The sequence below is a fragment of the Vibrio sp. 2132-1 genome (assembly GCF_033344315.1).
Genome location: NZ_JAWPON010000005.1, coordinates 241317 through 298987, shown reverse-complemented (window position 1 = coordinate 298987; position 57671 = coordinate 241317). Strand labels below are relative to the sequence as shown.

The following is a 57671-nucleotide window of genomic DNA, read 5'->3' as shown; positions in this document are numbered from 1 at the left end:
AGAGGCAAGTAAACTCTCTGCTTTTCCTCGATTCAGGGTAGACAGCGCAAGCAGCATGTTTTCAACTTCTTCGAGTGTGCGAACCTCGTTTTTGACTTCGACATCGGCGCTTTTTCCTAGCAGCCCCTTCACTTTACCAATCGAAATCCCCTTCGCGAGCCAACTCTGGACTTCGCGAATCGTATCGAGATCTTGCTGGCGATAGAGTCTGTGTCCTTTTTCAGTTCGCTGAGGCTGGATCAAGTTGTATCTTCGTTGCCAAGCTCTCAGCGTAACTGGTTTTACACCCGTGATTTCTGCGACATCTCGGATCGCGTATAGTTTTTCTTCTGAACTACAAACCATAGCGTAATCTCATCTCCTGCGGATACGGTTCTAAAAACTTCTGTTTTGATAAATACTCGTCTGGGTAAGTATTTAAGTAATGCTTAATCAACGTAAGTGGTGCTAGCAGAGGCAGCATTCCAATACGGTAGTCGTGAATCACTGTCGCTAACTCTTCTTTTTCTTCTTTAGTTAGTGAGCGTTTGAAGTACCCTTGTAAATGCATCAACACATTTGTGTTATTTTTGCGGCTAGCCCGATTCGTTAACGCCTTCATCAGTCCTAAACGATACTCTTGGTAAAAGTCTTCAATTTCATAATTAGCGACATCGGCAACTAAGCGGCCAAGGGATCGGTATGACTCTGGGTGGTGTGCCATTAACGTCAGTTTGTAGCGCGAATGAAAGTCGATGATTTTGCCACGAGTAGGCTCACCATCCATCGAGTCGTAAAAGTCATTTAGACAAAATACTCGAGTAATAAAATTTTCTTTCAATACAGGGTCGTTAAGTCTGCCATCCTCTTCAACAGGCAACCAAGGCATTTTTTGCATCAATGTTTGTGTATACAAGCCAACACCTTCTTTCGCAGCACTGTTCTTGCTGTAAACCTTGACTCGCTCCATGCCACAAGTTGGTGACTTGGCACAAACGATGTAACCACAAAGCTGCTCGCTTTGAAGTTCATCTACTTTATTGGCCGAGTAAGTGAGCATATTGTCGGTATGATCATTTTCTGGATTTTTGGTTTCAACCAATGCAACACGCTCTTCATTAGAAACAAGACGAATTGTTGGACGGGGTACTGGCATACCTACGCCGACTTCAGGGCATACCGAAACAAAGTCAAAATACGGGCTGAGCTCTTTAGTCACAAAGTTGCTCACCTTATGACCAGAGTCAAAACGCACTCGTTCACCCAAAACACACGAACTGATACCTACTTTGATTGAAGATTCCATGATGACGCATCCCTATACAAAAAGTTTTGTTGTATAACTTATAGCAAGCCTTTCCAGATTGTACAAGAAAATAAGTTGTACAATTTAATCGTTTTACTTCACTCGAAAGTATTTCGATCAACCAGCTTTCAGAAAAAAGTTTGGCCCAAAAACAAAGAATTTGTGCGCGCAATCGACAAACTGCTCAAAAGCAAATCGATTGCTCTTTTGGTTTCAACAGATTTAGTTATCAATAGGAGTTGCAGTTTCTAAATGCGTGGTTTTTGTGACTAAGCTCTCAAGGGGCTACTGTACGTCCCGATATTATTGCCTCAACGAAAACGAACAAGTTCAACAGAATTGGTAATAGCGTTCTATAATAGAGGCGTTTTATCAAAACAAAACTTTGGAGAGCACTTATGGCAACCCCACACATTAACGCACAACCAGGTGATTTCGCTGAAACAGTTCTGATGCCAGGCGACCCGTTGCGCGCTAAATACATCGCTGAAACGTTCCTAGAAGATGTGAAACAAGTTTGTGACGTTCGCAACATGTTCGGCTTTACTGGCACTTACAAAGGCAAAAAAGTTTCTGTAATGGGCCACGGCATGGGTATCCCGTCTTGCTGTATCTACGTACACGAGCTAATCGCTGAATACGGCGTGAAAAACGTTATCCGTGTAGGTAGCTGTGGTGCAGTACGTGACGACGTGAAACTAATGGACGTTGTTATCGGTATGGGTGCTTCTACAGACTCTAAAGTTAACCGTATCCGTTTCAACAACCACGATTTCGCAGCAATCGCTGATTACGGTCTTCTAGAAGAAGCAGTTAACCAAGCGCGCGCTCAGGAAGTGCCTGTAAAAGTAGGTAACGTATTCTCTGCAGACCTGTTCTACACACCAGAAGCAGACATCTTCGAGAAGATGGAAAAACTAGGCATCCTAGGTGTAGACATGGAAGCGGCTGGTATCTACGGCGTAGCAGCTGACCTAGGCGCGAAAGCACTGACTATCCTGACAGTTTCTGACCACATCATCCGTGGTGAAAAACTAAGCTCAGAAGAGCGTCAGAAGTCGTTCAACGACATGATGAAAGTTGCACTAGAAACTGCAATCAACATCTAAGAACAAATAGTAAGTAATAATTTGCAGCCAGAGTTATGCTGGCTGCCCGAATTATCCCGAGGGGGCGATTGTGTCTAACGGCGAACTGCCAAAAGACGCAGATGGGTTACAACTCAACTTTTGTAAAACATTGGCGTGTGACAACTTTGGATTGAGTGATGCAAAGCGTTACGTTCTGCAACATGCGAACCCTAAGCGTCCGGCGATGGTATGCCGTGAATGTGGAGCTTTCCCCCCCTTACTTAATAATCGCGATGTCGTGAACGAACTTCATCGCCTGCGGCACGTCCACAGTGACGGGTTGCCTGCTTGCCGTAATGATGATTGCGACAACTTTGGACTTTCTGTCCACACTCACAAACACCTCTATCACGCTTTCGGTTACAGTGGCGATCGCCAACGTTACCGCTGTAAAGTGTGTCAAAGTACCTTTGTCGACAAGTGGTCTGGTGCCAACAAGAAGCTTCAATTTCAAGAGAACTTGATGGGTTTATTGTTTACGGGATATTCCGTACGAGAAATCTGCCGCAAGCTTAGTATTAACCCAAAAACCTTTTACGATCATGTTGACCATATAGCTAGCCGCTGCCGCCGCAAGCTGGCAACCATTGATGCGCGCTGGGTAAACCACGCAACGTATTATGAATTGGCCTCAAACTATATTGCATTGCAACCGAACAGCAATAATGGTGTGTATTGGATTGTTTCTGGCGAAGCGCATTCTGGCTATATTCTTTGCCAGCACGTCAATTATTCCGCTGATGAAGAGCCAATCGCAACGCTCGATCATAATCCTTACGAGGAGGTGTCTCGTTTTGTTTCCCAGGAGTATGTAGCGGAAGCAAGTGAGCCGCTTGCGGAACCTTCTTATCACCTCAGAGAGCGAATTGACCAAAAATACCAAACAATTTTGGCTCGCGGTAACGTAGAAGACCCTCTTGGTAATCTATCTGTATTTCATTACCCTTCAAAAGGGGCATTAGTCCGTCCGCCATACACCTCGTATGCACACTATTTGCACGTACTTGATATGTGCTGCCCAAACAAACGTGTATCTCTATACATGCCTCAAGATCCCCTACTACGTTCAGCTGCACTGAGCGTTTGTTTACCTCGTATTAAAGAGAAAAGTGTCGACTTGATGTACGTAGAAGAGGACGCTAGTTGGGACATGAGCACTCCCTTTGGCAAAGTCGATATCGCCTATATGAGTTGGTGGCGCGATCGTTGGGCAATCTCTAGTCAAAACGAAAACCACAAAGGCATTTGCTACCTCGCTGGCGATCAAAATGAGCCTGAAAAATGGTTTAACGTTGCGACAACTCGTCATGTGAAGTTTTATCAAAACCGCTTTCAGATTCTTTTCGAAAGCTTCATTAACGAGCCACGTCGCAAATTACGACCTGCTGGTATTTTACCTCTTTTAGATATATTCAGAGCTTGGCATAATTTGTGCTATCAGGATAAACAAGGTCTTACCGCTGCACAAAGGTTAGAAGTCTCTGATGCACCTTTGACAATCAAACAGCTCCTATCGTAGCTATTCTATTGGTAATTTAGATGTAGTAATTAGGGGTTGTAACGGTATACATTACGGCCCCTGATCGTTTACCAAAACGTTATCCGCATCGCTTTGGTAAAGAAACATGCATCTAACCACTTAATATTAGGTGTGATTTCCAGTTCGATAGTCATGGATGTGAACGTTGGATAAAAACCAAATTCAGCTAGAAGATGATCTCACTAAGCTTAAAGGCCAAATAAAATCGGCCCCTAAACATACCTTTAATATTGCGCAGCAATATCGTATCCGCGCGGAACAAATTTTATTTGTGGACGGAGAGATCAAAGCCTTACTCATCATGGCGCAATGCTGTTGGTGCCTAATGGATTACCGACAAGGCTTAAAACTCGTCAAAGACGCTTACAGCAAACAAACACAGCTTGAAACCGACGATCATCTCCCGGAAATTCTCCATCTTTTTGCACTCCAATATTGGGGCCAAGCAAAGTATTATTCCGCGCAACAATATTGGATTAATGCGCTCGAACAATCTGCTCTTGTTGATGATGTTGAAATTCAAATCGAATCTCTAATTGGGCTTGGTAATGTATGGCGCATCACTAATGAACACCAACTTGCCGCTTCAACTCATGAGTTAGCCGTTAAAGTGGCAAACAATGTTCGTATTGCTTGGTTAGAAGGCAAAGCGCGCATCCTATTAGCTTGGGACTATTACTTACTAAATAAGTTTGTCGAGATGCTTACGGTACTAGATGGAGCAACCGAAGTATTAAAAGATCATGATGACAGTACGTGGCAAGCCGAGATCTGGGACTTTAAAGGGTTAGCACTGCTTGGACTAGAACGCCTTGATGCGGCCGAAGAAGCCACCCAAAAAGCCCACCAGCTTGCCATTGAGCATGACCTCGTTTGGATGAAAGCACACTCTTTTATTAGCCGAGCAAGACTTGAGCTTTTGCGCCAAAATACAGACAGCGCTGCCAAGTTGCTACTTGCAGCAGAAGAATCTGCACTCAGTTTCGACCACGGTGAGCTACTCAGCCAAATTTGCTTCCAACAATCACGAGTCGCTGAAGAACAAGGTGACTTTGAGTCTGCGTTTAACGCGTTCAAGAAATACCGTAAGCACGCACTCAAAATGCTCAAAGAACAAACTCATCGAATCAGCATGGATAAAGCAAGAGGCTCTAAACGCCAACTAGAGCAGCGAGCACGTAAGCTGATCAATCATATTCGCTCTCAACACGAATACGACCCTGAAAAACAGTTCTCTAATGTCGTTTCTGAGACCTACTGGTGGGAACAGTTAGTTTTGTTTAAAACGGAGCTCAAACGCTCTAACCACGCCATCATTATGATTCAGCATTCAAACCCCGAAGTTCTCGATGTTTGTACCGAGCTCGTTCATGCATTGACAACCTCCAGCGACCTCATCTCGAGAATTTCCAGTAACAGGCTAGCAATGTTAATTGCAGAAAAAGGTCAAGCAGCAGAAGAGGTCTACCGCACTGTCCAAGCGATGTTAGACATCTATCCATGGAAGCGACGCGGAATCAAAGGCCCTAAACCGATACTGTATTTGCAAGATATCCTGACCTTCCCATTCACGTTAGAACAGCTCGAAGAAAGTTATATTGAGGTAATGAAGAATGGAACAACTGCTTAGCAAGGTGACTGACGCAGGTATCGATCCTTCTTCCGTTTCAGGTGAAGAAGCGATTACGCTATGGGAACACATAGGGTTACATATTGCGTCAACAAACCGAGAGAAAGCGCATTGCTATATCATTAGCGCCGAGTATCGAAGAGAGATCAAACAGCTCAACGACAGCATTAGTGAATTGAAACAAGCGCTTGAGTTGCTTGTTTTACCAGAGGATGTAGAAGATATTCTTTCTGTGAAAGCAAGCTTGAGTGAGCGTTTAGTTGAAGTAGGTGACTACAATGCGGCATTAACCGAGTATGTTGCTTCAACCAATATCGCCGTCGAGTACGGCTATATTGATGAGTACGTATTGGCCATTATTGGAATGGGTAATTTGTGCGATGCCTATGGGGATCACCAACGTGCATTACGTTATTATCAAAAAATAGATGCTATCGATCACGCTATTGGCAGTCGATCCCTACGCCTTCGTTACAAGCTGTACATGCTTGCATGTTATATCAGCTTAAACCGTACCGCAGACGCCAAAGAACTATTGAGTGAATGTGAAGAACTGAGCATTCTCGTCAGTGATAAAAACCTCGCCGCACAAATTCACCTCTACCGAGCCAAATTACATCGTCTGCAAGAAGACTACCCCAATGCGTTGCTGGCTATTTCGAATGTTCAGTATACAACGGGTAGTGCCACGACATACTGGTTATCCACGATGGTCAAAATTGAGACTGCGTATTGTCTAAACGGTGTAGGGCACACTTCTTTAGCTAATTTAACGTTGGACTCCATCAGTAAAAGGATTCAAAAGCAGCTATCTCCTATCGTTACTCAGCATTTTTATAACGCGATGAGTCAAGTTTACGCCTCTCAAGGGTTGTATCAAGAAGCATTAAATTGTGAAAAAAAAGCGCATAGAATCGAATCTGATCTTGTAAAACATATTCCGATCGGTGAGTTAGGGTCTGCTCAACTACGCCGACTTTCACGCTTTGAGTTACAACTCAAACTCATTTTGTCAGAGCTAGAAAACAAAGAACTAAAAGAAACCACCAAGCAGCATAAAAATACTGTTGCTCAGCTACAGCAGGACGTCTTTACCGATCCACTTACGTCTTTACACAACCGACGCTGGTTAGAAGTTAAACTAAAAGATCTACTTCTGCACGATACTGCATTTGCATTGATGGTCATCGATATCGATCACTTCAAATCCATCAATGACGAACTAAGCCACTTGGTTGGCGACAAAGCGATCAAAAGTGTGTCACAGGAACTGGCGTCCTACTTCAGATTTAAAGGCGCATCGTGCGTACGATTTGGTGGTGAAGAGTTCCTCGTGATCCTTGAGAATACCCAACTGGAACGAGCAGAAATGCATGCCGAGAATTATCGTGAACGGATTTATCAATATGGTTGGGACGATATTCTTGGTGAACGGGGGCTGACCGTATCCATAGGGATTACCTTGCATCGAGAAGGCGAGAATACTCAGCGAACTTTTTATCGTGCAGACAAAGCTCTTTATCGCGCCAAAGCCAATGGCAGAAACCAAGTCTGTACCGAACTTTAAACCATGCCCCGGTTGACATCTGGGGCTTTAGTATACTTTTTACTTATCCTTCCTATATCACTTCACTGCTTGTTTAAATAAGTACTCAGCAACACCTTAACTGTCAATAAACATCAGTGGATACTTACATCGCATAAACATAATTCCTACATAAAAACCGCTTGATTCATCTGTAGTTAAGACAAATACTTAAATTGTTAATTTACGTAGATTTTCCATTTCGCAATACGCACAGGTAGGTAAGATGTTTCTAGACTATTTTGCACTTGGGTTACTCATCTTCGTTGCTTTAGTGATCTTTTACGGAATCATTGTCATCCATGATATTCCATATGAAATCGCCAAAGAGAGAGAGCACCCGCACCAAGACGCAATTCACTACGCTGGCTGGGTCAGCCTTTTCACTTTGCATGCGCTGTGGCCATTTTTATGGATATGGGCAACATTATGGCGCAAGGAACGCGGCTGGGGTTTTAAACAACTAGAACAAGAAACACACGACATTCATCACCGCCTTGAAGAACTCATCGATGAAGTCAACGAACTCAAAAACGAAGTATCGATGTTGAAACAACAAAAGATTCAGCAAAAGCCTTTGCCTGAACAAAGTAAAGAGGACGAATAATGGACTTATTGCTGATTCTGACTTACGCCGCTCTTTGTATTGCCATTTTTAAAATTTTCAATATTCCTCTAAACAAATGGACCGTTCCAACCGCCGTACTTGGCGGCGTAGTGTTAGTGGGCACACTCGTGCTGCTTATGAACTACAACCACCCATTTACTCAATTAGGTAACCAAGTGTTCCCGACTACGCCTATCGTCTCTGGCGTGCGTGGCCGCGTGGTGGAAGTGCCAGTCCAGGCCAACCAACCGCTCAAAACGGGCGATATTCTTTTCAAAATCGATCCTGTGCCTTTTGAAGCAGAAGTTGCTCGCCTTGAAGCGAAAGTCAAAGAAGCAAGCCAAGGTGCCCTGGGTTTAGAGTCTGATCTAAGAGAAGCAGAAGCTGCTGTATTGAAAGCGCAAGCGGACAGAGATAAAGCACAAAGGGAATTTAGCCGATATCAAAGGGGCTTTGATCGTGGCGCGTTTACTGAACAAGATTTGGATACTCGACGCCAAGCGTATAAAGCGGCAGAAGCCATGTTAGACGTTGCGATTTTGCAACAAGAACAAGCGCAAATCGCTCTGGACTCTGAAATCGGAGGCGAAAATACCCAAGTCGCGCAACTTCTTGCCGAGCTGCGTAAAGCAGAGTTTAACTTAGAGCAAACCGTCGTTCGTGCGCCAACCGATGGTTACGTTACGCAATTGGCTTTACGTCCTGGAGTGATGGCTGTGCCGTTACCGCTTGCCCCAGCAATGACCTTCGTCCATACAGAAGACATTACGTACACCGCGGCATTCAGACAGAACTCATTACAACGCTTGAAGCCAGGCTTTGAAGCAGAATTTATGTTCCGCGCTATCCCGGGCAAAGTGTTCCGTGGCGAAGTCATTGACGTGATTCCAGCCATTGGTGAAAGCCAAATTCAAGCGCGAGGCGCTCTGCTTGGGACTGATGCCTTGCGTACGAGCGGACGTGTTTTTGCGAAGCTGAAAATTACCGACGACTTGAGTGGATACCACCTACCAATGGGTACTGCGGTTGAAGTTGCAGTTTATTCAGACAGCTTTACTCACGTATCAGTGATGCGCAAAGTGCTTATTCGTATGAAGAGCTGGCAGAACTATTTATACCTCGACCATTAATGAACATATAGCGCATTCATTTATTGGTAAAAATAACATCAAACCGTGTAATCAGGGGCTGACGATCAGCCCCTGATTCATTCTAGCCATCCAGATAGATAGCATTCCCACTTTTATTAATATTCTGTATAATGCGCGCCTTATTTTTAATGCTTGCTAAAACCAAAGCCAGTCAAAGGGATGCGTGAATCAAATCACACATTTCCTGAAGAAAAATAGAGCAAACAATAAGCAGCTTGGTTGTTTTGAATATATGTTACACAATCAAATAACTAACGCTTTCCAACAATATAAATGAACGTTCTTTAAAATCGACTATTGAACTGAGGTTATCTATGAATCTTTCCGCTAAAACTGTTGTGGTTATTGCAATCGGTGCTGCTCTTTACGGTATCGGCGGCTTACCTATGTTTGGCATCCCTGTGTTTGCAAACACAACGCTAAAACCAGCAATGGCAGTATTAGCATTGTTCTCAGTACTATTTGGACCACTTGTTGGCTTCTTGGTTGGTTTTATTGGTCACTGGGTTACTGACCTATTTGCAGGTTGGGGCGTATGGCTCACTTGGGTACTTGGTTCAGGTATTGTTGGTTTGATTATCGGTCTATTCCCTTCTCTAACGCGCTACCGTTTGGAGAAAGGTGATTTCAATATGAAAGACTTCGCGTTATTCGTAGTACTTGCGCTATTAGGCAACGTATTTGGTTACGGTTGCTCTGCATTCCTCGACACGATTTTATACGCAGAACCGTTCACTAAAGTGTTTACCCAGCTTTCTATTATCGCGATCGGTAACACCATTCTTATTGCTATTGTTGGCTTCTTCATTCTTAAGTCTGTCGCTAAACGTAACAAGCAAAGCCGTAACTTAACAGAGGCTTAATGTCGAATGACAATCGAATTTTCTAACTTCTCTTTTAGATATGAGTCGCTGGACAAACCGACGCTAAAAAATATCAATCTAAGGATAGAGAAAGGAGAGAAAATCGTCATTATCGGTCCAAGTGGTAGTGGTAAATCTACCCTTGGGCAATGTCTTAACGGACTGATCCCACACGCAATCAAAGGGGAAACCAGTGGAACATTGACCATCAATGGTCAAGACACCGCCCCTTTCGACATGCACCAATACACTGAGCAAGTTGGCACCGTACTGCAAGATACGGACAGCCAATTTGTCGGTTTGAGCATTGGCGAAGACATTGCATTTGCGCTGGAGAACCAGCTAACTTCAAATATCGACATGTACCCATTGGTCAAAGCCACGGCCAAAATGGTCGACTTGGAACAGATGCTAGAACGCTCACCCCACGATTTATCTGGCGGGCAGAAACAGCGTGTTTCTTTGGCGGGCATTCTCGTCGATGATGTCGATATCCTTTTGTTTGATGAACCACTAGCTGCGCTTGACCCTAAAACGGGTAAAAAAACCATCGAGATCATCGATGATCTACACCGCGAAACGGACAAAACCATCGTAATCATTGAGCATCGTCTTGAAGACGTTCTGCATTGCTCAGTTGACCGTATTATCTTGATGGAAAGCGGCGAAATCATTACCGATACAACGCCAGATGAAATTTTAGCGTCGCCTCTACTAGAAGATTACGGCATCCGCGAACCGCTTTATATTTCAGCACTGAAAGAAGCAGGCTGCGCGATTGAGGGCGATGCAAAACCTTCTAGCTTAACTACCTTACCGTTGGAGCAATATAAACCAGCGGTACAAGCATGGTTTGATGGTTCAACAGCACAACCACCTAAAACACCAGCCGAGACTTTGCTTGAAGTCCGTGGCCTCACCTATTCTTACGACGGTGAGAAAAACGCGTTAGAAGACGTGAGTTTTGACATCAAGTGTGGCGAGTTTGTCTCTGTACTTGGCAAAAATGGCTCGGGTAAATCGACCATCACCAAACTGATTATGGGCGTTATTGAAGCGGATAGCGGCTCAATGAGCATGAATGGTCGAGATCTTAACGAACTGACCATCTTCGAGCGTAGCCAGAAAGTGGGTGTGGTGATGCAAAACCCGAATCACATGATTTCCCATCACATGATTTTCGACGAAGTGGCCTTCGGCCTCCGTAATCGTGGCGTTGAAGAGAAACAAATAGACGCTAAAGTACTTGAAGTCCTTGAGCTGTGCGGTTTGAGCAAATACCGTCACTGGCCAATCGAAGCATTGAGTTATGGCCAGAAAAAGCGCGTAACCATTGCGTCAATTTTGGTCTTGGAACCAGAGCTTCTGATCCTTGATGAACCGACGGCAGGTCAGGACTATCGAAACTACACGTCTATGCTGAGTTTCATCGAAAAGCTCAATCGCGAGTTGGGCGTAACCGTAATGATCATCTCTCATGACATGCATTTAGTGTTGGAATACACCTCGCGCTCTATCGTGATTGCAGACAGTAAATTAGTCGCGGATGCACCAATGACGCAGGTATTCAGCAGTCCAGAGCTACTAGACCAAGCAAACCTCACTACCACAAGTTTGTTTGAGTTGGCTACGAAAGTTGGTATCGAGGACACCAATGGCTTTATGCAGCATTTTATCAATGTAGAAAAAGCGCACCGCCAACAAAAAAGCGACGAAGTAAACCAACCAGAGAAAGCAGTGGCATGAAAGACAACAAAATGAAGTTTGGTATCAACTACATCGATACCCAATCGCCACTTCATAAGTTGAATGGCATTACTAAGTTCTTGCTTTTCGTTGCTTGGGTAACGGTGGTATTGACCACATTTGACTTGCGAACCATCGCGCTGTTGATCGTGCTTGGTTTAGGCTTATTGAAAATGACCAAAGTGCCCTTTCATGTCTACAAACCGCTGTTATTCGGTACAGGCACGGTATTACTGATCAATGCCCTGTTTATGTTCGCGTTAGCACCGCAACAAGGTACTGAGTTCATGGGTTCAGCAACGGTTTTACTCTCGTTACCCGGTAATTACTCGCTCACTCAAGAGACGTTGTTTTACCTAGTAACAGTGACGTTGAAATACTTCAGCATGTTTCCAATCGCGTTGGTGTTTGTATTTACCACTCACCCGACGGAGTTTTCAGCCAGCTTGAACCGCTTGGGTGTACCTTACAAAATCGCCTATGCCGTAAGCTTAACGCTGCGCTACTTGCCGGAAGTGAAAAAGGGCTTTGTTAACATCATGCACGCGCAACAAGCACGCGGAGTAGAACTGAGCAAGAAGGCTCCGTTGTTCACTCGTATGAAGAACGTCGCGAAGATTCTTGGTCCTCTGATTTTCTCTAGTTTGGACAGAGCCGATCAAATCTCAAACGCGATGACGCTACGTGGTTTTGGCCGCCACTCCTCTCGCACTTGGTACAGCTTAAAACCACTGACCAAAGCCGATATGATCTGCATGGCGGTAATTGCGGTGATAGTGATTGCTGCGATCAGCAAGCGTGTGATGGACACACAACTGTTCTGGTATCCGTTTTAAATTCTGAAGCTTCAAACTGAACATAACGTGGTTAGTGTTGTGACCACGTTATCTTCCGTCTTTCCCCTCGATAACTCGCCTGTTGGCTTCTTGCTTGCAAGTATTCAAAAGAAGCGGTAATTTCAGCGGCTCGCTGATGTGCCAGAAAGTTGCTTATTCAAACGACCAACATGAACTAAACTCATCAGTTTTATCAGGGGCTTAATGATCAACTGCGCACTGCCTACAATGAAAAGCCAAGTACCACTTTCAATCAACGAATCATTCAAAAAGAAAAAGCTACCAATTAAAAACCAAATAGCAATGAGTAGGTCGTTTGCAGCTCCTAACGCCTCATAGCGGCGCTGAATAACGATGTGACGGCTTCCTAGATCTAAATCCAACTCTCTGCCATGTATCTGCACTGTATAGATCCCCTCTTATTGTTTCGCGTCAGTTATGCCCAAGTTATTTCGAAATACTTAGTTCTAAACCCTAACGGACGTGGCATGCATTGACAACCATTGGGGGGATTATCTATTTGCAATCAAAAGAAAAGGACGCATAAGCACCCTTTTCAGCGAGTCTAATTACAGGTATTCACTTCAATGGCTAGATAGTGAGTACCAACTTAACTCCACTTCAACAAACGAGTTTCATTGCCTTCTTCAGGCTTCGCTGGAATATTGAGTGACAACAGCAAGCTCACTGCTGCCATACCAGCGCCGATGTAAAATACGCTAGCAGGTGAAACCAGCCAAATCACACCAAACGTAACAGGTATTACAACCGCCGCAATATGGTTAATCGTAAACGCAACGCCTGCGGTCGACGCCATATCGGCAGGATCGGCAATTTTCTGGAAGTAGGTTTTAATCGCAAGCGCTAACGCGAAAAATAAATGATCGACAACATACAATGCTGCCGCCCACTCTGCCGTTTGCACCAAACCGTACCCGACGAACACGAAGATCAAACCGACGTATTCAAACATCAACGCTTTGCGCTCACCAACAACGCCGATAAAACGGCCTATTCGCTTCGCAAACAAGAAGTTAAAGACATAGTTAATCAGGAACAACAACGTAATATCTGCGGCGGAGTAACCAAACTTCTCTACCATCAAGAAACCAGCGAACACCGTAAAAATTTGACGGCGTGCTCCACTCATAAACGTAAGCGCATAGTATAACCAGTAACGTTTACGCAGGATGAGCTTCTTGTTCTGAGGCACTTTTGTCTTAAATTGTGGGAAGGCAAATGCCATCACCAAAATGAGCACAAAACCTAAACCACCAGCCATTAAATAGACCGTTTTAAAATCAAGTTTGAGCTGTTCGAGCGAAACCCAAATGGCGCCGTAGGTAAACAGAGAAGCCAAAGCTCCAACAGAAATAAACTTACCCAGCATTTCTGGCGCTTCTTCTTTAGATAGCCATTGTAAAGACAAAGACTGCTTGAGTGTTTCAAAGTAATGGAAGCCGGTGGACATTAACAAGGTTGTAAAAAGTAGACCGTACAAAGTGGGAAAATAACCTGTTAATGCCGTACCAAGCGTAAGCATCGCCAAAGAGACGAGCATAAAGCGTTGCTCTCGGATAAACAGCAATACAAACACGGCGGTAAAGGCCAAAAAACCCGGAATTTCGCGCACACTTTGCAATAGGCCTATGTCAGCACCATCAAAGTTTGCTTTCTCGATAACAAAGTTGTTCAACAACGCCATCCAGGTAGAAAAAGCAATGGGCACGATAATGGAAATTAACAGGAGGAAATTTTGCGGCGTTCTCCAGCCGTGCGATGAGGTAGTCATGATGTTTCCTTTAAATATGAAGGCATCATCATAGCTTTAAATGTAACAAATTCGCAATATCATTATTATTTTCAACCCAGAGCAAGCTGATATGGCTGAGGAATATTGTTATGAAGATAAACATCGCACTCAATTCCTTGGCTAAGCGCGATGTTCAAGTATCAAGAGAACTAAAGCATGAGTAAATGTGCTCAGTGGCTTAATCAATGACTTTTACTGATAGGCGATTTTTAAATTCAAACACATGTTCTGGACACACATCCAAACAACGGCCACAGCTAATGCAGTTTTGATCCATAACTCGACGATCTCCCTCTTTCAAAGGCTGCCGAAGCACTTCTGGTTCTGGGCAAACGTAAAAGCAATCCATGCATTTGGTGCAACCTTCGCGGCGAACAGCAGTAACGCGCAACAGGCTTTTTCGGCCTATCACGCCATAGGTAGCCCCCAGTGGACATAAGTGCCCACACCACCCATGCTCAACCAAGAGTAAATCCAACACGAACACCAGGGCGATCAACACCCAACCTGCGCCCATACCAAACACCAACCCGCGATGCAGTGCCGCCACTGGATCTAACCATGTCCAAAGAATTGCGCCAGACAGCGCACTGCCCAACATCAAAACAGGGATCAGCCAATAACGAATCACGGGAGACCAACGATAGCTCGCTTTAATGTTGAGCTTTCGACGCAACCACGCCGCCAAGTCTGTCACGATGTTCAACGGGCACACCCAAGCACAAAATGCGCGCGGCGCCAAAATCGCGTAAAACACCACGACAATCACTACGCCTAACAACGCATTAAACTCCGGAACATGCCCTGTCGCCAAAGCTTGAAGCACAATTAACGGGTCACTTAACGGCACGGTATCGAGCAACATACTTGATGACAGATTACCAGTTAGAATTCCCAGCGTCGGCCCAGCCATAAATAGCGCAATGATGGTGAACTGACATAGCCGACGTAAAATCAAAAACCGATGCGCGCGCCACCAACCAAGCTTTTCAAGCGCTTCTTTGCCAGCATTTTGAGCTAAATTCTTTGCCATTACTTACCTCCTTTTAGCGATTCAAGCGCACCTTCCGGCACAGGCGTCTCACTAGGGAGGATATTTTCGAGTGGTTTGTCGATCTCTTTCCAACCAAAATTGTAGTGGCTGCCCACTTTGCCTTTCGCCAAATCCGTCGGGACAACTTTAATAGCAGCGACATCCAACACGCACGCTTGTTCACACTTACCACATCCGGTACACACTTCAGAATTCACTGTAGGGATAAGTTTGGCGTGATAGCCGGTTCGGTCGTTGTGAACCATCTCTAACGTGATGGCTTCATCAATCAGCGGACAAACGCGATAACAAACATCGCATCGTAACCCTTGCCAGTTAAGGCAAGTTTCATGGTCAATAAGAACCGCTGTACCCATTCGAGCATCATCAATATCGGTTAGTTTCGGATCCAGCGCCCCACTCGGGCAAGCCACCACACAAGGAATGTCTTCGCACATTTCGCAGGGAATATCGCGCGCAGTAAAGTAAGGAGAGCCAGTCGCGACGGGTGAAAGTAATGTCGCAAGTTTCAGGGTATCGTAAGGGCATGCCTGAACACACAAGCCACATCGAATACAAGCTGATTCGAAATCGCCTTCCGGCAATGCACCTGGCGGACGAATAGGCACACCTTTGGTTTCTCGAGCTTGGCTTTGTAGCGATTGTAAGCCCAATACACACGCAGCTGCGCCAACACCAGCCGCAGTCCGAGCTGTATCACGCAAAAATCGGCGCCGACTTTGCGATATTTTAGACTGAGAGGATTTCATGCTATTTCCTCAACAAAACTCCCTTATCAAGTTAAGCATAAATAGCCCTAAACGTGTCGTTTCCCTATACCTCATAGGAGGTAACCCCATCCTCTATTGATTCAAGTCAACTGACGCACGGTGCCGTCGTCACAGTTTGACTAAATGCGTTTATTTACTGCGACATGAAATTCACCACGATACTCTGCAGTACGCGCCATTCTCAGTACAATAATTCAACACCTTTGCAATCTACTCGCTCAATTCGATGATAAATAACTACTAAAAATTCAAAAAATGACATCATAACAAGCTAATTTAAAAGGCATTTATCCATTAAACATAAAAAAACACTATCCAAATAAGAAAACTGTGGTTAGATTAAAAATTAAAACTAAAAAGCGAAGGAGAGAGGCATGGAAATTATCGTACGTCCAACGACCGTCGAAGACGCTGCGGCACTCGTAGAAATCTATTCACAACCAAAAGCACAACGTGAAACCCTGCAACTCCCAAAGCCTTCGCTCGCGATGTGGGTGGAAAGATTGTCAAACATACCTGATGGTGTTTATAGCTATGTCGCTGAAATTGATGGTAAAGTCGTCGGAAATATTGGCTTTCACCACTCTCTACGTCCAAGAACGATGCACACGGCATCGTTTGGCATCGGAGTACATGATAGTTTCCATGGACTCGGTATTGGTAGCAAATTGATAGAAACAGTCACTGAACTAGCAGATAACTGGTTAAATGTGAGAAGAATTCAGATAGAGGTCAATGCCGATAACGACGCCGCCATTGGGCTTTATAAAAAGCATGGATTTCAAATTGAAGGTGAAGCGATTGACGGTTCCTTCCGTGATGGTGAATTCATCAATACCTATTACATGGCGCGCATCAGACCAGGCCAAAGATAAAACAAAGCCTCCTACTAATTGGAGGCTTTTCTTTTTAAACTTCGACTCACTTTCGTAAGTAAGCCAACGCTCTGCGAGTCAATGCTTCTGTGTAGGGATTGATCTTCCAGTGGTCGGAACTCCAACCTTTCACAAAGCGCTGAAAGTCTGCCCAAGCCACAGCAAACAAAGGACGCCATTCACGCTCGACTTCATTAGGGTCAAGATTCGGTTGATAGACCATTAGCGCGTGTTGCAACTGAGCAAAATACGTATCCAAAACCCAAACTTCCATCTCTGCACAACGTTCTGGCTTAACGGCGCTACTCATAAACAGTGCCACATCTTTCATTGCACCCCCACATCCAACGTATTGAAAGTCAACCGCAGCAACGCTTGATTCTTCTTCATCAAAACAGAAGTTCGCCAATTTGGCATCACCATGTACTAGTGTTTTAAACTTAGCTTGCGAAAGCGTTTGATCAATCAATTGAGCCGCATTTTGTAGCTCAGTGTCTTGCAATGCTTCAAGCTCGTCGGGTCTGGTTGCTAAGTGCCAGTATGTTCCGGTATGCCACAACTTATCCGAACGAACATCGATGTATCGCGCATGAAAGTTCGCCAACCAAGTGAGGCAGGCTTGTAGATGCTCTAGCTGTGCATCTGTGATGACTTTTGGAAAGCCCACCTCGGCGAGATCTTCCATCACAATGAGCCATTCATTCTCCGATTGGAACGTTTTTAGACCTTGTGGTACTCGGCAGCGAGTATCCACCCCTCCGGAAAAATGCTCATACCAATTCACTTCCACCTGATAAGAATGCAACTTTCTTTGATGAGAACGGTCCGTATTCCAGCCTCTAGGATGCTCTGAAGGCTTAGGGAGTTTTACATGCTTAATGATCACCGAACGAGTAGAATAAGTAACTCGGACTAACTCTCCATAGCCTCCCCATAGCGATTGTATGACTTCTACAGAGCGGTAATTACCTAGATTGAGTTCCTGGCCAATATTTTGGTAGCGTTGGTGGTTGTTACTCATCATGCGAGCAGATGTGACCACGTTTGGTTCTTCTCCATGTAGTGAATAACATATGGGCAAACTGGTTTGATTTGATAACCGAGTGACTCAATTTCTGGCAACACCGCTTCCATCATCACTTTTCCGTATCCCTTACCTCGCAGTGCTTCAGGAACAACCGTTGATGTAATGTGCATGACATTACCCTCAAGCCGGTAAATCAACTTGGCTTTATAGCCCTGCTCTAAATCAACCCAGAATGTACTATTCGTGGCTTCATGAGTTACTTCATGCATATCTTGCTCTCTAATTTTTGTTACAGATTGATTGAATCAAACTATATCACTGAATAAAATCGATACCATGCGAGAGTGCTTCTTCGCCTCACGCGATTACCTTCTTACATCAGGTACGACAATTATAATGAGAAATATGAGCCCAATTGCCAGAGACGGCAAGCTACCTCTGCAAAGCAAGAAGGCACCAGAACGTCAGGCAAGTACATTAAATAGCACCGATGCAATGGCAATGGTCGAACATGGCAGTGAAGTGAGCTTAAACGTCACCACCCCCGTTGGTACAAAGTTTATTACAACCAGCACATTTGTTGGCTGTCACTCAAATAATACTGCATTGATAGAGGTTCCGAACATCTCCGATGAAGACTTGAAGTTCTATTTTCAAGAAGGCTTTTGGATCAATGTAAAAGCCTACTCTCATCGAGGTGAAGGGGCCGTTATCCCATTTCGGGCCCAATTACAGCATCGACTAGGCGATCCGTACCCAATTTTGGTGCTAGACCTACCTAACACTATGCAGGTCTTTCAGCTTCGCAAAGAAGTGCGTTACGAAGTAAATTTGAGAGCGCGTGTTTGTTTAGAAGCCTATCGAACTGAATGTGAAATAAGAGATTTATCTCGTAGTGGCTGTCGTTTTGTAACATCACCAATGAGCCGACCACTTCAGGTTGGTGACCACGTTTCATTGGATCTAACGATGCCTGGAGAAAGTCGTATGCTAGCGCCGTTGCGAGGTCGTATTTGTAATTTACAAAAATCAACGCACTATGCTCGCTACGGAATGGAGTTTGATGAGGTTGGTAAAAACAACGCTAAAAACCTCCTCAGTCACCTCAAATTTGATGGTACTAAGCTCACACTAAAAAGATAGATTTGATCACCCCTATCGCTTATCAAGAAGCTTTGAAGTGCTAGAAAACAAGAAACCCCTTACTTTTCAGTAAGGGGTTTTTATTTACTAAGAATAAGGCAGTATCTTAGATAAGAGTCATGACTTAGAAGTCGTAACGTAGACCTAGCGCTAGCTCATCTTTTTCAGCCGCGCCTTCGTTATCCATTAGATCGAAGTTGTATGATGCGTAGCCACGGAAGTTAGGCTTGAAGTAGTAAGTTACATCAACAGCTAGGTTTTCTACAGTATCTGCGTCTTCTAGTTCACCTTTGTTGAACGTAGAAGTGAATACAGTTTGACCCATAGTGTAAGCAGCGGCTAGTTCGTAGCCTTTGTAATCAAAAGTCTTACCTGCAACATCCATATCCGCGCCAGTGTAGTTACCAGCGAAGTAGAAGTCACCTACAGAGTATGCAGCTACCAGCATGAACTCATCGCTGTCGTTTTGATCTGCGTAACCAGCACCTAGTTCAAAACCAGTGTTAGCAAACGCGTAAACACCAGATAGAGAGAAGCCATCTTCCTCGTTGTCTGTAAAGCCTTGTGCATCTGTTGTGCGATCAGCAAAACGGTAGCTAGCGCGTACAGCTAGTTGCTCGAATTGGCCTTTGTAAGACAGCATGTTATCTGTACGGTCAGAAACAGGCAGTTTAAGTGCTGCTGTGTTACCGTGGTAAGCCATAATGTCAGTAAAGTCAGTAAGAACCACTAGTGCGCCGTCGTTTTTACCGTAAGTTACTTCACCGTATTTGCCACCCAGACCTGCATAAGCGTAACGAGTTTCAAGATCACTATTGTTATCTACGGCACCTTCTTCTTTTGTTTTGAACTCACCTTCCCAAAAACCAACGCCGTATAGGTTTTCATTGATTTCCTGTTTGCCTAGGAAGTTAAGACGGATGCGAGTACGGTCTTCTGCCTTACCATCCATCATAGAAAGACGCGCTTCAGCGCGGCCGCCCATCTCAAGAGAAGTGCCATCTTGGTTGTATAGTTCTGAAGCGACAACTTGAGATCCTGATGCCATTAGCGCCACTGCTACAGCTAAAGTTTTTAATTTCATTGTTATTTTCCATATCATTGTTTTATATGTGTTTTCTCACCAGAAAAACAGGACTTTTCTGTACCAACGAGAAAACTGGCGGCATAGTAGCAGCTGTTATTTTTCACGCAACGTGTTGAATAAACAGCACTTATAGAAGAAAACACCACTTAAAATGACGATATGAATACCTCTCAACCATCAAGTTATCGGTTGAGTTAAAAAAAATGTTCGCGTCAAAAAAAAATTGACGAAAAAAATGTAAAAACAATATCACAAAACGTGATATTGCCCGCAAAAAATCTTGTTAACTGACTGTTTTAGATAGACTTATTGATAATAAATCCGATTATTACAAACAAAAAAATCCCTGAGCATTCACTCAGGGATTTAGAGATTTGATAAGTAGATGATGAATTAAAGCTTAAAGAAACTTAATTGCTCTTTCTGCTTCTCTGCAAGTAATGAAAGCTCAGTACTCGCACTTGCACTTTGGCTGATGCCCGCTACGTTTTGGTTTACAAGCTCCGACATGTTAACCACGTTGCGATTGATATCTTGAGTAACTTGAGACTGCTCTTCGGCTGCGGTTGCTACTTGCGTGTTTGAATCGTTGATGTTGGCGACCGACTCGGTAATTCCAACCAACGCTTCATTCGCTTGTTGCGTCAGCTCGTTGTTGCGGCTAAGCATATCAAGGCTGACTTGCATACTGTCATTCGCCAGCCCAGACTGCGCTTGAAGCTCTTCAATGATCGTTTGGATCTCTTGTGTCGAGTCTTGAGTACGCGCCGCTAGCATGCGTACTTCATCAGCTACTACCGCAAAACCACGACCAGATTCACCAGCTCGCGCCGCTTCAATCGCAGCATTCAATGCTAGCAAGTTGGTCTGCTCAGATACGCCGCGAATCACTTCAATAACATCGTTGATCTGTACAGATTGCTCTTTTAGACGCAAAACAACTTGCGCTGCATCGTTCAATGCTTGAGACATTTGCGCACTTGCTTCCGCACTTTCTTGGAAGATAGCCAAACCTGATTGAGCAAGTCCATCAGCTTCACGCGCAGTTGCGTCAGCAGAGGTCGCGTTATCACTCACATTATTCGCAGTGCTTGCAAGCTCGTTAACCGCAGATGCAACTTGCTCGATCTCCGCCAACTCTTGTTGAGCGTTCGCTTCCGCTTGCGTCATTACCGCAGCCAATTCGGTCGATGCAGATGCAACTTCCTCACTAATACGGGTTAACTGGTCCACAGTGTTGTATAACTGCTCTGCGGTTTGGTTTACATCTTTGCTCAGCTTAGAGATCTCATTGTCCCCATCGACATCTGCACGTACTGATAGATTACCCATTGCTAACTGACGCATCACTTCTTGCAGCTTTTGGATTGGTGTAACAATCATGCCAGATAGGAACCAAGCGCCTATCAATGAGAAAGCAAATACCGCTAAAACCGTCAACATAGCGTTATTTTGCACACGTTCATTTTGCTGATGACTTCTGATAGTAGATTGTTCAGCTTGCTCGTTTACATGCTTTGATAGCGTGTTAATTTGTTGGACCATTTCTCGGCCAACATTGCGATACTCTTTGACAAATGCACGGTACTCGCTATCCGATTTCAAACCTTGATCGTATTGGTTGAAGAAATCAACTGAGCGCTCTGAATATCGCACATAGGATTCAATTGCTTGGCGAACTTTAACGGCATCGTCACGGAATAGGTTTCGGGCTTCAATTGCGCTTAAATCGGCATCAACTTGCTTTAAGCCTTCTTTCAATTCGGTTAGAAAATTCTCACGACGAGAAGCATCGTAAATAGCGTAAACCGCGCTTATGCGCAGAGGGTAAATTTGGTCGTCAATACTCGCCAATGTGTCTTTGTGAAAAACCAAAGATTCTTGGTTGGAAGCAATAACATCTTGCTCTGCTTGAAGATTGTTTTTAGTAATCCAAAGAGCAATAAACAAAACAATCGCGGTAAATAATACCGGAACCAAAATTTGCGTTCGTACTGACAAATTTTTCAGTGATAACTGCATGACAGGGCCTCAGTTGTATGCGTGATGTCTATATCCAAACAAACTCGAGCAGTGCCTATAACAACGTTACTTTTCGGCAGTTTGAATATCTATGCTTCCTTGCGACGGGATAAATCCCAGACGAATAAACAAGTGGCGAATATTAGAGGTCGATCACACTTTTGTCTAGTACAAAAACTCTCCATTTTCAATCTGTTATTGACAATATCCCGACAGTGGCGTCGGGATATTGTCGTTATGATAAATTATGATCACTTATGATGAGATACATTCACATTTAGGACGGTTTCAGCCTATTTTCTCAACGAATTGAGCTTAGCTTGAGCAAGGCCAAAAATGGTATCGATTGGATAAGAACCTTCATCAGTTGGCTCACCAGCAACTTTCCCCGTAAACAATTCGATAGCTTCAGTAACATGGTCAATCGCCCAAATATTAAACTCGCCTTTTTCGACTGCTTTCACGATGTCGGAACGAAGCATTAGATTGTGAACATTAGAGCGCGGAATAATGACCCCCTGCCCGTCATGACGACCTTTAATTACACACACATCATAAAATCCTTCGATCTTTTCGTTTACGCCACCAATAGGCTGAGCTTGACCAAATTGATTCATCGACCCTGTTATCGCAATGTCTTGTCGGTTTGGTTGCTTTGAAAAAGCAGACACAACCGCACATAACTCAGCCATGCTGGCACTATCACCATCAACACCACCATAAGATTGCTCAAAGGTAATGGTTGTCGTTAATGGCACTCGTGCCGTTTTACCAAATACGGAAGATAAGTAGGCAGACAAAATCATCACGCCCTTAGAGTGAATACTGCCACCCAAATCCACGCTGCGCTCGATATCGATAACATCCCCATCACCGTAACACGTCGTCGCTGTGATGCGATTCGGTGCACCAAACATGTAGTCACTAGTGCTCAATACCGAAAGTGCGTTCACTTGGCCTACGGCTTCTCCTTCGGTGCGAATCAGCGTTGTGCCGTTAATAAAGGTTTCCATTACGTTATCGCGTAATCGGCTTACTCGCATTTCTTGGTTATTGAGCGCCTCTTCAACATGCCCAATACGAATCATGTTGGAGTTGGCTTGACGAGCTACGTAGTTCGACTCTCGAAGCAAGTTGGCGATATTAGCCGAATGTAGAGATAGCTTGGATTGGTCGCCAGACAAACGTGAGCTGTATTCGATGATTCGAGCAATGGCTTTGCGATCGCAATGCAGCATATTGTTGTCATGCACCACGCTAGAGATAAAGCGCGCGTAATGCAGCTCAGACTCCGGCGTACGTTTCATTTCGTCTTCGAAATCTGCCGTCACGCGGAACAACTCGCTGAACTCTGGATCGTAATGTTGGAGTAATTGGTAAGTTCGGTAATCACCAAATAAGATGATTTTGATATCAAGCGGAATCGGTTCAGGATCGAGTGATACCGCCCCCGTCAATGTGACTTCTTTTTCTAGAGACGTAAAACTCAATTGACGAGCACGCAATGCGCGCTTCAAACCATCCCAAACGTAAGGCTGTTCAAGTACTTTCTGAGCATCCATTAATAGAACGCCGCCATTCGCCTTATGCAAGCTCCCTGCGCGAATCAGCGAGAAGTCGGTAAACACCGTTCCCTTGAAAGTGGCAGTCTCAATCGACCCGAAGAGTGAATGATAGTTGGGGTTTTCTTCAACAACGATAGGAAATTCGCTGCTTTTACGGCTTACCAAGACGTTCACTTTATAACGACGTGGCAATTTTTTATCCAAGGATGCCGTCGCAATTTCGCCTTGCTCGCCACTTTGGTCAAGGAAGATATCTGCGTTTTCAACAATATCTTTTTGCAGCTCAGTTAAGTAGGTTTTGATTTCGGAATATTGCGCGTAATCCACTTTGAGTTTTTTGATGAAGTGAGTAATCACATCAAGCGTCACTTCATCATTGAGCTTTTTGATTTTATCGCTGTATGTCTCTTCCCACTCCGTAAGCTCACGAACCATCGAGCGCAATCGCACTTCGAGTTCATCAATAGCATCGCTGAATTGCTCTTGTTCTTTTTTGCTTAGTACATCAAAAGACTCTTCCGTATGAAGCTCATCACCGTTCATGGCGACAAACTGATAATCCCCCTGCGTAGTCAGTGTTAGGCTGATGCCCTTTTCTTTTGCCTCTCGACTAATACGATCCAGCTCGTTTTGTTGCTTAGCTGCCAATTGATTTTTTAATCGCTCAGCGCGGCTAAAGTACATTTCATTGTCGAATGCTAGGGGTAAAGCATTCAATAATTTGCCCATTAAAGCTTCAATATCAACACGTAGTTTATTTCCGATACCACAAGGCAGCTTTAATACCTTTGGTGTACGGGTATCCTCAAAGTTCGCAACGTAACACCAATCAAACAGGGCTGCTGCATCGTGCTGGTGACGATTCAGATAGCGCAAGATCATGGTGCGTTTACCTAGCCCATTCTGACCAATGGCGTAGATGTTATACCCTTTCTCTTTGATGGACATCGCAAACTCGACCGCTTTTTGCGCGCGCTCTTGGCCCACGATTTCATCAATTGGAGGTAACTCCTTGGTCGACTTACATGGCATATTCTCTAGATCTGCTACAGAATATAGCTGCTTAGCTTCCAATCTTAGTATTGCCATATCCACTTCCTTTTTTCTTATTTTCGTTATTTGAGTGTAGAGATTATTTGCTTAATTTTAAGTGATTTACCTTCCACCCTAGATTGATTGGACATTTTATGAACACATAAGTGATATTAACACGCACTTGCAATTGATAATCAATTTCATTTAATATCTAAACAAATCAAATGTTGTGGAGATGGATATGAATATTGAGCAATGCTGGATGCGCTACTTAAAAGCGGAGCAACTGATGGAACAAGGCCATTGGCCAGAAGCTCATCGTTTATATGACGACGTGCTCAACAATCTACCCAACCACATTCATTTAGCGCTAGAAAATGCACAAACTAAACCTTGCCAATTTGTATGTCTCATTACGGGACTTAGAGATGCTAGCGTGACGCAATCAGAGATTCTCAACAAACTCGGCTTACAGCATGATGCGTTCTCAATACTCAATCAAACTTACGCGCTATTTCAATTTTTGCAGCTAGAGAGCCATGAACTGATTGAGCGCGTAGGTCACCTACTTGGTCAACAGAGCGAAGACTTATTAGCTCACATGGCGGCATTTTGCTCTGCCCAACGTAATGCTCAATGGATGATAGAACTCGAGCACGTAACGCGCGCGCATGAGCAGTTCTTACATTTGCAAGCAATGAGTTCGGCAAAAGCTTCGCCTTCTCACCTGTATAATTAATCTAAAGCTCAAGCATTGAGGCCAGCTAGGTTTGTACTGTCCATTGCTTGAGTATCATTTGCTTTATCAACCACAAGGATCTGTGATGTCTTCTAAAACCATTCTTTCGGTGAACAACCTATCAGTCAGCTTTACGACAAACGATGGGATCGTCGATGCAGTAAAGAATGTTAGCTTCGATTTAAAAGCAGGCGAGACGCTGTCCATCGTTGGCGAATCTGGCTCTGGCAAGTCAGTATCAACCAATGCACTGATGAAACTACTGCCAGACAACGCTATTTTGCATGAAAGCTCATCCATCATGTTTGAGGGTAGCTCCATCTTGGATAAAACAGAGCGTGAAATGCAAATTATTCGCGGTGATCGCATTGGCATGATTTTTCAAGAGCCGATGACCTCACTAAACCCGTACATGCGGGTGGGTATCCAAGTCGCTGAGGCCATAATGTGTCACCGCCCGGTCGACAGACGAACAGCAAAAGAAAAGGTGTTAGAGCTGTTTGAATTGGTTCATATGCCAAACCCAGAAAAAGCGTACAACAAGTACCCACACGAATTTTCTGGTGGTCAATTGCAACGCATCATGATTGCGATGGCACTGATTAACGAGCCCGATATTTTGATCGCCGACGAACCAACAACGGCGTTGGATGTCACGGTTCAAGCAGAAGTGTTGCACCTGATTAAAGAAATTCAGGCTCAGATGGGCATGGCAATCCTATTTATTACTCATGACTTAGGCGTCGTAAAACACTTTGCAGACCGTGTCATTGTGATGTGTAAAGGAGAAGTCGTCGAAGAAGGCGAAACGCAAATACTCTTCGAGGACCCAAAGCACGAATACACACGTATGCTAATCAACTCGATTCCTAAAGGCAGTAAGGAGCCTATTAGCGAAAGTGCTACACAGCTTTTAAAGGCCGACGATATACGAGTCAAATTCTTGGTAAAGTCGCATTTTATTGCGAGCAAGAATGAGTACTTCGAAGCGGTAAAAGGCATTTCTCTTGAGCTTAAACAAGGAGAGACCCTCGGGATCGTTGGGGAGTCCGGTTCAGGTAAGTCTACACTCGGCCGAGCTTTGATAGGTCTACTGCCCTCAACTGGCAAAATAGAATACAAAGGCCAAGATATGGCCTTGCTGACAAACAAAGAACGTTTTGAGCTGAAAAAAGACGTTCAGATGGTATTCCAAGACCCTTATGGTTCGCTTTCTCCTCGTATGACTATCGGCGAGATCATCACAGAAGGATTAACTGTCCACCAACCAATGTTGAGTAAAAAAGAACGTATGCAGAAAGCGCGCGACGTGCTCCGTGAGGTCCGCTTAGATCCCGCGTCCATCAACCGTTATCCGCACGAGTTTTCAGGAGGCCAGCGTCAGCGTATTGCTATCGCGCGAGCACTGATCCTTGAACCTTCGTTTATTCTGCTTGATGAGCCAACCTCTGCATTAGACCGCTCGGTGCAACTGACAGTGATTGACCTTCTGAAAGATTTGCAGAAAAAACACAATATTGGCTACTTGTTTATTAGCCACGATCTATCAGTAGTTAAAGCACTCTCTGATCGTGTTCTAGTCATGCAAAAGGGCGAGGTCATGGAACAAGGTACGGCCGAAAAGATTTTCCAAAACCCTAAAAATGACTACACGAAAAAACTGATAGATGCCTCATTTGATCTTGAAAACAGTGAAAATCAGCACAATGCGGCTTAGGTTCATCACAGTTTCATATTCATAAACTAGGATTAAGAAAAGGTGATAAATTCATCTTGTCTTAAGAATGGCGTAGCTGCCTTTCGGTTTGGCCGCCGAGACTGGTTGGTTCAAGAGTCAGACTTAGTCAACCTGGCTCAAATACTGGCATACAGTATGAATTGAGTTCCCCCAACCATGAAAAATGCCGCGACACTGTCGCGGCATTTTTTTATTCTCAGAAGCTTCGAACAACTAGGGCATTAAATCGACTCAATACCCATATTATGTAACGTAAATGCATACACGTCTGTGGTGAGGTCAATTTGCTTACTCAGCGGCATTCCTGCACCATGACCTGCATTGACATCAATGCGTATCAATACTGGATTAGCGCCTTGCTGTTTGTCTTGCAGCTTCGCAATAAATTTGTACGAATGTGCTGGCACAACTCGGTCGTCGTGATCAGCAGTTGTCACCAAGGTAGCAGGATATTGCACGCCTTCTTTTACATTGTGAACAGGAGAGTAACCAAGCAAGTATTGGAACATCGCTTCACTTTGCTCCGACGTGCCATAGTCATACTTCCAGCCTTCTCCAGACGTAAACGTGTGGTAACGCAACATATCAAGCACGCCAACCGCAGGCAGCGCGACTTTGAATAGTTCAGGGCGTTGCGTCATACACGCTCCAACTAACAAACCACCATTAGAACCACCGCGAATCGCTAGGCGATCCGAGCTCGTGTAGTCGTTTTCAATCAGGTATTCCGCCGCCGCAATAAAGTCATCAAACACGTTTTGCTTTTGCTGCTGAGTGCCTGCGTTGTGCCAGGCTTTACCGTATTCACCGCCGCCTCGCATGTTGGCGACAGCGTAAATACCACCCAACTCTAGCCAGTTGGCTACATTGCCAGAAAACATTGGAGTGAGGCTGATGTTAAAACCGCCGTAACCATACAACATGGTTGGTGCTCTACCATCAAGTGCAATGCCCTTCTTGTATGAAATGATCATCGGAACTTGCGTGCCGTCTTTTGAGGTGTAAAACACCTGTTTTGACTCATACTCATTGCGATCGAACGGCGCTTTTGATTCTTGGTAAAGCGTCGATGCACCAGATTCGACATCAAATGAGAAGATCGTCGGTGGTGTCACGTAGTTAGTAAAGGTGTAATACAGCGTGGTTTCTTCTTTTTTACCCGCTAGACCGTAAGCCGTGCCCTCTCCCGGCAGTTCTACATCTCGAATCCACTCACCTTGGTAGTTAAACTGCTGCACTTTAGAAAGCACATCCACCATATAAGTCGCAAACAGATAACCGCCACCTTTGCTGATTTCTAGCGGCTGTTCTTGTTCAACAATCACGTCAGCCCATTGTTCTGTCTGAGTGTTGTAGCTGACAACTTTGCCGTTCGGCGCGTCTAGGTTGGTGTAAAGCAGCAAGGTTGCGTCTTGGCTATCAATTAAGTAGGTGTCGCCTTGCGTTGTATCGCGCAGCGTCACAATTGCTTGGGAGTCAGACTGTAAATCGATATAAAACAGACGATTACCCGATGTAGATTCTGCGCCAGAGATAATGAGGAAGCGATCATCTGTCGTCGTCGTACCAGACACATAACGATGAACTTGCGTATCCAACTCACCAAAAATCACTTTATCTTCAGATTGAGGGGTACCAAGTTCATGATAATAAAGCTTGTGATGCTCAGTTCGAGCAGACAACTCGCTGCCTTGCGGCTTATCGTAGCTTGAGTAATAGAAGCCTTTGCTGCCCAGCCAAGAAATCGACGTAAACTTCGCATCAACAATCTCAGGCTCTAACTGTTCTTTGGTTTCCGTATCAATGACAAAGATCTTACGCCAATCACTACCCCCTTCTGAGATGGAATACGCGACCAAACGGTAGTCTTTAGAGAAGCTGACTTCGCCAAGAGAGGTCGTGCCCTCTTCGGAGAAAGTATTTGGATCAAGGAAAACCTCGGCTTCTCCCTCGCCTTTACGTCGATACAATACGCTTTGGTTTTGCAAACCGTTGTTTTTGTAGAAGTAGGTGTAGTCACCACGTACAAATGGCTGGGAATATTTTTCGTAGTTTTGACTGTTCGCCACTAAGTCACGGATTTGTTGGCGGTACGGTATCTGACCAAGGAAATCGAAGGTGACCGAATTTTGACCCGAAACCCATTGTGCGGTTTCTTCACTGCGATCATCTTCTAACCAACGATAAGGGTCGGCAATGTCGTGACCAAAATAAGTATCCACGACAGAATCTTTACGTGTTTTTGGGTAATGCATAACGTCCGTGTTACTCCGTTGTTTTTATTAAGTTGTTTATCTTCAATCGTTTTATTGCGGTGATTACCTTAGAGCACCCAATTTTGATTTCAACGACATTGTTTTAAATCTATGAAGAACCTAGAAATAATGAGATATCGTTAAGTACCGGTCACGAATGTGCTCAATAAGCAGCTTCACTTTGTTCGGTGGTTGACGAGTAAACGGATACACCGCGTAGATACCCAACTTTTTACCTACTAATTCAGGAAAAATATCCACCAGTTGACCATTACGAATATCGTGATACACCAAGCAGCGCGGGACGTAAGCAATACCATGGCCGCCCAGAGCGGCTTTACGTAATGCGGTCGCGTTATCAGTAGAAAAGCAGCCCGATACTTTGACGATGTAATTGCCATCTTCTCCTTTAAACTCCCAATCCGTTGCACCTGTGGTTTGGTAAGCGTATTGCAGACAATTGTGCGTGGTGAGATCAATCGGCTCGATCGGTTTCCCATTTTTCGCAATATAAGAAGGTGACGCGCATACCACCCATTGGGAATCGAGAATATGTCGTGCGATCAAACTGGAGTCGGCTAGGTAGCCAGTTCGAATGACTAAATCGTAACCATCAGCCACTAAATCGACAAAGCGATTATCCAATGACATATCCACGGTCAGACCCGGATGAAGGTTACAAAATTCGGCAACAGCATCAGCAAGTATCAAATCTCCAGAGATACACGGCACGGACATTTTTATATGACCGCTCACATTCTCTCCAAAGCCTGCAACAGCGTCCATAGCCTCCTGAGTGGCCTGCTTCACATTTTTAGCACTGTGGAGTAACACCTTACCTGCCTCGGTCAAGGTTAATTTGCGCGTTGTTCTATATAATAGCTGAGCCCCTATTTCTTCCTCCAACCTCGCCATTCTTTTGCTAACTACCGAATTTGTAAGGTTATTTGCCTCTGCAACCTTACTAAAGCTGCCAAGTTCGATTACTTGAGAAAATAGGATTAAGTCGTCTGCTCTCATACCATTATGTCACTTTTGGAATTAATTATTTTCATTATTTCCCTATATCAACAAAAAATAAAGGAGTAAATTCACGCCAAATTAACAAAACCATTACAACAAAAAGTCACCTCTACAGCGGATTGACACCGTTCGAGAAGTCAGCGTACGAAGGATGTACAAATGAGTGAAACCCTACTTGCCCTAGTGGCATTTTCGCCAATTGTTGTTGCCGCCATCTTATTGGTTGGTCTCAACTGGCCTGCTAAAAAAGCCATGCCTGTTGCGTTCGGTCTAACCGTCGCTATCGCACTTATGTTTTGGGATATGTCAGCCAATCGCGTACTGGCCTCCGTATTCCAAGGACTCGGCATTACTGTCTCTGTTCTATGGATCGTGTTTGGTGCCATCTTCTTGCTCAACACTTTAAAACACACTGGAGCGATCACCACAATCCGTAATGGATTTACCGATATTTCGGCTGACCGCCGTGTACAAGCCATCATCATTGCTTGGTGCTTTGGCTCGTTCATTGAAGGCGCATCTGGGTTCGGTACCCCGGCAGCAATCGCTGCACCACTACTGGTTGCAATCGGCTTCCCTGCGCTAGCCGCTGTCCTTATGGGCATGATGATTCAGTCTACGCCTGTTTCATTCGGCGCGGTAGGCACGCCTATCATCGTAGGTGTAAACAAAGGTTTAGACACGCATAACATCAGTGAGTCGTTGGCCGCACAAGGTGCAACGTGGGAAATGTACCTGCAAGATATCACAGCACACGTTGCTGTCATTCACGCAGTCGTAGGTACGATGATCCCGGTATTAATGGCGATGATGTTAACACGTTTCTTCGGCAAGAACAGAAGCTGGAGTGAAGGCCTGGATATTCTACCATTTGCGTTATTCGCTGGTGTCTCTTTCACCGTTCCATACGCGTTAACCGGCGTATTCTTGGGCGCAGAGTTCCCTTCACTTATCGGTGGTTTGGTTGGTCTGTCTATCGTTGTTACCGCAGCGAAAAAAGGCTTCTTAGTACCAAAGACTAAGTGGGATTTCGAAAGCGAAGACAAATGGCCTGCAGAGTGGTTAGGTTCGCTAAAAGTCGATCTAAACGACAATCCGGGCAAGCCAATGAGCATCGTAAAAGCTTGGGTTCCATATGTAATGCTGGCAGTTATTCTCGTCGCAAGCCGCGTAAGCCCAGAACTGAAAGGCTTTGTACAAAGCGTAAGTTTGTCGTTCAGCAACATTCTTGGTGAGACTGGCGTTAGCGCTGCGATTCAGCCGTTATACCTTCCTGGTGGCATTCTGGTGTTTGTCGCACTACTTGCTGCAATGTTACAAAGCGGCAGCGTAAAGCCATTGCGTGAAGCATTTGGCGAGTCAAGCAAAACACTGATTGGGGCGGGTTTTGTCTTGGTATTTACCATTCCGATGGTTCGTATCTTTATCAACTCAGGCATCAACGGTGCTGACCTAGCAAGTATGCCCGTCACAACCGCAAACTTCGCCTCTGACCTTGTTGGTTCTGCGTTCCCAGCGCTGAGTGCCACCGTTGGTGCACTGGGTGCGTTCATCGCTGGCTCAAACACGGTATCAAATATGATGTTCAGCCAGTTCCAATTCGAAGTGGCACAAACGTTGTCTATTTCGAGCGTGATTGTTGTATCACTCCAAGCCGTCGGTGCTGCCGCAGGTAACATGATTGCGATTCACAACGTTGTTGCCGCATCAGCCACGGTAGGTTTGCTTGGTCGAGAAGGCGCAACATTGCGTAAGACGATTATCCCTACGTTCTACTACATTGTAATGACAGGCATTATTGGATTGGTGCTGATTTATGGCTTCCAAATGACAGATGTCTTAATGAAGTAACGCGAAATGCAGGGTTTACAGCCCTGCCTAATTTGACACAGCTGTCTGCACTACTACCCCGACATGTTGATTTAGCTTGCTACATCAATTCCCCCGACAGCTGTGTCACCCTTTCCAGTTTGCATAACTGATTGAGTGATTTGATAAAATTTTTCAACCAATTATGTAAATGGGTTACCAACATCACCGATTCAAACGTAAGTGAACCATAGGTAACTATACTCATTTTGATGTCTTCACTGCTTTGCGATGAAGACTCAACGAAAGAGCAAATTGCTCCACAACTTTGCTTAGAATAACCGCTAGGACACCATTATGATTATCTCAGCTTCTACTGACTACCGCGCTGCCGCGAAAGCCAAGCTTCCCCCGTTTCTATTCCATTATATTGATGGCGGCTCTTACGACGAACGCACGCTGAAGCGTAATACTGACGATTTAGGTGATGTCGCTCTTCGCCAACGCGTCCTACGCGATATGACAGATTTGAGCCTCGAAACCGAGATCTTCGGTGAGAAACTGGCAATGCCAATCGCGCTAGCTCCTGTTGGTCTAACTGGTATGTACGCGCGCCGAGGCGAGGTGCAAGCAGCAAAAGCAGCCGAGAAAAAAGGCATCCCATTTACTATGTCAACTGTTTCGGTTTGTCCGATTGAAGAAGTCGCACCTGCAATTGAACGTCCAATGTGGTTCCAGCTTTACGTGCTTAAAGATCGTGGCTTTATGAAAAACGTACTTGAGCGTGCAAAAGCAGCAGGCGTAACAACGCTGGTGTTTACCGTTGATATGCCAGTTCCTGGCGCACGTTACCGTGACATGCACTCAGGTATGAGTGGCCCTAACGCGGCCATGCGTCGTGTATTCCAGGCGATGCGCCACCCAAGCTGGGCGCTGGATGTGGGTCTACTTGGTAAACCGCACGACTTAGGTAACATCTCAACTTATCGTGGCGAACCAACAAAGCTAGAAGATTACATCGGCTGGTTAGGCGCAAACTTCGACCCTTCTATCTCCTGGAAAGATCTTGAGTGGATTCGTGATTTTTGGGATGGCCCAATGGTTATCAAAGGCATTCTAGATGAAGAAGACGCGAAAGATGCGGTACGTTTCGGCGCAGATGGCATTGTGGTATCTAACCATGGTGGCCGTCAGTTAGATGGCGTACTTTCAAGTGCTAAAGCACTACCAAGCATTGCGGATGCGGTAAAAGGTGATCTTAAGATCTTCGTAGACTCTGGTATTCGTACTGGTCTTGATGTCGTTCGTATGCTCGCACTTGGTGCAGACTGTACGCTTCTTGGCCGTTCATTTGTGTACGCATTGGCAGCACAAGGCGGAGCAGGCGTTGAAAACCTACTGGATCTGTACGATAAAGAAATGCGTGTAGCAATGACGCTGACTGGCGCTAAGTCTATCGCGGATCTTTCACGCGATTCGCTAGTGAAAATCCCATAATCTTTGCAATCGAGCAAAACAGAAACGAAAAAACGAGCCAACAGTGGCTCGTTTTTTATTGCTCTTCAACCCGATAATTTGACGAGCAAGCTAGCTAACTTGGTGAACGTACTCGATCACGACTTGGTTTCCGTCGATAAACACGTTACTGATATCGCCATCCACCGTCACACGATTTTGTAAATAAACGGTACCAGATGCAGATAGATCACGCTCCGTCAAAGACGGAATCACCTGACCAGGACGTACATGTAGCTGCTCGCATAGCTGTTTTACAAAACCTAGCGTCAGTGGAGAATTACCACGTAACAAGCCAGAAAACTCGTGTAGACTCAAACCAAGGCGCTTCGCCATTTCCATTTGAGTGATGTGCATTTTGGCTTTTTGTGACATCCAGATGTCGTAGAGCGCGTTTCGATCCAGCTCTGTAAATTCCATATCTGCCTCCGCTAATTCAAGAGCCAATACACTCTCACACTTACTTAAGATAAATGTTAGCGATAAGTCAGAGAAGTTATAATTGATCGTCCAAATATCAACCCTCAATCATTGGTAGCGTACCTCTGAACATGCATGAGGCGGTCGCTCAACAGAACATTGAGGTGACTCTCTTTTCATCGGAAGGAAAAGTCCATCTCGGGCGGTTTAGACATAAGTAAATGATTTAAAGGAAATCACTGGGGTGAAGGAGTAATATCTGCTACCTTTCCTTCCATGGTTCACTAGAAATAAGTTACATATGCCACAGTGGTTTACCGAATTACAAAGCTACATTGAAACGTCTCATCAAAATTGGAGTGGGAGCGTCCTTTTCATTACGCTCGCTAGCTTTATAGCTTGGATAGCTTGGCGGCTGATCCGCTCTCGCCTCGCTGCGCTCGTAGAGAAAACGCCCTTCCACTGGGATGACATGTTGCTTGATGCGCTAAAAGCGCCAGTCAGTACACTCATTTGGTGTTGGCCAGCAACCGCCTCTATCGGCATCATATTAGAGAGCGAGCTCAACGATAAAATAAACTGGTTAAGTACGCTGAAACTGATTTTAATCATCAGCATCTTCGTATGGACCGTTATGCGGCTCATTACCAATGTTGAAGAGCATGTTCTCGAACAAAAGAACCGAGATGAAACAACAGTACAAGCGATAGCTAAGGTCGCGCGCCTGTTCTTTATTACCGTCGGAATTCTAACCGTAATGCAGGCATTTGGTCTGTCACTATCGGGCCTACTTACCTTCGGTGGTGTTGGTGGTTTGATCGTCGGTTTAGCGGCGAAGGATTTGCTGTCTAACTTTTTTGGAGGTCTTATGATCTACTTCGATCGTCCATTTAAAGTTGGCGATTGGATCCGTTCTCCAGACCGACAAATAGAGGGGACAGTAGAACGCATTGGCTGGCGCATGACCATTATCCGAACTTTCGATAAGCGTCCACTGTATGTACCAAACTCAGTGTTTAGCAGCATTGTCGTAGAAAACCCATCTCGCATGCTGAACCGACGTATCTACGAAAAAATTGGACTTCGTTACGACGATGCAGAAAAAATGCCGCAAATTATCACCGCGGTAAAAGAAATGCTGAAAAATCACAAAGACATTGATGCACGCCAAACACTTATCGTCAACTTCGATACATTCGGTCCATCATCATTGCACTTCTTTATCTATACCTTTACTAAAACCGTGAATTGGGTGAGATACCATGAGGTTAAGCAGGACATACTGCTTAAGGTAATCAACATCATTAAAGAACACGATGCAGATATCGCGTTCCCTACTCAGACGCTTAAGCTTGATCCTATACAAATGGTAAAAGCGGAAGAGCAAGAAGATCATGGCTTCTAGTTCTCACCAATACCCAAATAATCAAGCCCGCTGTGTTTAAGCGGGCTTTTTATTTTTCTTCGCATGAAGTGGTTATTGTTGCGTTAACACCATACGTGCATTCAGCGGTTGGATTGGGCGATTGTTTTTCCCCATTACTTCCGAAAAAGATTTTATCTGCTCAGGAGAAATAGTTTGTGCTTCTTTCATCACGAACCAACGTACACCTTCAGAGCATGGCGGTGTCGTTAGTGAGCCGTTAAAGCGGTAGTAGTCTTTATCACTTGGGATAAGGGCATCAGCATCAAATGGAACCTTGATAGTAACATCTTGATCTTTAGTTGGAATGTTAGCTAGCATCTTAGCTAGATCTGGGTTCGCGTCACCCAGTTTAAAGAACACCGCGACAACAGCTAGATGACCTACTTTGTCGGCATGCACAAAGTGTGCTTCTAGAGGGTATTCTTTACCGTCCACATGGTTTTCAGATGGCGTATGGAAGTGGAACTGTTTCAACGTAAACTCTTTACCATCAATGGTGAGTGTGTTTTTACCTTCTAAACCAGTCTGTAAAGTGTGACCGTTGTTCAGCAGTGAAATTGCCTTACCTTCGTAGTCGAAATTCAATTTTTCTAGCTTCGCTTCGGTCGCCGATTCAATGTTGATTGGGCTCTGGTTTTGACCTTTTGCGCACTCAGATGCAAACTCACCCCAATGAGCTGGCCCATGGTTTCCCTCGTAGCCCCAGCTTGCTGCATAAGCTGTTCCTGTAAATACCAGTGCCAAACCTAATGTTGTTAGTGACTTCTTCATCATTTTCCTTATTTCTGAAAGTTAAATTCCGTGAGAATAAAGCCATACTAATCTCACAAAATTAAGCAGTGACAGAGTGAAAACTATGATTACAAAAGATTTTTGGAATAGAAGCCTCTAATGATGTAATTGACATGATGCTCAAAATTGAACGTCAACGATTATTGAATCGGTGTAAGTACCTGCAGGAGGGGTCGTTTGGCTGGTTAGTATCTGCGCGCGATAATTATAATTCTGTGGAGTGATACCATCCGGAATGGAGCCGCCAGTATCGACGTCACTGTGTTCACGACGTTCAGAACTGGTGCCTCCCCAGCGCTCCATCGTTGATGACTTATAGATTTCATACTCCAAATAGTGACCACTAGAAATCATTCGCCGCTGACCGCCGGACGCATTTAGGCCGTCATTCAAGCCAATGGAGAAGGAACTATTCTTGGTACAAGTTAACGATATAACCTGACTGACTGGTTCAAAACCGGCCACTAATGGGGACGAACCAAAATCAATATCTGGCGCTGTGATCATACAATCAGGGGTCACTTCCAACTCAACCGTAATCACGCTTTGAGCGCTGCCATTGGCGCGGCCAATGCATACCCCTAGAACCCCGATACCCTTACAGTAATCCCAAATCCAGGATACGGTGATTTGGTCTTTATAAGTCCCAGCGGAAAGATTACTACCCACTCCCGTCCGAGCATAGAGCGGAAACTCGGCTTGAGTGCCAAACAACCCGAGTAAATCGAGTAACCCGATTTCAAAAAAATTGTAAGTTTGGCCGAATACATACTCTTGTGAAAGACCTGGATCGCCAAAAATCTGATAGCTGAGCTCCGAACTCGGATCATCCTCATTTAATAGCAAACCATTATTTATACTGTTAAACGTTGCTGATACGTAGTCGCCACTTAACAAAGACACAAGTGTAGAAAAGTCACACGTAATCCCCGCATGAGGCTGAGCTGAGCTTTGCTGCTGAGAGCTTGAAACAGTAAACGAAGAAACATTGCCAAACAAGATTAAAGGTGCTGCCGCCGTGAGCTGACAAGCCATTGTCGAGCACGAGAAAAAGAGAAGTAGGCTAGCAAACCAGCTGCGCAAAATCATAGTGCGGTCTCTTCTTCGGCTTTGATACAAACCTGCTCAGGCAATGTTTGTATTTTTTGACTGTCACGCTGATACAACCCCTCAATAAACACTTTACATGGCGACTGTCCTTGAGGATAAAACTGAATATAGCGGCCTGGGTCAACGCCTTCAAAGTACGTAAAACCATCCCAACCAATTTGGCTTGTTAAGCCCGTTTCTGAGCGGCCATATGTACCAATCGGAAGGAACAAATGATTTTCGTCTACCACCGTCATGCTCAGTGCAATTTGTAGCTCTATTGGGAACTCTAACAGGTAGCCGTAGCCCGAATGTATCGAAGCAAACTGCTCTGTCGCAGAAAACGCAGCATTGGCAGGTAAATTAAGTGGATCGATTTCATATTTGGCGGTGTAATACGCCGTAGCCCAAGGAACAAGTAAGTAACCTTCATCGTCTGTCACTCCGACAATTTGATTTTCATATTTAACCGGAATACCTTCAAAACCACTGGTGCTCACCACAGCGAAGCTGTCATACACTTCATTCGCCGGGAATATTTCTCCATCCAATGTAGAGACCGAACCTGCCATTTCCGCAAAATAATCATAGTCGCCACTGGTGCCATTTAACCCCGCTCTGAACTGCGCCCATGACGCACGGTAGGTCAAATCGGCCTGTTTACGGTTTTCTGGGTGTTCGTTAATATCATGCGCTAAATTGACGCCCCACCCACCTCGTATTGGCGCAAGGCGGCTGTAACCCACTCGCCCTCGCACATCGCCATCGTCCTCTCTTTTCAGCGTTAGCCCCGAACTTCCCCCCAAAGAACTGAAAGGTAGAGAGAATTGCGCCAGCGTAACACTCTGACCACCAATACTATGGTTGTAAGAAAGGGACATATTGATATTAAAAGGCAGAGCGTAGCTATAAGTAAGATTTAGGGTACGTGAATCTGAGTCGGATTGTTGAATATCAAAGTACCCACCAGAAAGTGAGCCCCAATCTCCCAAACGGACTCCCATATTGATTTGTGATAGATGGCGCGACGCGAGTGAAGCGTCCTTGCCTTCATCGAGCATTTCATAATTTGGTAAATGAGATAAGGTATAAAAGTCGGCTTGTTCTACTTGAGTTCGAGCAGCGAAGCTAAACAGCCGAGACTGATAACTATAACCTAGCGCATATGAGGTAGATTGATCCTGAAAATTACTCACACGAAACGAGGCATCCACCGTACCCAAGTTGAAAGCATTGGTGACAAAGCCCAGCTCCGCAACGATCAGGTCATCTTTTGCTTCGGCTTGAGCTTCTAATGTTAACCAATCAGTCATGCCATGACGCAGAGCGGTAACCACGCCACCGTCTCCATAGTCGTTAGATGCATTACCGAAATTTTCTCTGATCGCACCAATACTCGCACTGTAAGATGTAAATCCGGTCTTGAGTAGATCGGAAGAGAGAAAAAATGGGCTGGTCATGACCGTTTGCTTACCTTGAGCATCCGTTGCAATTACCGTTGCTTCCCCAGCACCAGAGAGCATTGGAATATCGTTAATAATGAAAGGACCGGGCCCAACATTCATTGAGTCAGTTTTAAAGCCATTGATAAACAAATCTAACGTAGTGGGCGCTGTGACCTCACCGTAAAATGCAGGTAACGGCGTCGTCACGACATCCGGACGCATAGAGAAATCATGCGACAACTGAATACCCGCCAGTCTTACTGGTTGGCTCCAAGATAAAGGGCGAACAATATAGTCCCCTACCTCCATACGAATTCGCTTCTCTTGATTGACGTACTCGTAACTCGTATCAAAACGAGTGTACTGGCTGCTTTTCTGGGACTGAACATCGCGATGAAAGTTAGATTTAAATATCCCGGTAGTAGAAAAAACGCCAAACTCAGAAAAGGCTCTGACTTCATGATTTATAGAAACCTCCTTTTGTCGGCTTTCGTTCTCGTACACACCAAATACGTTGTAGTTAAGCAGGCCACCACGCCCAAACTGAGCCGGGGAAAATCGCCCCATATCCTGCGCTGATAAGCTCTGCATCGGTAACCAATTAGGCGGTACGTCAATTGCAAGTTGCAATGACGATTGCAAGTAACGCACGTTAACACCTGGGATAGACGTAACCTCAAGTCTCTCTTCGGTTCCAGGCAACGACGTGGCGGTAACCCCAACTGAAATGAGGTCCTCCCGGAGCAAAAAGAACTGATCGCTAACTCGCTCAACTTTCGCAACAAGCCCTGTTGCTCTTTGATTGATCACCAACTCCAGATTGAGGCTAATATTCTCAAACTTTTCTAATGAGAAATTTTCAGGACTCGGTAGCTCAGAGAAGTGGTTTGCTGAATTTGCACAAAGACCAATACTGCTCCACGTTACGCTAAGTAATACCAACCAAAAGAAAGCATTCATTGTATTAAATCTATTCATTATTGCTTCAATGGTATTTGGTAACGTTTACCTCCAATATTCGCGCTCAAACTCAAGGGGCTGACATTACTATGGGGAATAGACCAAACCTTATACTGTTCAGGAAGAATATAGCCAGCTAGTCCATCGGAAATAACGACAGGATCTTTATTTGGTAGGTTCAATTGTAAATTCACTAAGCGAACATGGTGTTTTCCTGAATTTTTAATGTGAACAAAACGCTGATTATTTTTCTTAATAAACTGTGCCTGTAAATCATCCCATAATTCACTGTCACGGTTTGGTTTTTGAGTATCAGTCAGCCCTTTCCCGTAAATAAACAAAGGTATCGAGTAACGCATTCGGACTTTTACAGCGAGTTCATTTTCCGTCAATTCTGTTTGAGGGTTTTGAGTTGGCGGTAATTCATCTATGATCACTCGGTATGCATACTCCTTACCCGCAGAGGCTTCATCTTGGTTGATGATGCGGATTAACTGCTTTTCACCTGGTTCAATTTTGACAAACGGAGGGGTTGCAATTAACTGGCTTTGACTTGAATAGCTATCTTCTCCTTCGTTTTGTTCCCACTTAAAAATTCTCACCTGTAAATAAGAATCAACACTGCCTTTATTTACCATCCAAAGTGATGTTGCATTACTCTCCTCTGATATTTTGGGGTAAATCGGCCAAATTAATAATGAGTTAGCGTTGGCATTTGAGAAAAAAACAAAAAGGAAGGTTATTAATAATAGTTTTTTGAGTATGAATTCCATTTCACCCCTCCAAAGTTCACTTACCACTCTAATGTCAGCGTAAGCGTATCCATATAAATTCCAGCCATTTCATTCCCATTTATTGTCGCCTTTGCCCAGATAGGAAACTGAATATTATCTGGGTCTTGGTCAGTATCGACGGAATATTGCGTGTCAATATCAAGCACCTGCGTATAATTTAGATCCTGAAACAAAAAGTAATCTACCGTTGTCGCTTCTTCACTGTGCTTTAGCTTACGTACACCATCCGATGCATTCATCCCGCCATTTACGGAAACATTCATCGTAATACCCGGAGTACAACTTAATGTGAGTGATGAACTGTAAGTGATGCTGCCTTGTACTTCCGTCACGTAAACTGAAGAATGCTCACCAAAATCTAACGTGCCTATTTGCCCGGCTTGGGTTGCGCTTTCTTCTTGTACTGCGCCGTTAATCAAACAACCTGTATCTACGGTGGCAGACACCTGAAAAGTTTGTGTCGCATCAGCCAGCACAGTTAAAGAACACAAACTCATCGCGACAAGTGAAAAGCCCCTAACAACCAGCGTCACGTTTTACCAGCTTAGCGTCACACTGATGGTATCGGAGTATGTACCGGCAATGCTGCTCGTACCGTAAGCTTTCGCAAAAAGCTCAATAGTTTGCGATGTTGCACTAGTAAATTCAGACAGAGCTACCGTCCCACCTTGTATAATTTGTGTGCTTCGGTCTGAGTCGGTAAACAACGTATAATCAATAAATTGCGCGCCATTTGACATCGCGTAGGTACCAACGGTCGCACTTGCATCATACAATCCGGTGCCCAATGTAAACGTCGGTGTCACACCATTACTACAAAGCACTTCAATACCCGTCGCACTACCACCATTTACCACACCATCTTGTTCACTGAAGATTGCAGGCACGTCTCCAAAGGCGAGTGAGCCAAAGCCAACGCCAGAAGCTGCATCTACCGCATTATTTCCATTAATCACACAACCTTGTACAAGGTTAATTGAAACATCAATCGTACCGCTCACTGACGCTCCATTCGCTTGCCAACTAAATGAGGTTAAGAGCAGAGGCATCATCAGATAAAATCTTTTCATATAAAGCTCCATTTTTACATTCCACTGTATATCGGTAACCTTTTTATTAGTTATAGCTCAATTATGACAAACCAAATGCATATAAAATGTAAAACAATAAAAAGAAGCAGGATAAGGATAAAGACGAACAGCAAATAAAAATATTAAACTTAAAAGTGACGATTTTTAAGCATGTAATGCTAAAAAATAACCACTAAAAACAAATGGTTATTATCTTGTTCCAAATACAGAATCGACAATGAGTTAGAAGGTAGGGTGAAGTTGAGTGGAAAAAATCTAAAAAAAGTAGCAGAACGACACGAGAAGTTTAGAAAAGATTGGCGACCATTTCTTCCCAAAACAAGAATCTTCATGAAACAAAAATGCGCCCCAAAAAGGAGCGCATTTCTTACTTGAATAAGTTATTCCCAATCAAGAATAACCTTGCCTGACATGCCGCTGCGCATTACGTCGAAGCCTTCTTGGAAATCGTCAATCTTGTAGTGGTGCGTGATGATTGGCGATAGATCCAGACCAGATTGGATCAGTGAAGCCATCTTGTACCAAGTTTCGAACATTTCACGGCCGTAGATACCTTTGATCACCAAGCCTTTGAAGATAACTTGGTTCCAGTCGATACCCATGTCTGATGGTGGAATACCTAGTAGTGCAATACGACCACCGTGGTTCATTGTGGTTAGCATTGAGTTGAATGCTGCTGGGTTACCAGACATTTCTAGACCTACATCGAAGCCTTCTGTCATGCCTAGCTCAGCCATTACGTCTTCTAGCTTCTCTTCTGCAACGTTTACTGCGCGTGTTACGCCCATCTTACGAGCAAGTTCTAGACGGTATTCGTTCACGTCTGTGATCACTACGTGGCGAGCACCAACGTGTTTAGCAACCGCTGCTGCCATGATACCGATTGGGCCAGCACCTGTGATAAGCACGTCTTCACCTACTAGGTCGAAAGAAAGTGCTGTGTGTACTGCGTTACCAAACGGGTCAAAGATAGACGCTAGATCGTCAGAGATGCCTTCAGGGATCTTGAACGCGTTGAACGCTGGGATAACTAGGTATTCTGCGAATGCACCTTCGCGGTTAACGCCCACACCAATCGTGTTACGGCATAGGTGAGTACGGCCGCCACGACAGTTACGACAATGACCACACGTGATGTGACCTTCGCCAGATACGCGGTCACCGATTTCAAAGCCACGAACTTCCTGACCAATCGCAACCACTTCACCCACGTATTCGTGACCAACAACCATAGGCACTGGAATTGTCTTTTGTGACCATTCGTCCCAGTTGTAGATGTGTACGTCTGTACCACAGATAGCGGTTTTCTTAATTTTGATCAGAATGTCGTTATGGCCAACTTCAGGTTTATCAACCTCAGTCATCCAGATGCCTTCTTCAGGCTTTAGCTTTGATAATGCTTTAATTTTCATAATGTAACCTTAATTAAAGGCCCTATTGTCTAAGGCCTAGAATCTTAAATAAGACCCATGTCCTTACCAACTTGGATGAACGCGTCGATTGCACGGTCTAGTTGCTCGCGAGAGTGCGCCGCAGACATTTGAGTACGGATACGTGCTTGACCTTTTGGTACTACAGGGAATGAGAAGCCGATTACGTAGATGCCTTTCTCCAGCGCACGCTCTGCAAATTCTGCTGCTACTTTTGCGTCGCCAAGCATGATTGGGATGATTGCGTGGTCAGCACCACCCATTGTGAAACCAGCGTCCTCCATACGAGTACGGAAGTGTGCTGCGTTTTCCCATAGACGATCACGTAGGTCACCGCTCTCTTCTAGTAGATCTAGAACGCGGATAGAAGCGCTTACGATTGCTGGTGCAACAGAGTTAGAGAATAGGTATGGACGAGAACGCTGACGTAGCCAGTCAATCACTTCCGCTTTACCAGACGTGTAACCGCCTGAAGCGCCACCCATTGCTTTGCCTAGCGTACCAGTGATGATGTCGATACGGTCAACCACGTTGTGGTGCTCGTGCGTACCTGCACCAGTTTTACCCATGAAGCCAACAGCGTGAGAGTCATCAACCATAGTCAACGCGCCGTACTTCTCTGCTAGGTCACAGATAGCCGGAAGGTTTGCTACTACGCCGTCCATTGAGAACACACCGTCCGTTACGATAAGAATGTGGCGAGCACCTGCTTCTTTCGCAGCGATCAGTTGTTGCTCTAGCTCTTCCATGTTGTTGTTTGAGTAGCGGAAACGCATTGCTTTACATAGACGAACACCATCGATGATTGACGCGTGGTTTAAAGCGTCAGAGATGATTGCGTCTTCTTTGCCTAGAATAGTTTCAAATAGGCCCGCGTTTGCGTCGAAACATGATGTGTAAAGAATCGTATCTTCTTTACCTAGGAACTTAGAAAGCTTCTGCTCAAGCTCTTTGTGGATGTCTTGCGTACCACAGATAAAACGTACTGAAGCCATACCAAAGCCGTGCTCGTCCATGCCTGCTTTACCCGCTTCGATAAGTGCCGGGTGGTTGGCAAGGCCAAGGTAGTTGTTCGCACAGAAGTTTAGTACTTCTTCACCAGTAGAGATTTTAACAGCCGCTTGCTGTTGAGACGTAATGACACGCTCTGATTTGTAAAGGCCTTCCGCCTTTACTTCTTCGATTTGCTGCTGAATCTGTTGGTAGAATGCAGAAGACATTTGAAATTCCTTCCTAGTTATTTTGGCGAGTATTTACTCGTTTAGAATTAGGTTGAGCCTTTATGTGACGGGCGTCACGGGCTATCACTCATCAATTAATTGTAGTGTAATTCAAGGAAGGAGGAAGGATTATACCTTAAGGTGGAAAAGCATTAATGAATCCTAGGCACAAATTCGATTAATGCTTTTCTATGAGGTTGTTATAAAAGGAATTATAGCCAGGTAGGCTTAGCCAAAAGTGCTTCAAAGTCCTTAGCAGGTAATGGTCGACTATAGTGGAAACCTTGTCCGAACTCACAGTTTAGGTTTTTCAGGTAATCCACATGACGCTGTTCTTCGATGCCTTCTGCGACGATCTTAAGATCCAGCGCTTTTGCCATTGCTATGATTACGTTCACAAGCTCGCGGTCTGAGTCGTTCTCGAACATATTTTGCATAAAGCTACGATCAATTTTTAAGCGGTCGAACGGAAACTTCTGCAAGTAACTCAGCGCAGAATAACCAGTACCAAAATCATCAATAGTAAGTTTGGTGCCTAACGCTCGTAAGTTATTAAGCATGTCTAATAGCTCAGAATCGTGATTGAAGAGGAGACTTTCTGTCACTTCAATATCGAACTTATCTGACGGAAGACCAGACTCCTCAAGGCTGTGTTTAATAAACGTAAGTAAGCGCTCGCAGTACCTAAATTGAACACTAGAAAAGTTTACAGAAACAAACAACGGAGTCAGACTCTGCCATTGTGCCGCTTGTCGACACGCTTGTTGAATAGCAAACTCACCAATTTGATGAATTAAACCATTTTTCTCTGCAATAGAGATAAACTCTTCAGGGTTTACGAATCCGTACTTGTCATCATTCCAACGCATTAGCGCTTCTGCCCCTACGATTTTACCACTACTCAGCTCAATAATTGGCTGATAATACAGCTCTAACAACTGATTGGAGATCGCACTTCTCAGACGATTTTCCAGATCCAAATAGCGTTGCAAGTCTTGGTTCATATTATGGTTATAAAAACAAAAGCCATCACGCCCATCTTGTTTCGCCCGATACATTGCCATATCTGCACATGCAAGAAGCTGCTCAGCGTTGTCTCCATCATCCGGGAACACAGACATTCCGACGCTGCTACTCAAGAAGAATTCATGGTTGTTCCAAACAAACGGATCGTTAAACGCCGAAAGTACACTTGAAGCAACTCGCTTTGCAGTATCATTATCAGGCAAATCAGGGATGACGAGTAAAAACTCATCCCCACCAATTCTCGCCAATAAGTCTGTTTTTCTCGCGACTTGATACAGTCGCTGAGCACTGAGTTTAAGGATTTCATCCCCAACAAAGTGTCCCATTGAATCGTTAATCTGCTTAAAGTGGTCTAAGTCGATGAACATCACCAAAACTTTAGACCCACTACGCGATGCCCTAATTAACTCCAAAGCCAATCGCTCGGAACCATAACTACGATTAGGTAAATTGGTTAATGTGTCATATTTAGCTTGGAAGGCGAGTTCTTTTTCAGACGCTTTTCGACGTTCAATTTCGTTCGTTAATTTTTTATTCTGTTTAGAAAGAATATCTTTACGCTTTTTTTCTTCCTCAAGCTTAATTTTCAATTCAATCCTATTATTGTTCGTGATGAATGCATAACATAAAGCAATGACGATCATAACGGCGAGAATACTCAAACCAATAATAAAGAGCCGTGATGTAAATATATCTCGTTCACTCAAAGGCTCGAACCACGCCATCAATTTGAAGTGATGTTTATCCACAGGCACTTCAAAGTAAATTTTTCCGTCTATAGCCTCAGAAACGAAATAGTTCTCATCCTTATTGTGAGAAGGTGTTTTATTTATGGTATCCCATACAACCATTTCCACGTCTTTTATTTTTAGCACCATTCGGCTATAACTATCTTCGTGTTCTTGGTTAGTAAGTTGGTCAATAACAATATTCTTATTAAGATCGGCAATTAAAAAGGCAACAGGCTTTCCGGAGAACTTAACTTGCTTAATGACTTGAATGCGAACGTCATCATTGTATCGCGTCGCACAAACCTCTTCGGGATGCCCGTGTTGAGTCATTAAGGTTTGTATGTCCATTTTGTGCTCGGCAAGGTTTTCAGATCCAGTGGTGACAATGGTGACTCCATCACTGCCTACCAGCGTGAGCTTCTTATAGATTTGGCTGCTATTAATTAGCTTACTGTCTATCTTCTCATCGAAGCGACGCTTTAAATTAATTAGACTGGCTCCTAATCCATACTCCATTGACATGCCAGAAGCTAAATTACCAAAGAATGTTTGTATTGTTTTATCTGTAGCTAGATTATCAACATCTTCACTCGCTATGGTAAATAAATTATCGAGTGTGCTTGCATAACTTTTAACTTTTAAATCTAGTTCTCTGTATTGAGATTCTTTTAATTTATTTTGACCTACGCTAGTCACAGTAATAAGCATAGCTAAGTAAATTGAAACTAATATTGCGCTTATTGTAATAAATCTTTTACTGGAAAATTTTTTAACGGCCTTATTCATCGGACTTTCTTTTTATCTTCTATAAAGTAATCGTTATAAAAGTAGTAAATAGATGGATAGTATTTTTTTACTAGTTTTTCGTATGAACCGTCTTTTTTTATCGAGTCTAAATAACGATTAAATGCTTTGCGTAATTCAGGGGAATTTTTACGGAATGCAACAGCCATTTTTTGATTTTCAGATATAGGGCCAATGACTTTTATTTCACCCGGCCATTTTTCGAGGGCAATTAGCGTATCCGCAACATCTAATAATGTGCTTTCCGCATCATTTTTCATTATCGCTGGAACCATCTCATTAAGGAGACGCGCCCCATCAGGTAATATAACTTTTGCACCTGTGTCATATAAGTCATAAAGGTTAGGATCCAAGCAAGAATGTTCTAAAGCTAACACTTCGCGACCATCGATCAGCTGCTTGACGTTTTTAACATCTTCATCGACCGACCCACTTGGTTTAATCGGGCTCAGACTAGAGTCGGATCTGGAAACCAACCATACACCTGAAGGAAAATAATCTTGAGAAAAATCGACAACCTCAGAACGCCAATCAAGAATAGTAACGCCATTTGCGATCAAATCGCCTTCAATTGGAACACTTTCTCCGACAACAGCCTGCTTGTTGTGATATTGCACATTTTGCCCTGTCAACTTACCAACCACGTCGCTCCACTGTGCTGGAACATACTGGTACTGAACACCTAACGACTTGGCAAAACCTTTTATTATCTCTACATCCAAGCCAGTCAAAGTTTCCACTTCACCTTGTTCAATATAGGAGACAAAGTTAGCGTACGGGACACCAATGTGACGCAGTACACCGCGTTCACGGATTTGTTGTAAATCGTCTGACCAAGCGGCAGACGACGCAACAGAGGTAACCATGAGCGCCACCGTCGCTAAAGTTCTTTTGAATGTTATGACTGACATAATAATATCCTTACCTTTCACAAAGCGCCCAATAATGGGCGCTTGAGTGATAAACAACGATGTTAGAACGACGAGTAATACAAATTCGTCATCGCCATTACGAGCCCTTCCACATCTTGTTCGTCATGGAACAAATGCGTAGAGATACGCAGCGCGTAAGTATCAAAGTCATCATCCTTATGCAGCTTAAAGCTAGTCGTACGGATGATGTAACCATACTCTTCACGTAAACGATCTCGGAATTCCGTCAGTATCTCTTCATTAGTTACATCGGAGAACGGGTTAACCGTCGTTAAGCCACTGGTTAAGCCTTCCACGTTTGGTGAATACATTTTGGCTTGTGGTAAGTACTCTTGAAGCAAGGTTTTACATAAACTACCAAGGCTTACAACTCGCTCTTCGATACGGTCTCGACCAATCTCATCCCACATTTTGCAACTATCAACTAGTGCTTGTTTCGCAGGATAGTTATCGTTACCAATGTATTGCATTTGCAGCTGTTTACCCAGGTAATCAGCATGAGAAAGTGAGGAGTTGATCAACCATAACGGGTTCTCTCGGTCACTCCAATACTCATTCAAACGGTTACCGTTATCACGAACATACAGAATACCCGTCGCGCCCGGACCACACTGCCACTTATGACCAGATCCTGCATAGAAATCACAATCCATATCGTGGAAATCAAGGTCAAACATACCGACCGTATGCGCGCCATCAACAAGAGTAGGTACACCATACTCTTTTGCTAAAGCACAAATGGCTTTTGCTGGTAGCGCGGTTCCTGTTTTGTATGTGATATGAGAGAAAACAATTAGGCGAACGTTTTGATTCGCATCAAGCGCGTCTCGGAACGCTTGAATGTAATCTTGCTCAGAAACGTTTTCGGTACCAGTAAATACTGGTAGTTGAATTTCTACCACATCCACACCAAAACGATGTTTCGCTACGTTCATAGGTGATGTTGCAGCAATATGTTCATGGTGTGTCGTTAGAATCACATCACCTGGTTCAAAGTGTAAGCCATTAATGATCGAGCATAAGCCATCAGTAGTGTTGCGGCTGAGAATGATCTCTTCTGGGTTAGCACCAAAACCTGGTGCGACGTCTTTAACCATCTCAGAAACATACGGCCAAGAGCCAAATTTGCCTTTCATATCCCAAGGGTATTTAGCCACCAGCTTGTTGTTATGCTCGTAATCTTCAAGAACATGTTTTGGCATTGAACCTGTTGTACCAATGTTCATGTAAGTGGTTCGTTTATCCAAAACGAACTGTCTTCGCACTTTACGCCAGAAGCGCTTATCGTGTTTTCTACCTAGCCCGCGGCTGCTCCAATCAATTTTCTGTTCTCGTGCTTGAGCTACGCCTGAGAAAGCGGAAGCACTCACACCAGCAACAACAGCTCCTGTTGCGCCTTTCAGAAAATTACGGCGGCTGCTATTAGTCTGAATAGATTCCTTGTCTTTCATCTTTTTCAATCCTTGTCGGAAATTAGCCATATTATTAATTTTAAGTGCGTAACTATCTGTTACTAAAACATTATTACCCATTACAATCAGAGTTTAATTTTTTCCTCTGCCATTAAGTGACTTTAGTTCCAATTTTTTATCTTATTTGATGATATAAGCAACAGTTTGACCACAAATCTATAAACAACAATGTTCACATTAATATATTCGTTAATTTGATTATTCTTTATTGCGGACAATTCCACCAAATTCTTTATAAAACAATTATGAGCTTTGTTATAAAGTCATTAAAAATTTAACTTTGCGTTAATTTAAAAATATTCAGGCTATTTTAAGATTGGCGTCTATTCTTTTTATATCTTAACGATCTCAACATGTTAAGACTAAATAAAAGAAAGCTGATTTCGGATCGAGATATCAGTTTAAGACCATAAAGTGATACACATCACTCTATGACATAAACTCACCGCTCAACATACATAAGTAAAACAGGTTTTCACTAATATGTGCTTGAGCGTACACCCTAAAAGAAGGAGGTCCCATGTTAAAAGGATTGCTATGCATTTCAGTTGCATCCGCTCTTGTCGCCGCACCTAACGTGCTAGCAAAAACGGTAGAAATGACTGCTCTCAACACCAATGAGAGCGCTGGTACCATTGAGATTTCACAAAGTGATTATGGCGTTGTTTTTACGCCTCAATTATCAGGTTTGTCAGCAGGTGTGCACGGTTTCCATGTTCACACTAATCCATCTTGCGATAGCATAGAAAAGGATGACAAAACCGTATTAGGCGGCGCAGCAGGTGGCCATTATGATCCTAACAACACAGGGAAGCATGGCTATCCTTGGACCGATGACAATCATTTAGGCGACTTGCCTCCACTCTATGTGGACATGGACGGCAATGCCATTCAGCCCGTTGTCGCGCCTCGCCTAAAATTATCGGATTTAAAAGGTCGAGCGTTAATGATCCATGCAGGTGGTGACAATCACTCCGATCACCCAAGTAAGCTAGGTGGTGGCGGCGCTCGCGTCGTATGTGGTGTTATTGAATAAACATTAACTTATGTCTCACACTTCTCTTTAGATTGCGAGAAGTGTGAACTTCTGTTGATATTGAGAGGATGTTGCATTGGTCTCAAGGTAGCTGTGGTGAAGCATTAAGATCGATTGGACAATCTTCGTCCCGATCCCCAAAGAACCGCCCTCCGCTTCTTCCTCAATGTGATTGACGAAGGTAAAGTGGATACGCGACTTATCCTCACTCAAATGCGCTTGGCAATGCACTTCCGAACCAATTGGGCTGTGGCGTAAGGCATTTTCAAGTAAGTTAAGCACCAACCGCTCCAATAGCCCCTTATCACCCACGGTTTGGATTTCGCTATCGATATCCACTTTCAACACCACTTCTTTACGAGAAAACTGGCTCTGCATCGTTTCAGCACATTCTGCCATCAAAGCGCCCAGATCTACGGGGCGGTACTCGTAGTTTGGCATTGGAGCTTCTTTGCGTGCGGCGTCTAATAGAGAATGCAATTGAGTTGAGAGCTTCTCACAATTTCGGAAAGCGACGTCAATCAAAGGATCGGATTCCGGATGTTGCAAACGCCATGTTTCCAAATAACCCAGCACGCTTGATAACGGCGTTTTTAAATCGTGACTAAGCTGCAACAAGCTTTGACGACGATGAGACGATTGATACTCCAACTGTAAAAACTGTTGCTGAATGTGCTTCGCCATCATCTGATAAGAGTGCGCAATCGGCACGAGCTCCGGCACTTGGTGAGTAAAATCAGGTTGCAGGCGGAAATCATGTTCAGCTTGCTGTTGAAGTTGTTTGGTCACGCGCTCAATTGGGTTCAATAGGCTACGTTTGACCAGTACATAAGCTCCAAGAGCAAAGCCTAAAATGGACACTAAGACCAATCCTGCCAGCGCGATGTAAGGAGTATCGACTTGAGCATTGGCAATGGCGTCATGTCGGGTACTACCAATCACCACATAGAGATAACCGACCGTAGAGCCTAATTCCTCTATCGCTGCGACAGAAAAGACTTTGTGTTCACCACGATTACGTGGGTCTTCACCCAAAATAGGAAAAGGCTGGTCATTTAAGAATTGCTTAATGGGATTGAGATCCACCGCTCCCATGATCTCCGCTCCTTCTGGTGCTGCATGGGTGGTGATATTGCCTTGGCTATCGAGGAAGTAGATTTCAAAGTCAGGGCCGATCAGCATGAGCGTGTGAAAAATCGACTTGAGCGCTTTAGGGTTGTAATCCGTACCGATCATCAGCGGATTATCATCACGCATGTGGCTGGCTAGCTCTTTATGCAGGCTTTGCTTAGTGCGTAACTCAATGGTTTCTTTTTGCCAATTGTAAGTCAGTGCAATCACCACCGCCGCGAGGCAAAACCACAAGCTAGTAAATACCACTAAGCGAGATTTGAAGCTCATCCTATCGCCTCCTTAAACAGCGATGTTTCTGAAACACCCGTGATGATTGAAAAATGACGGTGAAAACAACTGCCGACTTACTGTCTTGACTTACTTTCTTGCATTAGTGACTTGGTTGAAACTTATACCCAACACCCCAAACAGTTTGAATGAAGTGATGATCAGAATCAGACAACGACAGTTTGCTGCGTAAACGGTTAATGGTGCTACACACAGTGTGGTGATAACCAGAATGACTGGTGTTCCAAACGTGATCGAGCAATTCATCTTTACTGTAGACTCTACCCGGACGAGTCGCGAGAAACTGCAGCAAAGTAAACTCTGTCGCGGTGAGCGTGACATCTTTGTCGTTTAGGGATACTTGGTGCAACTCCGGAATAATTCTCAGCGGACCAAAATCCATAGCATCGTCGAGGACCTCATTTGCCACCTTTGCTTCAGCGGTTTGGCTGACTCTGCGCAGCACGTTTCGCACTCGTGCTTGGAATTCTAATACGCTAAATGGCTTAGTGATGTAATCATCAACGCCCGCTTCTAAACCGTCAACCTTATCCATTTCACCGTCTCTGGCTGTCAGCATGAGCACTGGACTCCAATCTTGTTGCTGACGCAAATAATGACAGATGTCTAGACCATCACCATCTGGCAAACCTCGGTCAAGGATCAATAAATCAAAGGGTTGTTGCTGATATTGCGCTTTAGCATCGGCGACATTTGTGGCTCGCGACACTTGGTGTCCTTGAAACTTGAGATGCATCTGAACCAGTTCTGCCAAATCATCGTCATCTTCCACCAACAAGATGTTCGCGACTAAATTGATTGCCTGTTGTTCCATGGTCCTTTCCTTGCCTTCGAGTATCCTCACTTTGCACATGACCGGAACAAATTAGAAATTCTTTCAAAAAAGGTTCCGATGACGCCATGAGGGATAAAGCGCTCGGCTACAAGCGCTTTGGAAAGGAGACGTCATCGGAGCCTGTGTTACTCGACTCGAGTGATGGTGACTTTCGCACCTGGGTTCAAGAAACGATGGTTCGTAGAGAGTGCTGAGTTTGCTAATCCGTCATCTTGACTAACAACGCCCGAATGGAAAGCAACAACGTCATTGCTGTCATTACGAGCGGCATTGAAACCCTCACCGCCTCCTGCTGGGCCGGGAATGGTTGCGGCAAGCTCATCATTCAGTTCCGTGCCAGAATCCCAAACGTTCATGCTCATTTCATAGCTTTCACCCACTGCGAGCGATTTGAGCGATAGTCCCGTTTCGCCAACAAAGGCATCATTAGTATTCACAAACATAGACGCCACAGACAAGTAACCGTAACGACTAGGATCAACCGTGATGGTGACTTCGTCCGCTGCACCCGGCAACACCAATCCATTACCCGAAATACCTTGGTAAACACTGTCATTGCTGTTCATCAACTCAATCAGCTCAGCGTTACTACCGCCTTCGGCAAGGTGCTCAAGTTCAACAGATGCGGCTTGTCCAATTTCAAACAATTGGTAGTCACCATTGTGAGTGAGTACAGCGAGCGGAGACATTGGTTGATTCGCAGTCAAGTTCGCCACGTTGACGGTGTAGCGGTACGATTTCACTACGTCATTATCATCATCGCTTGGACAACCGGCGAGCAAGCCGACTGAAGCTGCTACTAGTAAGATTCTGTATTTCATACATCCCCCTTACTTCACAACGATTGTGATGGTTGCGACTGGGTTTAACCAACGATGGCTACTGCTGTCTAGGTCACTGATGCCGCCAGATGGGTCGCTATCACCAAGGTTACCCGGATGCACGTGAACTTTATCGTTAGTTACTGTTGCTTCAACGCCTGTGCCGCCAGTACCAAAGGTAATGAAAGGTGGGTTTGGCATGCTAGACGCAAGTTCATCGTTCGCTTCTGTACCGGCATCGTAGCTTCCTAGCGTTGCTCGGTATGTACCCGCTTCCGTTGGAATCTTCCAGCTATCCAGACCGACGAAGCCATCGTTGGTTGGCAGCAACATCGCGCTTAGAGAAAGATAACCGTGGTCGCCACTGTCTAAGGTGAAGGTGGTTGCAACACCCGGATTCAAAATGCCACCAGCAGGGTTCTCAACCACCGCACCACCAGCGTTACTAATCACGCTAGCAAGACCAGAGATATCACCGCCTTCTGCCATTGCTTCTAGTTCTGAAGTCGCTGCTTGACCCGTTCTGAACATTTGAAGATCAGAGCCATGTGCGGCAACAATAAGTGGCGTAAAGTAGATGCCTTTGGTTGCGTTTGTCACGGTGATTTCCAATTCCGCCGCATTCACTGATGCAGAGCCTAGTGCCATAGCGACTGAAGTCATGACGAGTCCGAGTTGGGTACGTTTTTTCATTGTGATTCCATCCTTTAATGAGGGTTGAACTACCCAAGCCCATGTGTACGGCTTTACTTCTTTGTTCGTGACTTGAGTAGGTTAAGCATTACGTTTCGAACGTTTTGCGTTCTTGCCTCTAAGAATGACGAGCAAATCTATCAGCAACTTCATCGAATTCTCATAAAATTCTCACAAGTTCTGTTCGAATTCTGTCAGCAGCACTTTTTGTATTTACACTTCGCGCTTTCCCCTCCTACAATGCGGTATTCCCTGTTTAAATCACGATTCTCACCATGATTCATAACGTTCTGTCTGCCTACTATGGCGAAATCTACGGCATCGCTTTTTTCAGCCACTACTTGAGCCATTACACCCAAAGTGAACAACAAACGCTGTGGCAAACCTTGATTGAAGTGGAAGAACTCACCGCAGAAAAGCTCAAACCTGTATTGCTGACAAATGGCATGGATATCGAAAGTCGACACCAAGAGATGCTAGATAAAGGCTTGGCAGACGCAACCAAGTGGATTGGTTTACCATGGCAAGAGTTGGTAGCGACTCTTTTGAAGTGGGTAGAACCTTATGAGGTTAAGTATCGAGAGTGGCATGAAGAAGTGAAAGCTTCACAGCAATATTCAATCGCTGAGCGAGAAGCTATCGAGTTAATTGCAGACCACGAAACGGCCATTTATCACTGTTGGCAGCAATACCATACTGGTGAATCTGGCTTGCCTGCACTCAATGCATTTTTGGCAAAATATCGTTAAAGCGAGACGGTGACACTTGAACCTCGTGAAACCGTACCAGACAATGTCGTTATTCCGCTGCGCAGAACTGAACAATTATGGTTAATCCAAAACTCATTGCCCTACTTCCTGATCTTGCTTCGTTTATCTTGGTGGTAAACGAAGGCAGTTTTACCGCTGCTGCTAAACAACTCGGCGTAACGCCATCGGCTTTAAGTAAGTTGATCACACGGTTGGAACAAGCCCTCTCGGTCAAACTGTTTGAGCGCACGACTCGTAAGTTGATCATCACTCAAGCTGGGCAAAAGGTTTACGACCAAAGCATCGCAATGGTGAATGCAGCGCAGCAAGCCGTTGAGCTATCTGCGGAAGATCATGCTGAGCCAACAGGCGCACTCACAGTAGCAGCCCCTGAAGCATTTCTTAATTCGGTGCTTCAACCGTTTGTGTTGCCATTCCTAGAACGTTATCCAAATATTCAGCTTAAGCTGCGTGCAGCAGATGGTGAGATCGATCTGTTCCGCCAAGGTATTGATGTCGCCTTTAAGCTCACCGACAAACCCGATGAGAATCTGGTACTCAAAGAGATCAGCAAGACCAACCTTGTTTTGTGCGCCTCTCCAGATTACCTAGCCAAACATGGTATGCCTGAGCATCCCACTGAACTTGAGCAGCACGACTGTATTTACCTTGCCGAGAACGACAAAGACAACATCTGGTCGTTCTTTAAAGAGGAAGCCTTTCATTCGATTGCAGTAAGTGGACGCTACGCCGTCAACCATTCTCAAATGCGCTTGAATGGGGTTAAGTCTGGCTTGGGAATTGGAATCTTCCATGACTTCGTGATCAAAGACGCGTTAGAGCAAGGTGAAGTGGTGGAGGTTCTGCCGGATTGGATGATCAAGAGTAACTACCACGGCGCTATCGCGATGCAGTATGCACAAACTAAATACATGCCTGCTCGTCTGCGCGTGTTTATCGACTTCGTTAAGGAGCATTTAGTCTCCGACGATACTAACCATGCTTGAAGAGGCTAACCATGTTTAATGCCATTCATCACGTCGCGATCATTTGCAGCGATTACCCAAGGTCAAAACGCTTTTACACTGAAGTGTTGGGATTGAAAGTCATTGCTGAGAACTATCGCGAAGCCAGAGACTCATACAAGCTTGACCTCGCTTTACCTGACGGCAGCCAAGTTGAACTGTTTAGCTTTCCGGGGGCACCCAATAGACCGAGCTTTCCTGAAGCACAAGGGCTAAGGCATCTCGCTTTTTTGGTTGATGATGTTGAACAGGTGAAAACCTACCTAGAATCGAATGACGTTGAAGTTGAGCCAATTCGTACTGACGAATTCACAGGCAAAGCCTTTACCTTCTTCCAAGACCCAGATGGCTTGCCGCTGGAGATTTACCAGAAATAAAAAGAGCCAGCACGTCGCTGGCTCTTTTACTATTTCATTCTTTGTCTGTTACTAATTCAACGCCGTTTTCAGCTTCTCAACGCGGTTGAACAACAGCCAATCCAGAGTGAGAACCGTAACAATCGCCAAACCGCCCATCGGGAACGCCAGACACAATACTACCAACGTTACTAAGCCAAGCTTCCAAATGCCGTCTTGCTGAAACTTAGGTGGCGCACCCAATGCAGCACTGCGACTTGGTCTACGAATCCACCACATCACCACACCTGTGATTGAGATTAAGATGAACGCCAAACAGAACACCACGTTGAGCACTTTGTTAAACACACTGACATCGCCTTGATGCAATGACACACCTGCCGCCATGAACTTGGCAAACAAACTGTAATCTTGCCACGTGACGTCCACCAACAAGCGACCGGAATATTGGTCAAAGTGGCTGGTGCGATCTTGTCTTGGGTCGGAGATATCGCCACCCATGGAGTTAGCTGCAACGGTGTAAACGCCCGTCTCAGAGCGTGGCAAAAACAGCTTATAGCCAGTGAAGCCCATCATTTCAGCCTTGAGGATGATATCATCAATAGAGAGCGCATCATGGTTGCCTGCGTATGCCATATCTTCCTTCATATTGGCATGATCATGAGCGGGTTTGTCTTTCGATTCAGGCACAACAGCAAGCTCTAAGTTCCATGGCATCTCTTCTGATGCACCATGATTCAGGTCTTTGTGTGTCAGTGTCGACTCTGGTTTCTCACCCCATGTGTAATAGGTTGGGAAGGTATTCCAAGCTTGCACCATTTTCGCGCCCCATATCCCAGCCCAAGACAGACCTGAAATCAAAAAGAACAACAGAACAATTGATAGCACACCGCCTAAATTCGCATGCAGATCTCGCATCAAAATACGAGTTCCACTGCCAAAACGAATTTTCAAAAAGCCAGCACGGCTTGCGTTGTCTCTTGGTAACCACAGGTACAAACCAGACACCAACAGTAAAATGCCTAAACTGGCGGCGATTTCAATTAAACGGTCGCCTAAGTCTCCGATGAGCAACGTACCGTGAATGCTGTTCATCAGTTCATAGATGCTATCACCACGATTAATGGTGCCTTGTACGTCTCCTGTATAAGGATTTACTGCAACAATCAGTGAGCTGCCTTCTTGGTTTTGAATCGAGAAGCGGTTGGCAATATCGGCCGTTTTAGCAGGTACAAATTGAGTGACATTAAAATCGGGGT

General features: G+C 44.6%; 50 protein-coding genes (2 of these 50 cut by a window edge). 20 read left to right on the top strand and 30 right to left on the bottom strand.

The genetic code is table 11. The features are described from left to right. Both R8N47_RS07735 and R8N47_RS07730 read right to left on the bottom strand, forming a co-directional pair. On the bottom strand, window positions 1–345 hold the 5' end (the start) of the coding sequence (locus R8N47_RS07735; protein ID WP_005375142.1) for a MerR family transcriptional regulator. Its footprint begins 456 nt before the window's first position; the window shows 345 of its 801 coding nt (coding positions 1–345); it begins with the start codon at window positions 343–345; its stop codon lies off the left edge, out of view. Further along, window positions 335–1285 carry a YbgA family protein gene (locus R8N47_RS07730; protein ID WP_005383935.1) on the bottom strand — a complete coding sequence of 317 codons (951 nt, stop codon included), beginning with the start codon at window positions 1283–1285 and terminating at the stop codon, window positions 335–337. Before R8N47_RS07730 ends, R8N47_RS07735 begins: the two co-directional genes overlap by 11 nt. A 398-nt stretch (window positions 1286–1683) precedes the next feature. On the opposite strand from R8N47_RS07730, the gene deoD reads away from it, so the two are divergent. From deoD to R8N47_RS07685, 9 genes are all read left to right on the top strand, one after another. After that, window positions 1684–2394 carry a purine-nucleoside phosphorylase gene (gene deoD / locus R8N47_RS07725; RefSeq protein WP_005375140.1) on the top strand — a complete coding sequence of 237 codons (711 nt, stop codon included), beginning with the start codon at window positions 1684–1686 and terminating at the stop codon, window positions 2392–2394. Window positions 2395–2464: 70 nt separating this feature from the next. Next, entirely contained in the window at window positions 2465–3934 is a 1470-nt protein-coding gene (locus R8N47_RS07720) for a lactate dehydrogenase (RefSeq protein ID WP_213913628.1), read from the top strand. 166 nt (window positions 3935–4100) lie between these two features. Next, on the top strand, window positions 4101–5585 hold the full coding sequence (locus R8N47_RS07715; RefSeq protein ID WP_005375137.1) for a hypothetical protein: 1485 nt from the start codon (window positions 4101–4103) through the stop codon (window positions 5583–5585). After that, window positions 5569–7152: a GGDEF domain-containing protein gene (locus tag R8N47_RS07710; RefSeq protein WP_053307917.1), complete on the top strand. Its 1584-nt coding sequence runs from the start codon at window positions 5569–5571 to the stop codon at window positions 7150–7152. The genes R8N47_RS07715 and R8N47_RS07710 overlap by 17 nt, the downstream gene beginning before the upstream one ends. A 244-nt stretch (window positions 7153–7396) precedes the next feature. Then, window positions 7397–7777, top strand: a complete 381-nt coding sequence (locus R8N47_RS07705; protein ID WP_005375135.1) for a DUF3302 domain-containing protein — start codon at window positions 7397–7399, stop codon at window positions 7775–7777. Next, window positions 7777–8907 carry an HlyD family secretion protein gene (locus R8N47_RS07700; protein ID WP_005375134.1) on the top strand — a complete coding sequence of 377 codons (1131 nt, stop codon included), beginning with the start codon at window positions 7777–7779 and terminating at the stop codon, window positions 8905–8907. Before R8N47_RS07705 ends, R8N47_RS07700 begins: the two co-directional genes overlap by 1 nt. Before the next feature lie 335 nt (window positions 8908–9242). After that, window positions 9243–9791, top strand: a complete 549-nt coding sequence (locus tag R8N47_RS07695; RefSeq protein ID WP_005375133.1) for an ECF-type riboflavin transporter substrate-binding protein — start codon at window positions 9243–9245, stop codon at window positions 9789–9791. 6 nt (window positions 9792–9797) lie between these two features. Further along, the gene (locus tag R8N47_RS07690) at window positions 9798–11537 is read left to right on the top strand and encodes an ABC transporter ATP-binding protein (RefSeq protein ID WP_025768566.1); all 1740 of its coding nucleotides are present in this window, start codon (window positions 9798–9800) and stop codon (window positions 11535–11537) included. Continuing rightward, window positions 11534–12373, top strand: a complete 840-nt coding sequence (locus R8N47_RS07685; protein ID WP_318070363.1) for an energy-coupling factor transporter transmembrane component T — start codon at window positions 11534–11536, stop codon at window positions 12371–12373. Before R8N47_RS07690 ends, R8N47_RS07685 begins: the two co-directional genes overlap by 4 nt. 122 nt (window positions 12374–12495) lie before the next feature. Here R8N47_RS07685 and R8N47_RS07680 read toward each other — a convergent pair whose 3' ends face one another. The 4 genes from R8N47_RS07680 to napG all read right to left on the bottom strand — a co-directional run bounded on the left by R8N47_RS07680 (window position 12496) and on the right by napG (window position 15989). After that, the gene (locus tag R8N47_RS07680) at window positions 12496–12777 is read right to left on the bottom strand and encodes a YrhK family protein (RefSeq protein ID WP_025768568.1); all 282 of its coding nucleotides are present in this window, start codon (window positions 12775–12777) and stop codon (window positions 12496–12498) included. Window positions 12778–12983: 206 nt separating this feature from the next. After that, window positions 12984–14165, bottom strand: coding sequence for an MFS transporter (locus R8N47_RS07675; protein WP_005375129.1), 1182 nt, complete (start codon window positions 14163–14165; stop codon window positions 12984–12986). A 199-nt stretch (window positions 14166–14364) separates the two neighbouring features. Beyond that, window positions 14365–15219, bottom strand: coding sequence for a quinol dehydrogenase ferredoxin subunit NapH (gene napH, locus R8N47_RS07670; protein WP_064354916.1), 855 nt, complete (start codon window positions 15217–15219; stop codon window positions 14365–14367). After that, window positions 15219–15989: a ferredoxin-type protein NapG gene (gene napG, locus R8N47_RS07665; protein WP_005383947.1), complete on the bottom strand. Its 771-nt coding sequence runs from the start codon at window positions 15987–15989 to the stop codon at window positions 15219–15221. The genes napH and napG overlap by 1 nt, the downstream gene beginning before the upstream one ends. Before the next feature lie 395 nt (window positions 15990–16384). Here napG and R8N47_RS07660 point away from each other — a divergent pair, with 395 nt between their 5' ends. Beyond that, a complete protein-coding gene (locus R8N47_RS07660; protein WP_017820512.1) occupies window positions 16385–16885 on the top strand; it encodes a GNAT family N-acetyltransferase in 501 nt (166 codons plus the stop codon). A 46-nt stretch (window positions 16886–16931) separates the two neighbouring features. Here R8N47_RS07660 and R8N47_RS07655 read toward each other — a convergent pair whose 3' ends face one another. Together R8N47_RS07655 and R8N47_RS07650 are read right to left on the bottom strand one after the other, a co-directional pair. Continuing rightward, window positions 16932–17909 carry a phosphotransferase gene (locus tag R8N47_RS07655; RefSeq protein ID WP_141135686.1) on the bottom strand — a complete coding sequence of 326 codons (978 nt, stop codon included), beginning with the start codon at window positions 17907–17909 and terminating at the stop codon, window positions 16932–16934. Then, the gene (locus R8N47_RS07650) at window positions 17906–18181 is read right to left on the bottom strand and encodes a GNAT family N-acetyltransferase (RefSeq protein WP_064354917.1); all 276 of its coding nucleotides are present in this window, start codon (window positions 18179–18181) and stop codon (window positions 17906–17908) included. The genes R8N47_RS07655 and R8N47_RS07650 overlap by 4 nt, the downstream gene beginning before the upstream one ends. A gap of 127 nt (window positions 18182–18308) precedes the next feature. Between R8N47_RS07650 and R8N47_RS07645 the strand changes: the two genes are divergently transcribed. Further along, window positions 18309–19055, top strand: coding sequence for a flagellar brake protein (locus R8N47_RS07645; RefSeq protein ID WP_042521645.1), 747 nt, complete (start codon window positions 18309–18311; stop codon window positions 19053–19055). A gap of 124 nt (window positions 19056–19179) precedes the next feature. Here R8N47_RS07645 and R8N47_RS07640 read toward each other — a convergent pair whose 3' ends face one another. The 3 genes from R8N47_RS07640 to R8N47_RS07630 form a co-directional block, all read right to left on the bottom strand. Beyond that, window positions 19180–20139 (bottom strand): porin, encoded by a 960-nt coding sequence (locus R8N47_RS07640; protein WP_064354918.1) that lies wholly within the window; start codon window positions 20137–20139, stop codon window positions 19180–19182. A gap of 396 nt (window positions 20140–20535) precedes the next feature. After that, the gene (locus R8N47_RS07635; RefSeq protein ID WP_042521649.1) at window positions 20536–22164 is read right to left on the bottom strand and encodes a methyl-accepting chemotaxis protein; all 1629 of its coding nucleotides are present in this window, start codon (window positions 22162–22164) and stop codon (window positions 20536–20538) included. A 293-nt stretch (window positions 22165–22457) separates the two neighbouring features. Beyond that, complete coding sequence (locus R8N47_RS07630; RefSeq protein WP_005375118.1) at window positions 22458–24818, bottom strand: Lon protease family protein; 2361 nt, start codon at window positions 24816–24818, stop codon at window positions 22458–22460. 187 nt (window positions 24819–25005) lie between these two features. On the opposite strand from R8N47_RS07630, the gene R8N47_RS07625 reads away from it, so the two are divergent. Continuing rightward, on the top strand, window positions 25006–25503 hold the full coding sequence (locus R8N47_RS07625; RefSeq protein WP_017635485.1) for a hypothetical protein: 498 nt from the start codon (window positions 25006–25008) through the stop codon (window positions 25501–25503). Window positions 25504–25588: 85 nt separating this feature from the next. Further along, the gene (locus R8N47_RS07620) at window positions 25589–27220 is read left to right on the top strand and encodes an ABC transporter ATP-binding protein (RefSeq protein ID WP_064354919.1); all 1632 of its coding nucleotides are present in this window, start codon (window positions 25589–25591) and stop codon (window positions 27218–27220) included. A gap of 242 nt (window positions 27221–27462) precedes the next feature. Here R8N47_RS07620 and R8N47_RS07615 read toward each other — a convergent pair whose 3' ends face one another. Both R8N47_RS07615 and R8N47_RS07610 read right to left on the bottom strand, forming a co-directional pair. Continuing rightward, a complete protein-coding gene (locus R8N47_RS07615; RefSeq protein ID WP_064354920.1) occupies window positions 27463–29496 on the bottom strand; it encodes a prolyl oligopeptidase family serine peptidase in 2034 nt (677 codons plus the stop codon). Between the two features lie 120 nt (window positions 29497–29616). Then, entirely contained in the window at window positions 29617–30516 is a 900-nt protein-coding gene (locus R8N47_RS07610; protein WP_005375112.1) for a LysR family transcriptional regulator, read from the bottom strand. A 162-nt stretch (window positions 30517–30678) separates the two neighbouring features. On the opposite strand from R8N47_RS07610, the gene R8N47_RS07605 reads away from it, so the two are divergent. Together R8N47_RS07605 and lldD are read left to right on the top strand one after the other, a co-directional pair. Further along, on the top strand, window positions 30679–32370 hold the full coding sequence (locus R8N47_RS07605; protein WP_005375111.1) for an L-lactate permease: 1692 nt from the start codon (window positions 30679–30681) through the stop codon (window positions 32368–32370). 315 nt (window positions 32371–32685) lie between these two features. Then, entirely contained in the window at window positions 32686–33825 is a 1140-nt protein-coding gene (lldD, locus tag R8N47_RS07600; protein WP_005383962.1) for an FMN-dependent L-lactate dehydrogenase LldD, read from the top strand. 90 nt (window positions 33826–33915) lie between these two features. On the opposite strand, the gene R8N47_RS07595 is transcribed toward lldD, so the two are convergent. Beyond that, a complete protein-coding gene (locus R8N47_RS07595) occupies window positions 33916–34263 on the bottom strand; it encodes a helix-turn-helix domain-containing protein (protein ID WP_005375109.1) in 348 nt (115 codons plus the stop codon). 301 nt (window positions 34264–34564) lie between these two features. On the opposite strand from R8N47_RS07595, the gene R8N47_RS07590 reads away from it, so the two are divergent. Beyond that, a complete protein-coding gene (locus R8N47_RS07590; RefSeq protein ID WP_064354921.1) occupies window positions 34565–35668 on the top strand; it encodes a mechanosensitive ion channel family protein in 1104 nt (367 codons plus the stop codon). Between the two features lie 72 nt (window positions 35669–35740). Here R8N47_RS07590 and R8N47_RS07585 read toward each other — a convergent pair whose 3' ends face one another. The 11 genes from R8N47_RS07585 to R8N47_RS07535 all read right to left on the bottom strand — a co-directional run bounded on the left by R8N47_RS07585 (window position 35741) and on the right by R8N47_RS07535 (window position 49454). Further along, a complete protein-coding gene (locus R8N47_RS07585) occupies window positions 35741–36460 on the bottom strand; it encodes a carbonic anhydrase (protein ID WP_042521660.1) in 720 nt (239 codons plus the stop codon). Between the two features lie 141 nt (window positions 36461–36601). Then, window positions 36602–37570 carry a spore coat U domain-containing protein gene (locus tag R8N47_RS07580; protein WP_064354922.1) on the bottom strand — a complete coding sequence of 323 codons (969 nt, stop codon included), beginning with the start codon at window positions 37568–37570 and terminating at the stop codon, window positions 36602–36604. Beyond that, window positions 37567–39993 carry a fimbria/pilus outer membrane usher protein gene (locus R8N47_RS07575; RefSeq protein ID WP_412034475.1) on the bottom strand — a complete coding sequence of 809 codons (2427 nt, stop codon included), beginning with the start codon at window positions 39991–39993 and terminating at the stop codon, window positions 37567–37569. Before R8N47_RS07575 ends, R8N47_RS07580 begins: the two co-directional genes overlap by 4 nt. Then, window positions 39993–40748: a molecular chaperone gene (locus R8N47_RS07570; protein ID WP_064354924.1), complete on the bottom strand. Its 756-nt coding sequence runs from the start codon at window positions 40746–40748 to the stop codon at window positions 39993–39995. Before R8N47_RS07570 ends, R8N47_RS07575 begins: the two co-directional genes overlap by 1 nt. A gap of 20 nt (window positions 40749–40768) precedes the next feature. Further along, a complete protein-coding gene (locus R8N47_RS07565; protein WP_005383978.1) occupies window positions 40769–41266 on the bottom strand; it encodes a spore coat U domain-containing protein in 498 nt (165 codons plus the stop codon). A 39-nt stretch (window positions 41267–41305) separates the two neighbouring features. Beyond that, the gene (locus R8N47_RS07560) at window positions 41306–41851 is read right to left on the bottom strand and encodes a spore coat U domain-containing protein (RefSeq protein WP_021035866.1); all 546 of its coding nucleotides are present in this window, start codon (window positions 41849–41851) and stop codon (window positions 41306–41308) included. A 389-nt stretch (window positions 41852–42240) separates the two neighbouring features. After that, on the bottom strand, window positions 42241–43272 hold the full coding sequence (gene tdh, locus R8N47_RS07555) for an L-threonine 3-dehydrogenase (RefSeq protein ID WP_005383983.1): 1032 nt from the start codon (window positions 43270–43272) through the stop codon (window positions 42241–42243). A 44-nt stretch (window positions 43273–43316) separates the two neighbouring features. Beyond that, on the bottom strand, window positions 43317–44510 hold the full coding sequence (locus R8N47_RS07550; RefSeq protein WP_005375095.1) for a glycine C-acetyltransferase: 1194 nt from the start codon (window positions 44508–44510) through the stop codon (window positions 43317–43319). 212 nt (window positions 44511–44722) lie between these two features. Further along, window positions 44723–47053, bottom strand: coding sequence for a putative bifunctional diguanylate cyclase/phosphodiesterase (locus tag R8N47_RS07545; protein WP_064354925.1), 2331 nt, complete (start codon window positions 47051–47053; stop codon window positions 44723–44725). Further along, window positions 47050–47982, bottom strand: coding sequence for a transporter substrate-binding domain-containing protein (locus R8N47_RS07540; RefSeq protein ID WP_064354926.1), 933 nt, complete (start codon window positions 47980–47982; stop codon window positions 47050–47052). Before R8N47_RS07540 ends, R8N47_RS07545 begins: the two co-directional genes overlap by 4 nt. Window positions 47983–48044: 62 nt before the next feature. After that, window positions 48045–49454: an aminotransferase class V-fold PLP-dependent enzyme gene (locus R8N47_RS07535; RefSeq protein ID WP_064354927.1), complete on the bottom strand. Its 1410-nt coding sequence runs from the start codon at window positions 49452–49454 to the stop codon at window positions 48045–48047. A gap of 541 nt (window positions 49455–49995) precedes the next feature. Here R8N47_RS07535 and R8N47_RS07530 point away from each other — a divergent pair. Then, window positions 49996–50511, top strand: coding sequence for a superoxide dismutase family protein (locus R8N47_RS07530; RefSeq protein WP_064354928.1), 516 nt, complete (start codon window positions 49996–49998; stop codon window positions 50509–50511). A 27-nt stretch (window positions 50512–50538) separates the two neighbouring features. On the opposite strand, the gene R8N47_RS07525 is transcribed toward R8N47_RS07530, so the two are convergent. From R8N47_RS07525 to R8N47_RS07510, 4 genes are all read right to left on the bottom strand, one after another. Further along, window positions 50539–51912: a sensor histidine kinase gene (locus R8N47_RS07525; RefSeq protein ID WP_064354929.1), complete on the bottom strand. Its 1374-nt coding sequence runs from the start codon at window positions 51910–51912 to the stop codon at window positions 50539–50541. Between the two features lie 103 nt (window positions 51913–52015). Next, window positions 52016–52747, bottom strand: coding sequence for a response regulator transcription factor (locus tag R8N47_RS07520; protein WP_064354930.1), 732 nt, complete (start codon window positions 52745–52747; stop codon window positions 52016–52018). A gap of 146 nt (window positions 52748–52893) precedes the next feature. Beyond that, window positions 52894–53589 carry a spondin domain-containing protein gene (locus R8N47_RS07515; RefSeq protein WP_064354931.1) on the bottom strand — a complete coding sequence of 232 codons (696 nt, stop codon included), beginning with the start codon at window positions 53587–53589 and terminating at the stop codon, window positions 52894–52896. A gap of 9 nt (window positions 53590–53598) precedes the next feature. Next, the gene (locus R8N47_RS07510) at window positions 53599–54282 is read right to left on the bottom strand and encodes a spondin domain-containing protein (RefSeq protein WP_213886455.1); all 684 of its coding nucleotides are present in this window, start codon (window positions 54280–54282) and stop codon (window positions 53599–53601) included. Between the two features lie 275 nt (window positions 54283–54557). On the opposite strand from R8N47_RS07510, the gene R8N47_RS07505 reads away from it, so the two are divergent. The 3 genes from R8N47_RS07505 to R8N47_RS07495 all read left to right on the top strand — a co-directional run bounded on the left by R8N47_RS07505 (window position 54558) and on the right by R8N47_RS07495 (window position 56433). After that, entirely contained in the window at window positions 54558–55031 is a 474-nt protein-coding gene (locus R8N47_RS07505; RefSeq protein WP_064354933.1) for a hypothetical protein, read from the top strand. Window positions 55032–55108: 77 nt separating this feature from the next. Continuing rightward, a complete protein-coding gene (locus R8N47_RS07500; protein ID WP_005384005.1) occupies window positions 55109–56038 on the top strand; it encodes a LysR family transcriptional regulator in 930 nt (309 codons plus the stop codon). 11 nt (window positions 56039–56049) lie between these two features. Further along, window positions 56050–56433, top strand: coding sequence for a VOC family protein (locus tag R8N47_RS07495; protein ID WP_064354934.1), 384 nt, complete (start codon window positions 56050–56052; stop codon window positions 56431–56433). Window positions 56434–56484: 51 nt separating this feature from the next. Here the strand turns inward: R8N47_RS07495 and R8N47_RS07490 are convergent, their stop codons facing one another. Next, a protein-coding gene (locus tag R8N47_RS07490; protein ID WP_064354935.1) for a PepSY-associated TM helix domain-containing protein crosses the window boundary here: on the bottom strand, window positions 56485–57671 show its 3' portion. Its footprint extends 253 nt past the window's final position; 1187 of the gene's 1440 nt are visible here — the last part of the coding sequence; the start codon falls outside the window, past its right edge; it ends in the stop codon at window positions 56485–56487.

Coding starts and splice junctions, on each gene's coding strand:
- R8N47_RS07730 (WP_005383935.1), bottom strand. CDS start 1,285: ATGGAATCTTCAATCAAAGTAGGTATCAGTTCGTGTGTTTTGGGTGAA.
- deoD (WP_005375140.1), top strand. CDS start 1,684: ATGGCAACCCCACACATTAACGCACAACCAGGTGATTTCGCTGAAACA.
- R8N47_RS07710 (WP_053307917.1), top strand. CDS start 5,569: ATGGAACAACTGCTTAGCAAGGTGACTGACGCAGGTATCGATCCTTCT.
- R8N47_RS07705 (WP_005375135.1), top strand. CDS start 7,397: ATGTTTCTAGACTATTTTGCACTTGGGTTACTCATCTTCGTTGCTTTA.
- R8N47_RS07700 (WP_005375134.1), top strand. CDS start 7,777: ATGGACTTATTGCTGATTCTGACTTACGCCGCTCTTTGTATTGCCATT.
- R8N47_RS07695 (WP_005375133.1), top strand. CDS start 9,243: ATGAATCTTTCCGCTAAAACTGTTGTGGTTATTGCAATCGGTGCTGCT.
- R8N47_RS07690 (WP_025768566.1), top strand. CDS start 9,798: ATGACAATCGAATTTTCTAACTTCTCTTTTAGATATGAGTCGCTGGAC.
- R8N47_RS07685 (WP_318070363.1), top strand. CDS start 11,534: ATGAAAGACAACAAAATGAAGTTTGGTATCAACTACATCGATACCCAA.
- R8N47_RS07675 (WP_005375129.1), bottom strand. CDS start 14,165: ATGACTACCTCATCGCACGGCTGGAGAACGCCGCAAAATTTCCTCCTG.
- napH (WP_064354916.1), bottom strand. CDS start 15,219: ATGGCAAAGAATTTAGCTCAAAATGCTGGCAAAGAAGCGCTTGAAAAG.
- napG (WP_005383947.1), bottom strand. CDS start 15,989: ATGAAATCCTCTCAGTCTAAAATATCGCAAAGTCGGCGCCGATTTTTG.
- R8N47_RS07660 (WP_017820512.1), top strand. CDS start 16,385: ATGGAAATTATCGTACGTCCAACGACCGTCGAAGACGCTGCGGCACTC.
- R8N47_RS07655 (WP_141135686.1), bottom strand. CDS start 17,909: ATGATGAGTAACAACCACCAACGCTACCAAAATATTGGCCAGGAACTC.
- R8N47_RS07650 (WP_064354917.1), bottom strand. CDS start 18,181: ATGCATGAAGTAACTCATGAAGCCACGAATAGTACATTCTGGGTTGAT.
- R8N47_RS07645 (WP_042521645.1), top strand. CDS start 18,309: ATGAGAAATATGAGCCCAATTGCCAGAGACGGCAAGCTACCTCTGCAA.
- R8N47_RS07640 (WP_064354918.1), bottom strand. CDS start 20,139: ATGAAATTAAAAACTTTAGCTGTAGCAGTGGCGCTAATGGCATCAGGA.
- R8N47_RS07635 (WP_042521649.1), bottom strand. CDS start 22,164: ATGCAGTTATCACTGAAAAATTTGTCAGTACGAACGCAAATTTTGGTT.
- R8N47_RS07630 (WP_005375118.1), bottom strand. CDS start 24,818: ATGGCAATACTAAGATTGGAAGCTAAGCAGCTATATTCTGTAGCAGAT.
- R8N47_RS07625 (WP_017635485.1), top strand. CDS start 25,006: ATGAATATTGAGCAATGCTGGATGCGCTACTTAAAAGCGGAGCAACTG.
- R8N47_RS07620 (WP_064354919.1), top strand. CDS start 25,589: ATGTCTTCTAAAACCATTCTTTCGGTGAACAACCTATCAGTCAGCTTT.
- R8N47_RS07615 (WP_064354920.1), bottom strand. CDS start 29,496: ATGCATTACCCAAAAACACGTAAAGATTCTGTCGTGGATACTTATTTT.
- R8N47_RS07610 (WP_005375112.1), bottom strand. CDS start 30,516: ATGAGAGCAGACGACTTAATCCTATTTTCTCAAGTAATCGAACTTGGC.
- R8N47_RS07605 (WP_005375111.1), top strand. CDS start 30,679: ATGAGTGAAACCCTACTTGCCCTAGTGGCATTTTCGCCAATTGTTGTT.
- lldD (WP_005383962.1), top strand. CDS start 32,686: ATGATTATCTCAGCTTCTACTGACTACCGCGCTGCCGCGAAAGCCAAG.
- R8N47_RS07595 (WP_005375109.1), bottom strand. CDS start 34,263: ATGGAATTTACAGAGCTGGATCGAAACGCGCTCTACGACATCTGGATG.
- R8N47_RS07590 (WP_064354921.1), top strand. CDS start 34,565: ATGCCACAGTGGTTTACCGAATTACAAAGCTACATTGAAACGTCTCAT.
- R8N47_RS07585 (WP_042521660.1), bottom strand. CDS start 36,460: ATGAAGAAGTCACTAACAACATTAGGTTTGGCACTGGTATTTACAGGA.
- R8N47_RS07580 (WP_064354922.1), bottom strand. CDS start 37,570: ATGATTTTGCGCAGCTGGTTTGCTAGCCTACTTCTCTTTTTCTCGTGC.
- R8N47_RS07575 (WP_412034475.1), bottom strand. CDS start 39,993: ATGAATAGATTTAATACAATGAATGCTTTCTTTTGGTTGGTATTACTT.
- R8N47_RS07570 (WP_064354924.1), bottom strand. CDS start 40,748: ATGGAATTCATACTCAAAAAACTATTATTAATAACCTTCCTTTTTGTT.
- R8N47_RS07565 (WP_005383978.1), bottom strand. CDS start 41,266: ATGAGTTTGTGTTCTTTAACTGTGCTGGCTGATGCGACACAAACTTTT.
- R8N47_RS07560 (WP_021035866.1), bottom strand. CDS start 41,851: ATGGAGCTTTATATGAAAAGATTTTATCTGATGATGCCTCTGCTCTTA.
- tdh (WP_005383983.1), bottom strand. CDS start 43,272: ATGAAAATTAAAGCATTATCAAAGCTAAAGCCTGAAGAAGGCATCTGG.
- R8N47_RS07550 (WP_005375095.1), bottom strand. CDS start 44,510: ATGTCTTCTGCATTCTACCAACAGATTCAGCAGCAAATCGAAGAAGTA.
- R8N47_RS07545 (WP_064354925.1), bottom strand. CDS start 47,053: ATGAATAAGGCCGTTAAAAAATTTTCCAGTAAAAGATTTATTACAATA.
- R8N47_RS07540 (WP_064354926.1), bottom strand. CDS start 47,982: ATGTCAGTCATAACATTCAAAAGAACTTTAGCGACGGTGGCGCTCATG.
- R8N47_RS07535 (WP_064354927.1), bottom strand. CDS start 49,454: ATGAAAGACAAGGAATCTATTCAGACTAATAGCAGCCGCCGTAATTTT.
- R8N47_RS07530 (WP_064354928.1), top strand. CDS start 49,996: ATGTTAAAAGGATTGCTATGCATTTCAGTTGCATCCGCTCTTGTCGCC.
- R8N47_RS07525 (WP_064354929.1), bottom strand. CDS start 51,912: ATGAGCTTCAAATCTCGCTTAGTGGTATTTACTAGCTTGTGGTTTTGC.
- R8N47_RS07520 (WP_064354930.1), bottom strand. CDS start 52,747: ATGGAACAACAGGCAATCAATTTAGTCGCGAACATCTTGTTGGTGGAA.
- R8N47_RS07515 (WP_064354931.1), bottom strand. CDS start 53,589: ATGAAATACAGAATCTTACTAGTAGCAGCTTCAGTCGGCTTGCTCGCC.
- R8N47_RS07510 (WP_213886455.1), bottom strand. CDS start 54,282: ATGAAAAAACGTACCCAACTCGGACTCGTCATGACTTCAGTCGCTATG.
- R8N47_RS07505 (WP_064354933.1), top strand. CDS start 54,558: ATGATTCATAACGTTCTGTCTGCCTACTATGGCGAAATCTACGGCATC.
- R8N47_RS07500 (WP_005384005.1), top strand. CDS start 55,109: ATGGTTAATCCAAAACTCATTGCCCTACTTCCTGATCTTGCTTCGTTT.
- R8N47_RS07495 (WP_064354934.1), top strand. CDS start 56,050: ATGTTTAATGCCATTCATCACGTCGCGATCATTTGCAGCGATTACCCA.